The organism is Streptomyces cyanogenus, from assembly GCF_017526105.1.
GTDB lineage: Bacteria > Actinomycetota > Actinomycetes > Streptomycetales > Streptomycetaceae > Streptomyces > Streptomyces cyanogenus.
This window is the reverse complement of the sequence record NZ_CP071839.1, coordinates 916993-972565: the sequence shown is the minus strand read 5'-3', so window position 1 is coordinate 972565 and position 55573 is coordinate 916993. Positions and strand designations below refer to the sequence as shown.

Here is a 55573-nt window from a genome sequence, read left to right as displayed (position 1 = left end):
ACCCGAGCCCGAGCCCTGGCTCACCGAGGTGATGCGCGAGGCCATGAACAGACCGCCGATCGCGGCCATGGTGCCGGACACCGCGAGCACCGTCGTCTGCACCCTGGTCACGCTGAGACTGGCACGGCGGGCCGCCTCGACACCGCCGCCGAGTGCGTAGACCTGACGTCCGTAGTGCGTGCGACGCAGCACGACGTCCAGGCCGGCCACCACCACGAGGAAGATCAGGAGGGCGAGCGGCAGGCCCTGGAACCGGTTCAGCACGTACGCCGCGGCGAACGCGATCACCGCGAGTCCCGCCGTACGTGCCGCTATGCCCCGCAGCGAGCGGTGCGGCATGCCGGCGGCCTTGCGGCGCCGCCTGTCCAGGAACGACGACAGGAAGACCAGGCCCGTGCCGAGGGCCGCCAGGCCGTAGGCGGCACCGGGGTCGGTGAAGTAGGAGCTGGTCAGCTTGGCGACGAGCCCGTTCTCGTCGAGGTTGACGGTGCCGTTCGTCCCGAGGACGGAGAGCATGACGCCGTTCCAGGTGAGCAGGCCGGCGAGGGTGACGACGAACGCCGGCACCCGGGCCTTGGCGAAGGAGTACCCCTGGACGGTTCCCGCCACGGTGCCCGTGAGGACCCCCATGACGAGGGCGAGCCAGTCCGGAACGCCGAGGTTCACGTTCAGAACGGCGAAGATCGCCGCCGCGAGGCCGCTGATCGAGCCCACCGACAGGTCGAGTTCACCGAGCAGCAGGACGAAGACCAGGCCGACCGCCATCAGGCCCGTGCCCACGATGTCCACGCTCAGGTTGGACAGGTTCCGGGGCGAGAGGAAGTTGGCGTTGAGGGACTGGAAGACGATCCAGACCACGCCGAGGACGAGGACGACGGGGAGCGAGCCCAGTTCGCCGGCGCGGAGCCTGTCCCGGACGGCGGCGGCCGACCTCTCCACGGCACGGGCGACGGCCCGCGTGCCGTGCGGCCGGGGGGTGCCTGCGGTGGGTGCGGCGGGTTCGGCCCGCGTGTGGTCCGCCATGTCGTGCATCGCTTTCACCATCCCGACTCGCGGTGGGCCGCCCGGCGCGGCTCGTTCTCCGTGGCACCGGTGATGGAGGAGATGATCTGCTCCTGGGACGCGGTGTTGACGTCGAAGAAGCCGTTGTTGCGGCCGAGCCGGAGTACCGCGGCCCGGTCCGCGAGGGCTTTGACGTCCCCCAGGTTGTGGCTGATGAGCAGGACGCCGACGCCGCGGTCCCGCAACCGGTCGACGAGGTCCAGCACCTCGGTGGTCTGCTCGAACCCCAGGGCCGCGGTCGGCTCGTCCAGCAGCAGGACCCTCGGCTCACCGAGCAGGGAGCGGGCGATGGCGACGGTCTGCCGCTGCCCGCTGGACAGGGAGACGACGGGGCCGCGCAGGTCCGGGACCCGCCTGGTCAGCCGTTCCAGCAGCTGCTGGGTGCGGCGCTCCATCTCCACCTCGTCGAGGAGTCCGAACCTGCGGATCTCCCGGCCGAGGAAGAGATTGCCGACGACGTCGAGGTTCCCGCACAGCGCGAGGTCCTGGTACACGGTGGCGATGCCGAGGTCGCGGGCGTCGTGGGGGCGTCTGATGCTGACCGGCCGGCCCTCCCACTCGATGGCGCCCTTGTCCGCGGGGGCGACCCCGGAGATCACTTTGACCAGGGTGGACTTGCCGGCCCCGTTGTCGCCGAGCAGGGCGAGGACCTGGCCGGCGTGGATCTCCAGCTCGATGTCGGTCAGCACCTCGACGACGCCGAAGCGCTTGCACACGCCGTGCAGCGCCAGCAAGGGGGGAGCCGGCACGAGAACCATCTCCTTCCCGGGACCCGTCCGGATCGGGTACCGCCGCTCAGGTCAGCCCGGCCCTGGCGCAGGCGGCCGCGAGCTGGGGGATGCAGATCTGCCGGATCGTGTACGCACCGTCCTTCACCAGGACGGGCTCGATGTCGGCGACGGTCACGGACTCCGGGGTGAGCCGCACCGCCGGAACGGCCGTCCCCTCGCTGGTTCTCACCCTGCCCGTGGCGATCCGGTCGAGGCCGGCACCGCGGGCCGCGGCCACGGCCATGGCGCTGCCCGCGGACGCCTCCGGACCGAACGGCTTGTAGACCGTCATGTACTGATCACCGGCGACGATGCGCCGCACGGCCGACAGTTCGGCGTCCTGCCCGGTGACGGGCGGCAGCGGGCGGACCTTGTTCGCCTTCAGGGCGGCGATGCTGCCGGCCGCGAGACCGTCGTTGGCGGCGTAGACCCCCTGGATGCGGCCGGCGCCGAGCGCGGAGATGGCCCCGGACATGTTCATGTTCGCGGCCTCCATGCTCCACTGGTGGGTGTCGTACGCTTTGGCGATCTTCACTTTCCCCTTGAGCACGGACAGCGCGCCCTGCTTGAACGACACCGCGTTGGGATCGGCGAGGTCGCCGTTCATCATGACGATCTGACCGTCGTGCGCCTTGTCGCCCATGGCCTTCAGCAGCGCCCTGCCCTGGAGCCTGCCGACCTCCTCGCCGTCGAAGGAGACGTATCCCGAGATCGGGCCGCTGGAGAGGCGGTCGTAGGAGATGACCGGGATACCCGCCGCGTGTGCCTTCCTGACGGAGGCGCCGAGCGCCTTGGCGTCCACGGGCACGAGCAGGATGGCGTCGACGCCCCCGGTGATCAGCGACTCCATCTGCTCCTGCTGGATCGCCACGTCGCCCCTGGCGTTGGCGTGCTCGACCTTGCAGTCGGCGCACAGCTCCTTGATCTTCTTCTCGAGCAGTGGCCTGTCCTGTGTCTCCCACCGAGCGGTCGTGGCGTCCGGCAGCAGCAGGCCGATCCTGAGCGAGTCATGGCTGTCGGAGGTGTTCCCGGCCCCGGTTCCACAGGACGCGACGGCGAGGGTCGTCGAGACCGCGGCCAGGACCGCGGCCGAGTCGCGTATGAAGGCCCTCATGGGAAGACCTCCCTCGTCCTTCCGTCGCCCGGCAGGAGAGGCCTGGTCACCCGCCGCCGGCCGGCCACGGGTGTCCGCCCTTCCACGGGTACGCGCCTCCGGCCGTCACCGGCCCCGGCGCCACCGGCTCGGGGAGTAGCGGCGCGGCCGGCGCGCGGCGGGTACCCCGCGGACGCCACGTCAGTCTGACACCGGCTGCGACGAGCCGCGAACCAGGCGGCTCGGCTCACCGACGGCGCCCTGGCGCGGGCGCGGACACCGGGCACACCGGCGGCGCGAACCCGGCGAGAGACGGCATACGGGCCGCTCTGTCCCATTAGCTCACATATGCGATTCTGGTGGAGGGTCTTCGCCCTGTCGTCGGCGCCTCGGCCTGGACGGGAGGTAGGTGCGGACATGCCTCGTGACGGCAGTGCCCGGGCCGGAGTCGCGCAGTTGCGGGCATCCGAGGCCGGCGCCCTCGGCACCGGCCCACCGTCTTCCGCTCCGGAAGCCGCCGCGAGTGCTCGTGTCCTGACGTTCGCCGGAGCGGCGCTGGCAGCGGTCTACGTGCCCGGTGGTGGTCCCGGGACGGAAACACTACGGCTGGTGGAAGCCGCGGGCTGCGCCACTCCCGAGCACGGGCTGCCGGAGCGCCTGGTCCTGACCGGTGACTCACCAGCGGCCCACGCCTTCCGCACCGGCCGGCCCCTGTGGCTGAAGCCCGCGGCACTAGCCTCCTTCTCCGAGGGCGGCCCGGCGTCCCCGAGCGCGGGGGTGTCGCTCGGCGCACTGCCCCTGGCGGCGGCGGGCACACGGCTGGGCTGCCTGGTCGTCACGGGCACCGCCGCGGACGGTTTCGACGCCGAGCAACAGCGCTTCCTGGCGCGGTACGCCGACGCGGTCGCCGGCCTGCTCCAGGCCGGCGACCCGGGGCCCGCGCCGCCGCGGCTGCTGGGCCCGGCCCTGCGCAGCCTGGGCGTCGGCTCTTTCGTCCTGATGCCGGAGAGCGGCCTGATCGAGGCCGACGAGACCCTCCTCCAGCTGGTCGGCATCCTGCCGCACACCTTCGACGGGAAGGCGGCGACGCTGCTCGCGCACGCCCTCCCGGAGGACATGCCCGGCCTCATGACGGTCCTGGAGCCGTCCACCGAGGCGTCCGGCGTCCGGGAGCTGGAGTTCCGGGTGCGCTGCCCCGGCGGCGAAATGCGCTGGCTGAGCCTGCGGTACCGGGCGCTCGGGAGCACCGGCGACCGGCCGGACCGGGTGCTGGGCGTGGTGACGGCGACCTCGGTCCTGCCCCGCAGCAGCGACGACGTCTCCCGGATCCAGTGGCTGACCGCGGCACTGGACGACGCCACGACCGTCGCCGACGTCAGCCGCGTGGTGGTCACCGCGCTCCGCGAGCCGCTCGGCGCGGACCGGATCGCGCTCGCCGAGCTGCAGGACGAGCGGCTCACGGTCACTGTGCTCGATCCGCCGGATCCCGCAGCCTGGCCGGAGGCGTGGCGTGCCGACTGGCGCTCGGACTGGCCCGATCCGGCGGTCGCCGCCCTGCCGACCCTGCAGGCGGCCCTGCGGGACGGACACGTGGGGCTGTGGCCGGCCGGCACCGCCCTCGAACCCGGACTCGCGGGCGTCGGTCCCGGCGGCCTGGCCGTCCTGCCGCTGCCCGCCAAGGGCCGGGCCGTCGGCGTGTGCCTCATCGGCTGGAACCAGCCGCACGCGTTCGCCCCCGACGAGCGGACCCTGCTGACCGCCACCGCGGCGCTGGTCGGGCAGGCCGTCAAGCGCGCGCACGCGCACGACGCCGAACAGGAGCTCGCGACGATGCTCCAGCGCAGCCTGCTGCCCCGGCGCCTTCCCGAACTGTCCGGCGGGACGGCCGTCGCCCGCTATCTGCCCGCCAGGCGCGGGCTGCAGGTGGGCGGCGACTGGTACGACGTCATCGCCCTCTCCGACGACCGGGTGGCGCTGGTCATCGGCGACGTGCAGGGACACAGTGCCGGAGCAGCGACGATCATGGGGCAGATGCGTACCGCGGTCAGGGCGTACGCGGTGGAGGGCCACCCACCGGACGTGGTCGTCTCACACGCCAACCGTCTCCTGGTCGGCATGGAGACCGACCTGTTCGCCACCTGCTGCTACGCCGAACTGGACATGGAGGAGGGGAACGTCCTGTTCGTCCGGGCGGGGCACCTCTCACCGCTGATGCGCCATCCCGACGGCAGCGCCGAGGAGGTGCGGGTCGAGGGCGCGCTGCCGCTCGGGGTCTCCGCGGACGCGGAGTTCCCCATGACCTCGGTCGCGCTGGCCCCCGGCACGCTGCTCGCCCTGGTCACCGACGGCCTGGTCGAGGCTGCCGATCTGCCCCTGGACAACGGCATGCAGCGCACCCGCACCGCGCTCGCCGCCGCGGATCCCTCGGATCCGGGGCGGGTGGCCGACGAACTCCTGGGCGACGCCGGCCGCCGCGAGGACGACGTGGCGCTGTTGCTGCTCCGCTACGACGGCATGAAGACCCGGCCCATACGCGCCGGCTGGGCGGTGTGGCGGCTGCCGGACGCCGTCATGCACGCCCGCCGTTTCACCGCGCGCACACTGCGCCGGTGGAACGTCGAAGAGGTGGCGGACGCGGTCCTGCTGGTGGTGTCCGAACTGGTCACCAACGCCCTGGTGCACACCCAGGGGCCGGTCCACGTCGACCTGGTGCTGCGCGGGGACCGGGTGCGGGTCAGTGTGAACGACTCGTCGCCGCGCGCGCCCGCCAAGCCGGTGATCGTGGACTGGGAGTCGACCGGCGGCCGGGGGCTGATGCTGGTCGAAGCGCTGTCGGAGTCCTTCGGCTCGGTGCCGGTCGCCAGCGGCAAACAGGTGTGGAGCGAGATCGTCGTACCGCACCGCGAGCCGTCCGGCACGGACCCGGGTCTCCCGGCGGACCGGGGCGGCCCGCCGTGAGGGCCCGTTCCCGGTATGTCGCCGCCGCCCTCGTCGCGGCGCTCATGACCATGTCCGCGGCCGCCTGCGGAGGGCGCGAGGAGACGCACGAGGACGGTTTCACCGTCGGCCTGCTGCTCCCGGGCCGGGTCCTGCCCCGCTGGGAGCAGTTCGACAAGCCGCTGATCGAGAAGCGGCTGAAGGAACTGTGTCCCCGCTGCCGCACGGCGTACGCCAACGCCGACAACGACCCGGCGAGACAGCGGCAGCAGATGACCTCCATGATCACCAAGGGGGTCAGGGTCCTGATCCTCGACGCCGCCGACCCCAAAGTCCTGCGTTCCTCGATCGAGGAGGCCCACCAGGCGGGCGTACCCGTCGTCGCGTACGACCGGCTTGCCGAGGGCCCGATCTCGGGCTTCGTCAGCTTCGACGGTGCGCAGGTCGGCCGGCTCCAGGCCGAGTACCTCCTGCGGGCCATGGGCGACAGGGCGCACGGCGGGAACGTGGTCATGATGAACGGCGATCCGACCGACCGGAACGCGGCGTGGTTCAAGAAGGGGGCGTTGTCCGTCCTCACCGGCAAGGTGAAGATCGACAGGTCCTACGACACCCAGGGCTGGAGCACGGAGAACGCCCACGCCAACATGTCCGCGGCCCTCGCGGCCCAGAACCCGGAACGGATCGACGGCGTCCTGGCCGTCAACGACGCCGTGGCCGCGGGCGTCATCTCCGCCTTCAAGGGCGCCCATGTCCGCACACTGCCCCCCGTCACCGGCCAGGACGCCGACCTCGACGCCGTACGACGCATCGTCAAGGGCGAGCAGTACATGACCGTCTACAAACCCTTCCGGGCCGAAGCCGACGCAGCCGCCGCGATGGCCGTCACCCTGGGACGGGGCGGCGATCCGCGCAAGCTCGCCACGACGGTGATCGACAGTCCCACCACGAAGCACATCCCGTCCGTGCTGCTCACTCCGCGCGCGGTGACCGCCGGCACCATCGAGCAGACCCTCGTGAAGGACGGCGTGTACACCCTCGACCGGATCTGCACCCGGCAACTCCAGGGACTGCCGCCCTGCCCAGGGAGCCGTGCACCCGTCGGCTCGCAGGCCCGGGACCGGCCCGCTTCCCGCAACGGTGGCGATGTCCGTTCCGCACCTCGCCCTTGAAGCCTCCGTCGAAGCGGAAGCAGCACGGCCGCCGCAGGCCGCCGGCCTTCGTTCTTCTGCTGAATGGCCTACCTGAGTGCCCTTCAGCAGGCGCAGACCCTCCGTCCCGCCTACCGTCACCAGAGGAAATCCCTTGATCGTTCCGTGCTGAGAGGCGAAAGCCTCTCGAAGGGTTCGACAAGGGCTCGACAACGCAGCGACACCGCCATCGGAGAAGAAGCGGGCGGGACGTCAGGAGGTAGGCAATGGTGACGCTGGAGCGCCGGACACGGAGAAGGGCCCGTCGCACCGTCGGGGCCTGCGTACTCACTGCGGGGTGTGTCCTCGCAAGCTGTGTGCCGTCGGCCGCGGCGAGTTCGCACGAGAACGTGTCCGGCCTGTGTGCGACAACGCCCTACCCTCCATCGCAGAGCACTCCGCCCCCGGTCCTGTCGGGCCCCGACGTGTGGAGTTTCGTCTCCGAGCCGGGCCTTCACCCCATGGGGGTGAAGGTGACCACGAACAGACCGGGAACGGCTCGCGGGGACATCTTCGTCGCCCCGTTCAGCGCGGACCAGATGATCGGCCAGACCGGGGCGCTGATCAACGACAACGCAGGCGATCCCGTCTGGTTCCGCCCGCTGCCCTCCACCAACCTCCAGAACGCCGACTTCAAGGTCCAGACCTACTACGACACACGCCGGCACCGGGCACAGCCGGTGCTGACATGGTGGCAGGGGACCCTCGCTCTTCCCCCCGCCTACACGAACCTGCCGGCCGGTGCACCGGAACCAGGCGGGTGCTACTACATCTACGACCAGCAGTACCGCCTGCTCAAGACGGTCTTCGCACATCACGGCTACTACCCGGACGAGCACGAATTCACCCTGACCGACAGGGGCACCGCACTGTTCCTCGCCTCCAAACCGGTACCCATGGACCTCACGCGCTACGGGGGCCCGAAAGACGGAGCCATCCTGAACAGCGAGGTCCAGGAGGTGGACCTCGCCACGGGTAGACTCCTCTACTCGTGGAACGCGCTGGACCACGTCGACCCTGCCGATTCCGAGGAACCTGCCTCGAACGCGTCGTCCTCCGGCGGGGTGTGGGACGCCTTCCACGTCAACTCGGTCGACGAGGGCCCCGATGGCCAACTGCTGGTCTCCTTCCGGAACATGTGGGCCATCTACGACGTCTCCAGGCCGTCCGGGGACATCCGCTGGCAACTGGGAGGCAAGAAGAGCGACTTCAGCTTCGGCCCGAACGCCGACTTCTACTGGCAGCACGACGCCCGATTCCGGCCGGGAAACCGGATCAGCATGTTCGACGACGGCTGCTGCGAACTGCCCGACGGCGCACCCGAGCAGCAGTCGCACGGTCTGATCCTCAACCTTGACTTCCGCAACCACAGGGCGACCGCGGTGAAGACCTACTACCACGAGCCGCCGCTGTACTCGCCGACGCAGGGAAACACCCAGGCCCTTCCCAACGGCAACGAATTCATCGGGTGGGGCCAGAGCCCGTACTACTCGGAGTACGCGGGGGCGGGCAACACCGAGGGAAACGGTTCACGGAACCTGCTCTACGACGCGAAGCTGCCGGGCTCCAACATCTCGTACCGAGCGTTTCGCAACGAATGGATCGGCACGCCGTATTACCCGCCGAGTGTCGCGGTCCGGCGCAGTGGCCGGGGCAGCGTCGTCTACGCTTCCTGGAACGGATCGACGCAGACAAGAGCGTGGCAGGTGCTCGCCGGACCGAATGCCGACTCCTTGTCGGTGGTCGTCAAGCGCGCCGAACGGTCCGGGTTCGAGACGGCGGTGAGAACGGGCAGTCCAGGACCGTACTTCCAGGTGCGGGCACTGGACGCGGCCGGGAAGGTCCTCAGGGCCTCCCGCATCGTCAAACTGTCCAGGTGAGCCGCCACAGGGTCAGCGGACCGGTCGGTGACGATCCTGCCGTCCGCGGCCGTCCGCCCCTGGCAGACCAGCACCGCCGGCCGGCTCGCCGCACGCCCAGCCGCGTTCGGGGAGCCGCATTCAACACCGCGTCCTCAGGGCCGTGACCGCCGTCAGTGTGCCACGCGGGTGTCCCCCGCCCCGGCCGTGCCGGGTTCCCGCAGGGGCGGTGAGAACACCACTCGGTACGCGTCCGAGGGTGCTGTCGGGCGCATGGTCGCCGGGCCGCGGGTGCTACTTGGACGGCGAGCCGTTCAGGGTGGACCGGAACAGGGCGATCTGGTCCTTCACCCAGGGATCGAACACCGTCGCAGTCCCGCTCGACGGGGGAAGGAACATCGCCACCTGGTCGGCGATCCACGGATCCGTGGGCCGGTGCGCGGTCCGCCGGCCGTCGGTGCCCTGCCCGGTCTCCACGGCGGTGCTCCGGACCACGGGGTGCTCGCTCCCCTGAGGAGCAACCGCCACGGCCGAGCCGCCACCGGCCAGGGCGGCGCCTGCGGCGATGAGGGCGGTGACACCTGCGAACGCTGTACGGCGGGTGAGCATCATGCTTCATCTCCTTGCTCGGTCCGCCGTCCCTGTGGTGATCACGCCACAGTGCGTGACCGCTTGCCAGGGGCGGCGCGGAAGCATCCGGTGGCCACGCCTACCCAGCCGTCCACCTGCCATACGCACGCCCTGCTATCGGCACCGCGGCCGTCCACCGGCTGGTGCATAGGGTGATCAGCTCGGGGCAGACGACCCCTTGGAGTGCGCATCCACCGTTCCCGGCCGTGCGAGCGTCCGGCGAGTGCGCGCTCAGGAACGTCGCGGGCCCTGCGGAACGGCCCGCCTTTCGAAAGGGTTGTTGCTGTGTTGCTGCCTGCGGAGAAGGAACTACGCGCGGTACTGGCCCGCTTCGCCGACGCCCGCTTTCACCATGACCTGCAGCCGACCGGTCGCTCCAGCCGGGAGTTGGAGGACGCCTCGTACACGCTGTGCGTCATGACCGGCACCGGGTCGGTGGACGAGGCGCTCGTCGCCGCCGACGCCCTCCTGGAACGACTGCGAGCGGACCGCACCGCGGCCCCCAGGACGACGCAGACTCTGGCTGCCTGACAGCAGGCCTGCGCGCGGTCTCCGCGCCCCACCGGCACGCTACGGCGTCGCGGGTCCAGGCCCGGACGGCCGGCCTGCCCGTGGTGCCGAGGCCGAGGTGGGGCGTGTCGGAGTCGGTGGTGTCGCGCCGCCCGAGTCCCGAAGGAAATGGCCTAGGCACGGAGGAAGTCGATGAGTGCCTCGTTCACCTCGTGCGGGCGTTCCTGCTGTGTCCAGTGTCCGCACCCGGTCAGCTTCAGGGGCGCACGCCACAGGTGGGGCATGAGGTCGGGGAGTTTCGCGATGAGTTCGGGGGTGCCGGGGAAGGCGGGGACGACGTCACGGTCGCCGTAGACGTACAGGGCGCGCGGGGTGACGACGGCGCCGTGCCAGGCGGCGGTCAGTTCCCAGTTGCGGTCGAGGTTGCGGTACCAGTTGAGCGCCCCGGTGAAGCCCTTGGAGAAGCTCTCGGTGAGCGCGTCCAGATCCTCCTCGGTGAACCAGTCCGGCAGCACCTCGGGGTCCGGCATGGTCGCGAGCCAGCCCCGTTCCGGGTCGACCAGCGGCTGCTTGCCCGTGCCGGCGTCCGGAGAGTCTCCGGAACCCCAGAAGAAGATCTTCCGCAGAGTGGTGCGGGGGTCCTTCCCCAACTCGACGTCGGCGACGCCGGGACGGCTGAAGTAGTTCCAGTAGAAGCGGCCGTCGAACCTCTTGGCCATGGTGGCCAGCGGAGGCTGTGTTCCGCGGAAGGGCGGCGGCACGCTCAGGCCGGCCACCCCGAGCACCAGGTCGGGGCGGAGCAGTGCGGTGTGCCAGGCGACCGGCGCGCCCCAGTCGTGCCCGACGACGTACGCCTTCTCCTCGCCGAGGGCGTGGATCAGTCCGACGACGTCGCCGACCAGATGGAGGATGGTGTACGCGTCGACGTCCTCGGGATGGTCGCTCCGTCCGTAGCCGCGCTGGTCGGGGGCGACCACCCGGAAGCCCGCGTCGGCCAGCGGGCCGAACTGGTGCTGCCAGGAGTGCCAGGACTCGGGGAAGCCGTGCAGGAGCACCACCAGGGGGCCGCTGCCCTGCTCGGCGATGTGCAGTCGAACGCCGTTCACGTCGACCATGCGATGTTCAACCATGTGCACGAGCGTACGCGCGATGATCTTCGGACGGCGGCAGCGCTCCCGGGCCTGTCGCGGCGCCGCCTCGTTTCCCCTGACCCGCCCGCACAGGAAGAGGCGCCGTTCAGTAGACGTCCCGGACGTAGCGTTTGTCCGTGGACAGGCGCCTGACGTAGGCGGCGGCCTCGTCGGTGTCCATGCCGCCGTGGAGGGCGACGATGTCCCGGAGCGCCTCGTCGACGTCCTTGGCCATGCGTCCCGCGTCGCCGCAGACGTAGAAGTGGGCGCCGTCCCGGAGCCACTGCCACAGCCGGGGGCCGTGCTCACGCATGCGGTCCTGGACGTAGATCTTGTTGCGCTGGTCGCGGGAGAAGGCGAGGTCGAGACGGTCGAGGTGGCCGGACGCCCGGTACGCCTCCAGCTCCTCGCGGTGGTAGAAGTCGGTCGCCTGCCGCTGTTCGCCGAAGAAGAGCCAGTTGGCGCCGGTGTGGCCGCGGGCCAGGCGGTCCTCCAGGAAGCCGATGAAGGGTGCCACGCCGGTTCCGGGGCCGACCATGATCATGGGCGTGGCGGGATCGGCGGGCGGACGGAAGTGCGGTGCGCGCTGCACGAAGACCTGGACCGGGCCGTCGTCGGCGCAGTCGGCGAGGTAGGTCGAGCAGACGCCCTTGCGGTCCCGGCCGAGGTCGTTGGTGTAGCGGACGACCGAGACGGTGAGGCGGACCTCGCCGGGGTGGGCGAGCGGGCTGGAGGAGATGGAGTACAGCCGGGGCTGGAGGCGCTTGAGCACGCCGGCCCAGTCCGCGGCCAAGGCCCGGACGGGGTACGCGGCGACGACGTCGGCGGCCTGCTTGCCCCAGCTCCACTGCGCCAGGGCGTCCTTGTTGTCCGGGCGCAGCAGCCGCTTGAGGTCGTGGCTGCCGGTGCGTTCGGTCACGAACCTGAGCAGGTCGGTGGTGATGCGGGAGATGTCCAGGCGGGTGCGCAGCGCCTCTTCGAAGGGGAGGGGCGTGCCGTCGCCGAGGTCGACCGGTTCGCCGGGGTCGAGTCCGGTGAGCGCGAGCCATTCGGCGACCAGTCCGGCACTGTTGGCCGGCCACACGCCGAGTGCGTCACCGGCGTCGTAGGCGAGTTCGCCGCCGCGGGTGTCGAAGGCGAACTGCCGTACCTCCTTCCCGGAACCGGGAAGGCTCAGCAGCCTGTTGCCGATGAGCAGGGTGGCGAACGGTGACGCCTTGGTGTAGCGGGCCGGCACCTCGGCGACCCGCGGTGCGGTCGCCGAGGTGGCGGCGGCCCCGGATGTGCTCGTCCCGGCCGGGTGCGCGGGACCCTGCGGCAGGCCGTCGGCGGTGGCCAGGGCGGTCGCCACTTCGCCGAGCCACTGCCCGGCGGTCTCCTCGAAGTCGGGTTCGCAGTCGGTGCGGGGGACGAGACGGGTGGCGCCGAGTGCCGCGAGACGTTCGTCCAGCCGGCGGCCGTGGCCGCAGAAGTCGTCGTAGGCGGAGTCACCGAAGGCGAGGACCGCGTACCGGATGCCCTCCAGCCGTGGTGCGTCCGGCTCGGACAGGGCCTGCCAGAAACCGGCCCCGTTGTCGGGGGCGTCACCGTCCCCGAACGTGCTGGTGACGAGGAGGACGTCGGCGTCCGTGGCGAGGTGGGCCGGGGTCGCGTCGGCCATGGGCAGCAGCTCGGGGACCCGGCCCGACTCGGCGAGATGGGCGGCGGCCTGGGCGGCGAACTCCTCGGCGGTGCCGGTCTGGGAGGCCCACAGGACCAGCAGCCGCCGGGTCGGTACGGCCGCACCGGCGGCCGGCGCTGCCGTCTGCGCGGGCACGTCGGCGCGGGCGCGGGAGAACATGCCGGCGAGGACGCCGTCGACCCACAGGGCGCGGTCCGGCGCGAAGGGTGCGCCGGGCGGCAGCACCGGGACGCGCCCGTCGGGCGGGCTCAGGGCGAGCCCGGACAGGAAGCCGGAGAGGTAGCGGCGTTCCGGCTCCGCCAGGGGCGACGGGGCGAGGTCGGTGATGCCGAAGACCGTGGCGAGCGCCTGGACGGGGGAGTCCGCCGGTGCGGTGGCCGCGGCGACCACCAGGGGCCGGGGCTCCTGCCGGGCGCCGGGGCGGCCCTCCGGGACGGGGGCGGCCGTCCTCGCGAGGGCGACCGCGCAGACCTTGAGCTCGGGCTGGAAGGAGAGCGGGTCGACGGCGTCGTTGGTGACGGCGTTGACGCTCAGGTACTCGCCGAACAGGTCGTTCCAGTGGAACGGTGCGAAGCAGGTGCCCGGCCGGACGCGGTCGGTGACCACGGCGGGCAGTACGGCACGCCCGCGGCGCGAGGCGACCTCCAGGTGGTCGCCCTCGGCCACACCCAGCGCCCGGGCGTCCTCGGGGTGGACCTCGACGAACGGGCCGGGGTCGAGCTTGCTGAGCTTGGCGACCTTCCCGGTCTTGGTCATCGTGTGCCACTGGTGCTGGAGACGACCGGTGTTGAGGACGAAGGGGTAGTCGTCGTCGGGGAGTTCGGCGGCCGGCAGGTGCGGGCGGGCGAAGAACCGGGCGCGTCCGCTCACGGTGGGGAAGGCCAGGCGGGGACGGGTGCCGTCCTCGTGTTCCCGCAGGGTCTGGCTGACGCCGTCGTTGAGGTAGCGGATCGGGTTGCGGTCCGGGCCGTCGGCGTTCGGCGCCGGCCACTGGACGGGGGTGGCGCGCAGCCGGTCGTAGGTCACGCCGCGCAGGTCCCAGCCGGTCGCCGGGTTCCAGGCCCGCTTGAGCTCCTCGAAGACCTCCTCGGCACAGGTGTAGGTGAAGCCGTCGGCGAAGCCCATCGCGCAGGCCACCCGGGCGATCAGCTGCCAGTCGGGCAGTGCCTGGCCCGGCGGGTCGACGACTCCCGGTACGAGGGTGAGGTTCCGCTCGGAGTTGACCATCACGCCGTCGGACTCCGCCCACAGCGTGGCCGGCAGCACGACATCGGCGTACGCGTTGGTCTCGGTCTCGGCGAACACGTCCTGGGTGACGACGAGTTCGGCGGCCTCCAGACCGGCGATCACGGCCCTGCGGTTGGCGACCGAGGCGACCGGGTTGGTGCAGATGATCCAGCACGCCTTGATGTCGCCCGCGGCCATCCGCTCGAACATCTCGACCGTGCCGCGCCCCACCTCGGTCCGCAGGGTGCCCTCGGGTATGTTCCACAGGTTCTCGACGAAGGCGCGGTCGGCGTCGACCAGGACCGAGCGCTGGCCGGGCAGACCGGGGCCCATGTAGCCCATCTCGCGGCCGCCCATGGCGTTGGGCTGGCCGGTCAGCGAGAACGGGCCGGCACCGGGGCGGCACAGGGCGCCGGTGGCCAGGTGCAGGTTGACCAGGGCGTTGGTGTTCCAGGTGCCGTGCGTGGACTGGTTCAGGCCCATCGTCCAGCAGCTCATCCACGCACCGGCCTCGCCGATCCACCGCGCCGCCCGGCGCAGGTCGCTCTCGGGGATGCCGGTGATCTCCGCGACCTTCTCGGGCGGGTAGTCCGCGAGGAAGCCGGGCATCTCCTCCCAGCCCTCGGTGAACTCGGCGATGAACTCCTCGTCGGTGTGGCCGTTCGCGACCAGCAGGTGCAGCAGGCCGTTCAGCAGGGCGAGGTCGGTGCCGGGCCTGATCTGCAGGAAGAGGTCGGCCTTGGCGGCGGTGGCGGTGCGGCGCGGGTCGACGACGATCAGCCTGGCGCCCGCCGACTTCACGCGGTCCATCAGGCGCAGGAAGAGGATCGGGTGGCAGTCGGCCATGTTGGCGCCGATGACGAAGAACACGTCCGCGTGGTCGAAGTCCTGGTACGAGCCGGGCGGCCCGTCCGCGCCCAGCGACAGCTTGTAGCCGGTGCCGGCGGAGGCCATGCACAGCCGTGAGTTCGACTCGATCTGGTTGGTCCGGACGAAGCCTTTGGCCAGCTTGTTCGCCAGGTACTGCGCCTCCAGGGACATCTGTCCGGACACGTAGAAGGACAGTGCGTCCGGCCCGTGCTCGTCCAGGATCGCCCGCAGCCGTCCGGCGACTGCCGTGACGGCCTCGTCCACGTCCGTCTCGGCCGGCTGGGCCTCGCGGTCGGGGCGCACCAGGGCCTTCGCCAGCCGTCCGGGCGCGGCCATCATGTCCGCGCTCGTGGCGCCCTTGGTGCACAGGCGGCCGGCGTTCGTGGGGTGCGCCGTGTCACCGGAGGCCCGGGCCGCGATCCGCCGGCCGTCGGCAGGATCCCGGGTGATGTCGAGGACGATTCCGCAGCCGACACCGCAGTACGAGCAGACCGTACGGACACCGCCGTCCTTCGAGCCAGCCGCCACCGAACCCCCACCGCCGTACGTGTACCCGTTCCGGACCGGCCCGCGGCTGGCGGGTGGCCCCGGGACAAGCACCGTAGGAAGATCGAATTTCCGGACCGTCACACATCGGGAGCGCCCGGGGTTACGCCCCGCGCACATGTCGCGGCGACGCCGTGTGAGCCGGGAGGGGCGTCGCCGGAGCCGTTCACCTGCCGGCGCCGCCGGCCGAAGGCGCTGTCCTTCACCCCGCCCTCACCCGCCCGCTCCCGTAGGAGACCCATCGATCCCCCGGGTCCCCGAGCCGGCCCGCGTCCGCGCACCGGCGGACGGCCTCCGGACTCGGCCTCGGCAGGCGCGCGGCCCGGTCGGAGGGGCGTGACCGGGGGCGGTTGGCCGGCGTGAGCCGTCAGGAATCGCCGTGCCGTTGCGGGTCCCGGAGCAGCAGCACGGTGTTGGAGACGCCTCCCGCCGCGGTGTTCACGGGGCGTCCGGCTACGCCCGCCGCCGGCTGCCGGTACCGCAGGGTCGAGGGAGGCCGAGGATGTCGTAGCTGATCCGGGAGAGGAGCAGGCCCTCGTCCCGGCCGGCGGCGGCCCGGTGCCGGCCGATGGCGTGGACGACGAGCCCGCCCAGCGGACTGACGTGCTGCTCGTCCGGATCCCAGGCCCCGCCAGCGTGCGCCGTCGGCTGGTAGCGGTGGTCGTCCATGGGCTCGAAGGAGCTGCCCCGGGGCGCGGTCGGGCCGGGCACGTTTCGCGCCCCGTACGAAAAAGTGCACACTACACCCATAGTGTGGGCGTGAGGCGAGGGCCTGAGGCGGCACGACCTCCGGCACGCACCGCTCTCGTCGCTAGACTCGCGCGTATGCCCACGTCAGCCCCGCGCCGCAACCGATGCGAACGGCGCCGCGCACAGACCCGTCGGGCACTCGTCCGCGCGGCCCGGCGGATCCTCGCCGGGACCGGGGGCACCGGCCGCCCCGCGCAGCGCCTCGTGAACGGATCCGGACGCCCATGCACGCACTGATCCTCGGCGGTACCACGGAGGCCCGCCGTCTTGCCGAACTGCTCGACGGCACACCGGGGTTGCGGCTGACCAGTTCCCTCGCCGGACGTGTCGCCGGCCCGCGGGCCCTCCCGGGCGGGACGCGCGTCGGCGGCTTCGGCGGGGCGGAGGGGCTGACGGCGTGGCTGCGCGAGCACGGGGCCGACGCGGTCGTGGACGCCACGCACCCCTTCGCCGGGACGATCAGCTTCCACGCGGCACGGGCCGCTGCCGCCGCCCGTGTTCCCCTGCTCGCCCTGCGCCGGCCCGGCTGGGCCCCCGTCCCCGGCGACCGGTGGCACGAGGCGGAGTCGCTGGAGGAGGCCGCGCGGGCGCTGCCCGCACTCGGCCGGCGGGTGTTCCTGACCACCGGGCGCATGGGGCTGGCCGCCTTCGCGGACCTGGACACCCTGTGGTTCCTCGTCCGGTCCGTGGACGCCCCCGAGCCCCCGCACCCGGCCCGCATGCGGGTGCTGCTGGAACGGGGCCCCTTCACCCTGGACGGGGAGCGCGAACTGCTGCGGCGCCACCGCATCGACGTCGTCGTCACGAAGGACAGCGGTGGGGCGGCCACCGCGCCCAAGCTGACGGCCGCCCGGGAGGCAGGGCTGCCCGTGGTCGTGGTGCGCAGACCACCGGTTCCGCAGGGCGTGCCGGTCGTGGCCGACCCGGAGAGCGCGGCGCGCTGGGTCCGCGAGCGTCTCGCACCGGGGCCGCCGTCGAGCCGCTGACCGGAACCGCCGCTCGTACCGGCCGGGCGCGGGGGCGGACACCGCCGACGCGCCCGTACCGTCACTCCTCCTCGCTCGCGATCGCGTTGACCGCGGCGGCGGCGATGGCGCTGCCGCCGCGACGGCCGCGGACCACCAGGTGCTCCAGACCGGACGGATGCGCGGCCAGGGCGTCCTTGGACTCGGCGGCGCCCACGAACCCGACCGGGACACCGATGACGGCGGCGGGCCGGGGCCCGCCCGCCTCGATCATCTCCAGGAGGTGGAACAGGGCGGTGGGCGCGTTGCCGATGGCGACCACCGCACCCTCCAGCCGGTCCCGCCACAGCTCCACCGCGGCGGCGCTGCGCGTGGTGCCCAGCCGCGCGGCCAGCTCCGCGACGGCCGGGTCGGACAGCGTGCAGAGCACGTCGTTGCCGGCCGGCAGCCGCCTGCGGGTCACCCCGCTGGCCACCATCTGGACGTCGCAGAAGACCGGCGCCCCGGCGCGCAGGGCCGCACGGGCACGGGCCACCACCGCGGGTGTGTAGGCCAGGTCCCGGACCAGGTCGACCATCCCGCAGGCGTGGATCATGCGCACCGCGACCCGGCTGACGTCGTCGGGCAGGCCCGCGAGGTCGGCTTCCGCACGGATGGTGGCGAACGACTGGCGGTAGATGGCCGCGCCGTCCTTCTCGTAGACGTGGGTGGTCACGGTGCTCTTCTCGCTGCTCTCGGTCGTCTCGCGGCGCACGGGATGATCGCCGCCGGCACGGCGGTGAGCATACCTACCGGCACACCGGACGCAGCGGAGAGGAAGCCCGGGGACCGCCGGCGTCCGGTCACCTGCGCCACGGACCGGTCACCGCGAACGTGGTGCCGGGCGTGTAGCAGTTCACGAACATCGTCTCCCCGTCGGGGGAGAAGGTGACCCCGGCGAACTCGCCCCACTCGGGCTGCTCCGGCGTCCCGATGTTCTGGCGTCCCCGGGCCATCGCGTACACCTCGCCCTTGCGGGTGACGCCGAACACGTGCTGGGCGCCGTTGCCGTCCTCGCACACCATCAGGCCGCCGCTGGGTGCGAGGCAGATGTTGTCCGGGGACTCGCCGGGCAGCTGGACATCGGTGTCCGGGCCGAACACGACGACGAGGGTCAGCCGGCGGCGCGCCGGGTCGTAGCGCCAGATCTGGCCGTAGTGGTCGGCCGCGGAGCCGTCCGCGCTGCGGGCGAAGGACGACACGAAGTACACACAGCTGCCGCCCCAGTAGCAGCCCTCCAGCTTCTGTGCGTGGGTGATGCCGCCGGGGCCGTAGTCCTGCAACCGGGTGGGGGTGGAGACGGCCAGCGGGTCGGGTACGTCCACCCACTCGATGCCGTCGAAGCGCGCTCCGGTCTCCTGGATGGTGGACAGGTCCGGTACGCCGGGCACCCGCATCGCCTGGAGCCGGCCGCCCGCGCGGAGTGAACCGACGCCGCCCAGCGGCTGGTTGGGCAGGAAGCGGTAGAAGAGGCCGAACGGCTTCAGGAAGGCGTCCTCCGTCTCGTAGACGGTGCCGTTGCGCGGGTCGACGGCGATCGCCTCGTGCTGGAAGCGGCCCATCGCGGTGAGCGGGACAGCGCCGGTGCGGTGCGGGTCGGTGGGGTGGACCTCGAAGATGAAGCCGTGGTCCTTGGTGTAGCCGTTGGTGCCCGCCCTGTCCTCGGTCTCCTCGCAGGTCAGCCAGGTGCCCCAAGGGGTGCGGCCGCCCGCGCAGTTGACGGCCGTACCGGCGATGGCGACCCGCTCGGACAGCACGCGGTGGTCCGCGTCGAGCGTCAGGGCCGTACAGCCGCCCTTGCCCGCCGGGTCGTAGGTGAGACCGCTCACGGTCGGTACCGCAATCTGCGCGGTGACCCGGTTCTCGTGGTTGCGGACCAGGTGGGTACGGCCCCCTCGGCCGCCGAACGCGGCCATGCCGTCGTGGTTGGAGGGGACTCTGCCCTCGCCCGAACGGAGTTGGTCGCCCTCGCGGGACAGCACGGTGTAGCGGAAACCTTTCGGCAGGTCGAGCAGCCCGTTCGGATCGGGGACGAGCGAGCCGTAGCCGGTGTGGCCCAGGCTCTGCGCGGCGGCGGTGCCCGCGAAGAGCTCGGACAGGGCCCCGGTGAAGGCGATGCCCGCTCCCAAGGCGCTCGCGTGGGCCAGGACCTGACGGCGTGTTGCAGACATGCGGCAGCAACCTTCCTGCTGGCGGACAGGAACTGTGATCCCGCCGTGTCTATCACCTGGTGCGGGCCGCGGGAACCACGCGCGTAGCCGTGTCACTCCGCGCGGAGGGGGCGTCCGGCCCTCGGGAGTCGGGCCCGCACCGCGCGGGGCGTCCGTGCTCGGCGGGATCCGTCACGGGGGCGGTCCGGCCGGCCGCGACCACACTCCGCCGGAGGAACGGGCACGCGGTCCCGGCGGCGGCCCGGAACCCGGCCCCCGGACGGGGGCAGCCGGCTGGTCCGGCACGCGTCCCTCCGCGGGACGGCGGCCGGGCGACGCGCGGGCAGCCGGGTCATCACCTCGTACGGCCCCGGTGGGGCATCGTGATCACAGGAGCCCTGCGCAGTTTCCGGCGGGCCGGGCGGAGCGACCTGCTCGTGCCCGGCGCCGGGGCGTGTCACGGTGGCATCGAGGGCCTGTGCCACCGGCACGGCGGCCCGGCGAAAGGCGGTGAGCCCGATGACGCAACTGCCCCTGGTGGTGGGAGTGGACGGATCCGAGTCCAGTCTGACGGCGGTCGACTGGGCGGTGGACGAGGCGGCCCGCCGCGGCCTGCCGCTGCGGCTGGTGTACGCCTGTCTCTGGGCGCGCTACGAGGGCACCGCACCGTCGGGCAGCGAGGAACCCCTCTCGGAGCAGGCGCTGGCCGAGCGGATCGTCGCCTCGGCGGCGGCCCGGGCCCGGCAGCGGTCCCCGGAGGTCAGGACGGCCACCGAGATCGTCCCGCAGGAGGCGGTGGCCGCTCTGCTGAGCGAAGGCGACAAGGCCTTCGCCGTGGTGACCGGGGCTCGTGGCCGGAGCGTGGTCAGGGAACTGCTGCCCGGCTCGGTCGGCCAGGCCGTGGCCGCCCGCGCCCGCTGCCCGGTCGTCGTCGTCCGCGGGGACCGGGCCGGCCTGGCCGGCACCCACCGGCGCGTCCTGCTCGGCGCCGGGGAACCGGACACCGCCGGCGATGCCGTGCGCTTCGCCGTCCAGGAGGCCGAGGCACGCGACTGCGTCCTCGACGTCGTACGGGCCTGGCACCGCCCCGCACACGAGAGCGCCGGCCGTCCGCTGCTCGGCAGGGACCCCGCGCACCGGCACGAGCGGGAGGCGGCCGAACTGCTGGACACCCTGCTGGGGGACGTGACGGCGGCGCATCCGCGGGTCCGGGTGGACCGCACGGTGCTGGAGGGTCACGCCCGGAAGGTGCTCGTGGACCGCTCGGCCGCCGCCGACCTGGTCGTCGTCGGCACCCGCCCCCGGCAGGGCCGTCCCGGACACCAGCTCGGCCGGGTGGCGCACGCCCTGCTGCACCACGCCCTGTGCCCGGTGGCGCTCGTGCCGCAGCGGTGACCGGTCGTCGCGTGGGTCCGGTGACCCCGGGCGCGGCCCGCGCGGGCCGGAACCCCGATCGACGACCCGCCGCCACTATTTAGATGTTCAATAATCTGGGTGGGGGCTGGTCGTGTCCGCGCGAGAGGCGGCATTCGGGCCGTTGCTACGGGAGATGCGCCTGGCGAAGGCGTGGGCGCTCCGTACCAGGTGGGCGCGGCTGCCGTCCGGCTCCCGGCGGGCCTGCTTGGTGATCAGCGTGGCGAACAGGTCCACGACATGGCCCGCCGGCCGCTGCCCGACGGCCGGTGCGCAGGAGGGGCCCAGCACATGGCGCGGCAGCTGGAAGACCTGGGTGGCGAACCGCTCCGGATAGCTGACGGAGAAGGGCCGTGCCGTGTCGTAGAGCACCAGGTCGCCGCCGCCCAGCTCGGCCCGCCGGCCGTCCTGGACGAACGTGGCCGTGCCCGCCACCTGGAGACCGAAGACCACGAGGTCCTCGGGTGACCGCCCGATCAGGGCCGGCGTGCGGGTGACCCGCCCGGCGTCGGCCTCCCTGCGGGAGATCCGGAGACAGCCGAGACGGTCGGTGGGTCCGACGGGCCGGACCCGGGTGGCGAGGCTCGCGGCACGGCGCACCCGGCCGTGGTGCTGCTGCCGGGTGTGCACGCGACGGTGGCTGAAGACGCCGGCTTCAGACGTCTGTCCGGGGCTGTGCCGGGCCGAGGTAGTGGACGGCGGTCCGCCCGGCGTGCGGGGCGAGCAGGCCCTGGAGGTCCTCCGCCGCGACCTTCAGCAGATCGCCGTCGCGGTCGGCGTGCAGGGTCTCCAGGACGAAGACGACCCGGGCGGAGTCCGCGGTGACCCGGGTGCGGTGGGCGTCGCGGTGGTTCCAGTGCCGGGTCAGGACGTCGGTGGCGTCCGCATAGACGACCTCGCCGGGCTTGGGGTGCTCGACGGTGTCGGGTTCGCCGAGCGGGGTGAAGGACTCGGTGCCGTCCGCGTACCGGATCTCGACGTCACCGCTGACGCGGTCCAGATCGAAGGCGCCGGCGGGCAGGCCGTGCCGTACGGACACGGCGTTGTAGGAGTCGACGGCCGGGTTGATGCGGGGCAGCGAGCCCTTCTTGGCGAGGCGGCGGCCGAGGGCGTCGACGCTGGGGCGGACGCGGCGGGGGTTGGTGCCGAAGGAGCGGTAGGCGGTGTGCCAGGCCTCGATACGGGGGTCGGTCTCGTCGGCGGGCTGCCAGGTGCCGTCGGCGAGCTGCTGTTCCAGTTCCGTCAGCGCGGCGACGGTGTCCGGCCAGGGCTCGTGGCCGCGCAGACCGGTGGCGGTGACCAGGGCGACGAGGGCGCCGGGGAAGGCGTCGGCGACGGCGGGGGCGATACGGAAGGCGGGCATGGGCGGAGTTCCGTTTCCTGCGGGCGGGCGGGCTGGCTGGCGGAGCGAGGTCGGGGCTTCCGAGGGCCGGTGCGGTCCGGGTGGGGGAGCGGGATCGGGGCTTCCACCGGCCGGTACGGTCCAGGCGGCGGCGCGGGGTCAGGGCTTCCAGGGGCCGATGCGGTCCAGGCGGCGGCGCTGCCGGCGGGCCGTGGACAGGTCGAGGCCCCGGGCGCGCGCGGCGAGGTGATCGGCGACGGCGGTGCGGTGCTCGACGGGCTTGTGGTCGTCGTACTTGAACTTGGCGCGTACGTCGGTGACCTCGAGGCGCAGGCCGCGGATGCCGGGGAGCATCCGGCCGTACGGCGGCTGGTCGACGGCGACGGGCGCGTGGTCGCCGTCGGGCTGGAAGTGGGCGAGCTGGCGGCGCAGCAACGCGGCCTTGGCCTCGGGCCCGTCGACGATGTGGGCCCGGCAGGTGAACTGCACGGCCGTGTAGTAGCTGGTGGGGACGCCGTCGGAGGGCGGGGTGCCGGCCTGGGCGCGCCAGGGACCGGGGATGAAGGCGTAGTCGCCGAAGACGGTGAAGGTGACGTTCGGGTCCTGCTCGATCGCCTGCCAGACCGGGTTGGGCCGGGCGAGGTGGATCAGGAGGTGGCCGCCGTCGCCGGTGAAGTGGGTGGGGACGGTGACGGGCGCCTGGCCGGGCGGGCCGTTGACGCTCAGGATGCCGAAGTCGTGGCCTTCGTCGATCCAGGACCGCCATTCGGCCTCGTCCAGGCCGGCGTCCCAGGGATGGATGAACATGCGGATTCTCCTTGCGTGCGCGTCTCCGCGCTCAGGTCAGGGCGAGGAGGCCGACGGCGACGGCCGCCGTGCCGAGACCGACGAGCTGACCACGGTGGATGCGTTCGGCGAGCACGCCGCGGGCGAGCAGGACGGTGCCGGCCGGATAGAGGGCGGTGACCACGGCGACGACGGTGAGGTCCCCGCTGCGGGCGGCGAGCAGGAACAGCAGGTTCGCGACCGAGTCCAGCACGCCCGCCGCGGCGGACAGCACGTACGCGGGCCGTTGGGAGCCCAGCCTGCGGTGCAGCAGTCCCGCCGCGGCCAGGGTGACGGCCGAGGACACCGCCCGACCGATGATCAGCGGGGCCACCCCGCTGCCGGACGGGGCCTGGTGGAGGAAGACCAGCTGGAGGGCGATGGCGGCGCCCGCGCCGAAGGCCAGGAGCAGCGCCGTACCCGAGGGTCGCGCCGCGCCCGCCCCGTGACCCGCGCTGACCAGCACCACCGCCACCAGCGCGAGCGGCAGACCCGCCAGGCCGGCGGCGGCCAGGTGCTCGCCCTGCAGCAGCCCGACGCCGACGGGCAGCGCCGCGGACACCAGCGCGGTCACGGGTGACAGCACGTTCATGGGGCCGATCGCCAGGGTGCGGTAGAGCAGGGCGAACGCGGCGGCCGAGGCGACCCCGGAGGCCGCGCCCCAGCCGAGGGCGCCGGCGTCGAACGAGGCGCCGAGGAACGGCCACAGCAGCAGCTCGACCGCGAGCGAGGCCGGGGCCGCGACCATCACCGTCCGCAGCACATGGGCCTTGCGGGCGCCGAGGCCGCCGAGGAAGTCGGCGCATCCGTAGGCGAGGGAGCTGCCCAGAGCCAGCAGCAGAGCGATCACGGCACATCCCTTACAGCATTGGAACGACCGAACCGTACAATGAAACGACCATCTTGTGTCAACCGAACGACCGCGCGGTACATTCCGGTGGTCCCCCCGCGAGGATGTGATCGGATGGCCGAGACGGCCGCAGCTCTTCAGGCGCTCGCGCGCAACGTCAGGGCGGCCCGCACCCGCGCCGGACTCTCCCTGGACGAACTCGGCCGGCGTGCCCAGGTCAGCAAGGGCGCCCTGGTCGGACTGGAGAAGGCCCAGGGCAATCCCAACTTCGCCACCCTGGTCCGGCTTGCCGACACCCTCGGTGTCTCGGTGTCCGCGCTGATGGAGGGGCCCGCCGAAGACCGCGTCCGCGTGGTCTCCGCCGACACCGTGGCACCCCTGTGGACCGGCGTTCGGGGCAGCGAGGCCCGGCTCGTGCTGACCACCTCGGGACCGGCTCCCGTGGAGGTCTGGCGCTGGCGGCTGGAGCCGGGGGAGGAGTACCCGAGCCACCCGCACCAGTCCGGGGTCGTCGAGACCGTCAGCGTCACCGCAGGCCGGATGATCCTGGTCGTCGACGGCACCGAGCACACCGTCGAAGCCGGGCAGACCGCCACCTTCGACGCCGACGCCCCGCACACCTACCGCGGCTCGGGCACCGGGACCTGCCACCTGATCATGACGGTCCAACTGCCGCCCGGCCCCGCCTCCGCCCCCTGAGGAACCAACCTGCCCGGGCGTACGGGTCGGCCCGGCCCGACTGCCGCTCCCCGCCCGGCCGGGTGCCACACAGCCGCGCCGCCCCGGCCGTTCACGGTGGCGGGGCGGCGCGGACGGGCCGAGGGGCGCAGCCGCTCAGCCGGCGGGGTCGAGGACGACCGGCAGCTCGGCGAGGCCGCGGAAGGCCGGGAAGGGCACCTCCAGCCACCGAGGTCCGGCGGCGGGGTCGGCCAGGGCCATCCCGGGGAACCGGTCGAACAGCCGGGTGAGCGCCAGCTGCGTCTCCATCCGGGCCAGCGGGGCTCCCAGGCAGTAGTGGCTGCCGTGCCCGAATCCGAGGTGGGCGTCCTGCGCGTTGCCCGGCCGCATCACGTCCAGCTCGTCGGGGCGGTCGAACTTCTGCGGATCGCGGTTGGCCGAGCTGATGGCGATCTGCACCAGGGCGCCCTTGGGGATCAGCGTCCCGCTGTACTCCACGTCCTCGGTCGCGTAGCGGAAGGTGGCGCTCTCCACCGAACCGTCGTAGCGCACCAGTTCCTCCACCGCCGCGCGGACCAGCTCCGGGTTCTCCCGTACGGCGCGCAGCTGGGCGGGATGCGACAGCAGGTGGTGGACGGCGTTGCCGATGAGGTACGCGGTCGTCTTGTGACCGGCGAACATCAGCAGGAACGCCGTGGAGACCAGCTCGCTCTCGGTGAGCCCGTCGTCGTTGTCCCGGACCGCGATGAGCGCGCTCAGCAGATCGTCGCCCGGCTGGTCCCGCTTGGCGCCGATGAGTTCCGTGAAGTAGGCGTGCAGATCCCCCTCGGCCTGCTGCTGGGCCCGCTTGGCCTCCTCGCCGAAACCGGTCTGCGCCACCGTCGTGGACAGGTGCTGCATCCGCGACCGGTCCTCGGGCGGGACGCCGAGCAGATCGCAGATCACGATGATCGGCAGCGGGAAGGCGAACCCGGGCAGCAGGTCGAAGGGCTCCCGGGTGGGGCACGCGTCGAGCAGGCTCTGCACGATCTCCTCGACCCGCGGCCGCAGCGCCTCGACGCGCCGGGGCGTGAACGCGGAGTTGACCAGCCGGCGCAGCCGGGTGTGCTTCGGCGCGTCGGAGTTGAGCATGTTGTCGTCCAGCGCGACGGACGAGTCACCGAAGATCCTCCGGTAGGCGTCCATGGCCCCGTACATGTCCTTGCTCAGGCGCGGATCGGACAGGGCGGCCCGGGCGTCGTCGTACCGGGTGATCAGGTACGTGTCGTTGCCGTGCGGCGGTCTCATGGGGCAGACGGGTGCCGCTGTCCGCAGATGGGCGTAGACCGCGTGCGGGTCGCGCCGGAATTCCGGGGTGCACCGCTCGGCTGCGGTGACGGCCTCTTGCGTGGTGGTCACGGACGACTCCTGAGGTCGAAGAGGGCTTGGGCGTTGCCGCCGAGGATGAGCCGCTGGGCCGCCGCGTCGACCGGCAGCTTCTCGACCATGTGGACGAAGTCCTCCAGCGGCGCGGCCATCGGCGGCGAGTCGGTGCCGAACAGCATCCGTTCGGGGCCCAGCACTTCGGCGTTCAGGCTCAGGTGCGCGGGACTGAACGGGCTGGTGTCGACGTACATGCGCCGCAGGGCCGCGGCCGGGTCGGCCGAGGGCCGCAGGGTCGCCGGCCCGTCCGCCGAGGGTCCCTCGGCCGTGGGCTGCCCGGGCGCGGGCCGCTCCGCGGCGGCCGGCGGGGCGGAGGCCGCCCCGGGCCGCCCGGAGGGCGGCGCGCCCCCGGCCCAGTGCCGGGGGCGCGCCGCCGTCTGCAGGCGCTCCGGCAGCAGCGCCATCGCGCCGCCGCCGGTGGCGCCGATCAGCCGCAGACCGGGGTACTTGTCCAGCCATCCCGCGAACGCGATCATGGCCATGCCCAGGGTGACGTCGCCGAAGCGGCCGATCTGCTCGACGAAGCCGATCCCGTCGACCCGTTCCGTGCCGACCGGTTCGGCCGGGGCGTGCACCAGCACCGGCACCCCCGCCTCCGCGGCCAGCGCGAAGAAGGAGTCGGCGCGCGGCGAGCCGAGCAGCTCCCCGTGGACACTGGACGTGGTGATCAGGCCGACGAAGGCGGGGTCCGCCAGGGTCTCCCGCACCCCTTCGAGGTGGTCGTCGTCGCCGAACGGGTTGGCGTAGACGTATCCGCGCAACTGGTCCGGGAACCTGCGGATCAGCCCCGACATCCAGGCGTGGAAACCGCGCAGCCGGTCGCGTGGTTGCGCGTAGTTGTCGACGCCCGGTACCCGTGCCATCGCGCCGGCCCCGACGGGGCTGCCGATGATGGTCAGGTCGATGCCGGCCTCGGCGCGAGCGGCGAGCATGCCGTCGACGTCGGTCAGGCTCGGGGGCATGGGGAAGCGCTTGGCCGCCTCCGGTGGGGACAGATGCCCGTGGATGTCGATGATCACGTGTCGGTTTCCGGTTTCGGTGCGAGTGCGCGGGTGACCGCGGCACAGTCCTGGTCGCCCAGTCCTTGCTCGGTGGCGCGGACGTGGGTCTCCGCCGCGGCGGTCGCCAGCGGCAGGCTCAGGCCGACTGCTGCTGCCTGCTTGGAAGCGAGCATGAGGTCTTTCGCCATCAACCGCAGCCGGAAGTCCGGCTCCTCGAAGCGACCGGAGGCCAGGCGCCGCGACTTGAACGCCATGACCGGTGAGGCGAACCCGCTGCCCGCGATGGTCCGGAGAACCAGCTCCCGTTCGAGGCCGCAGGCCTCCGCCAGCGCGGTGGCCTCGGCCATGGCCTGCACCTCTATGCCCATCAGCAGGTTGAGGAGCAGTTTCATCCGCATGCCGGACCCCAGTGCGCCCAGATGGACCACTTCCTTGCCCAGCGCGTCCAGCAGCGGGCGGGCGGTCTCGAACGCACGCTGCTCGCCGCCGGCGAACAGCCGCAGCTCTCCGTCGCGGGCGTGGTCGCGGTTGCCGAGCATCCCGACGTCCAGGACCGCCGGGAACTCGCCGGCGATCTGCACGACCTCGTCCGGGGCGACGGTGCTGGCGCAGATCAGCAGGCCGGGGTACGGGCCCTCGGCCAGCACGCCACCCGGTCCGTGCAGCACCGCGCCGAGGGCCTGGCCGTCGGCCACGACGCACAGGGCTGCGCTCGTGCCCGCGACGGCGTCGGCGGGGTTGGCGGCGGCGTAGGCGCCCGCCTCGGCGAGCGGGGCGGCGCGCTCCGGGGTACGGTTCCAGACCCGGACCTGTACCCCCTGGTCGAGGAGGCGGCCGGCCAGGCCGGCGCCCATCGTGCCGAGGCCGAGGACGGCGACGGGGCCGCGCACGGGGGGCGTCATGACGCCACCCCCTTGGTCTCCTTGACCACCCGGAACCGCATCGACTGCCGCTGGTCGACGAACTGACGCAGCGGGGCCACCAACTCCTGGTGCTCCTCGCTCTGCTGCCAGGCGAAGAAGTCCTCGGCGGTCCGCCATTCGCTGGTGATCACCCACTGGCGGGAGTCGTCGACGGGTTCGCCGAGCCGCTCGATGATGTGTCCGGGGGTGCTGGACACGGACTTCCGGAGGTGCTCGTACAGATCCAGGAAGCCCTGTTCGCCGCCCTCGATCACGCGGACCGCGAAAACCACGCTCAGCTTGTCGGCCGATCGGCCGTTGTCGTTGGCGCCCATGTCTCCTCCTGTGTGAGAGCCGGACGGACACGACACCAACGGACTCATGTCCCTCGTACGGCTGCAACTCCGAATGGGGCACGGCCCAGTCGTGACAAGGGGTGCACGCTCCGTCATTAGTCATTTCGGGTGACTTGCGGCCCCGGCGTGCGCAGTTCGCGCGGGCACCCCTCGTCCCGGAGCCGGCACACACGATCAGGCGAACTTCGTTCCGGTGCCCCTCCTGCCGAATGGCGCCCGTGCCACCGGAGACTCTTGCCATTAGAATTCAGTTGCACATCATTCGCAATAATGGCGGAGGACGTTGGACATGGCGCTGTACACGCTCCCGGAGCTTCCTTATGACTACTCGGCGCTCGCGCCGGTGATCAGCCCGGAGATCATCGAGCTGCACCACGACAAGCACCACGCGGCCTATGTGAAGGGCGCGAACGACGCCGTGGAGCAACTCGCCGAGGCACGGGACAAGGAGGCCTGGGGCTCGATCAACGGCCTGGAGAAGAACCTGGCCTTCCACCTCTCCGGGCACATCCTGCACAGCATCTACTGGCAGAACATGACCGGCCCGAAGGGCGGCGGCGGCGAGCCCCTGGCCGCCGACGGCGTGGGCGAGCTGGCCGAGGCGATCAAGGAGTCCTTCGGCTCCTTCGCCGCCTTCAGGACCCAGCTGTCCAAGGCTGCGGCCACCACGCAGGGTTCGGGCTGGGGTGTCCTCGCCCACGAGCCGCTGAGCGGACGCCTGATCGTGGAGCAGGTCTACGACCACCAGGGCAACGTCGGCCAGGGCTCCACCCCGATCCTGGTCTTCGACGCCTGGGAGCACGCCTTCTACCTCCAGTACAAGAACCAGAAGGTGGACTTCATCGAGGCCATGTGGCAGGTCGTCGACTGGCAGGACGTGGCCCGTCGTCACCAGGCCGCCAAGTCCCGCACGGATCCGCTGCTGCTCGCCCCGTGACGGCGTGGTCCCGCAGGTGCCCCGACCGTGATCGTCCTCTCCACCGCTCACGACGCGCGAGCAACTCCCGCGGGCACACCCCCCGCGGGAGTCCCGGCGCACGGCGGCCGGGTGACGGGCCGTCGGCGGTGATGACATGATGACCGGCGACACAAGGCGACGGCGGTCCGAGGAAGCCGGTGCGAATCCGGCGCGGTCCCGCCACTGTGACCGGCGAGCGAGTCCCGGCAGGCCACCTCCCCCGAGCGGGGCGGGAAGGCGGGACGGGCGGCGACCCGGGAGCCAGGAGACTCACGCGGTCGCCTCCTCAGGCGACACCGGGGCGGATCTCCCCGGGAGAGGGGAGCGGTGCGCTGTGCCCGAGAGGCCGACGGAACACGGAGCGGGCGGACCGGTGCCGTGCCGGGTCGTCGTGTGCCGGGACTGCTGCTGCGGCAGCCCCAAGGTGACGGGCGATCACGCGGCGCAGACCGCGCGGCTGCGGGCGCAGGTGCCCGTGCGCATCTCCGACTGCCTCGACGTGTGCGACCAGGCCAACGTCATCGTCGTACAGCCTTCCACCGCCGGCCGGGCCGCCGGCGCCCGACCGGTCTGGCTCGGGCTGGTCAACGACCCGGAGGCGACCGAGGACATCGTCACCTGGGTACGCGCCGGTGGCCCCGGCGTGGCTCCCCGGCCGGACATCCTCGACCTGTACGCCTTCACCCCACCGCGCCGGCGCGCGGAACCCTGAACGGGGCCGGCCGTATCGCGCCACCGCCGCCCCACCGGGCGCACGGTCGTCCACTCGGCACGAGACGAGGATCACGTCGGTCGGAGGCGGTCTTGGCGGGGCGCCGGACACGCGGTACGGTCTGTCCGATATCGACGACGGCATGACGGAAGCCGGTGAGAATCCGGAACGGTCGCGCCACTGTATGCGGGCCCCGCAAGGGCGTTCGCGAGTCAGACCCGGGGCCGTCGTCCTGTGCACCACCGAGATGGGACGCGAATTCCCAGAGGAGGTTCTGCCATGGCGCAGACCGTCGCCCAGCCGACAGCCACCACTCCCGCCATCCCCGCCAAGCTGCCGCTGAAGGCGATCGCTCCCTGGGCGGTCTTCTTCGGCATCCTCATGCTGGTCCTGCTCTACTTCGTCGGCGCCGAGCAGGGCGCCACCTCCGTGTTCAACGGCACGGACGTCCACGAGTGGGTGCACGACGCCCGCCATCTGCTCGGTTTCCCCTGCCACTGACGCGAGGGGACACCGCCCGCCCATGAATTCCGCAACCGTACGGAACCTCCTCGTACGGGGCATGCTCGCCGGCCTCGCGGCCGGCGTGCTCGCCCTGATCGCGGCCTATCTCCTCGGCGAGCCGAGCGTCGACAAGGCGATCGGCTTCGAGGAGGCCCACTCCCACGAGCACGAGATGGAAGTCGTCTCCCGCTCCCTCCAGTCCACCGCGGGCCTCGCCACCGGCGTCCTCGTCTACGGGGTCGCCTTCGGCGGCATCGCCGCGCTCGCCTTCTGCTTCGCGCTCGGCCGGGTCGGCCGTTTCGGCCCGCGCGCCACGGCGCTGCTGCTGTCGGGCTGCGCCCTGCTCACCGTGTATGTCGTACCGTTCCTGAAGTACCCGGCCAACCCGCCGTCGGTCGGCGACCCCGGCACCATCGGCAAGCGGACCAGCCTGTACTTCCTGATGATGCTGCTGAGCGTCCTCCTGGCGATCGCCGCCACCCTCCTCGGCAAACGCCTGGCGCCCGCTCTGGGCACCTGGTGGGCGACCGTGACGGCGGTGACCGCGTTCGCCGTCGTCGTCGGTCTGGCCTATGCGTTCCTGCCGGCCGTCAACGAGGTGCCGCCGGACTTCCCGGCCACCCTGCTGTGGCGGTTCCGGCTGTCCGCGCTGGCCATCCAGGCCGTCCAGTGGGCCGGATTCGGGCTCGCCTTCGGCGAGTTGGCCGAGCGGCTGCTGAACCCCCGGCCGGCGAGGGCCGACAGCGCGCGTGCCGTTCCGGCCGCGCACTGACTCCTTCCGGACGACAGAGGGCCCCTCGGAACCATCCGGGGGCCCTCTGTCGTTCCCCGGACACCGAGGATCACGGGGCCCCGCCGCGGCACGCGAAGCCACGCCGGCCGGACACGGGGCGCCCGGGCGAGGAGCGGAGGAACCGAGTGCCCAGTCACCCCCAGCCGCGCCGCATCACCCTCGGCGGCCGCGAGGCGGTCGCCCTCACCCCGGAGGAGTACGAGCAACTGGTCGCCAGCAGACGGCAGATCGGGGGCCAGAGCGCCCGCGTCCGGGTGCTCGCCCAGCAGGCGCGGCGCACCGAACGGCTCCTGCACGACCTGGAGACACTGATAGACACCCGAGGAGGCACCTGTCCCGACCCCGGCTGTCTGCGCTGCGCCGTGGCCGAGCTGCTGCGCCGGCACCGCGCGGCGCAGCCCGGCAGAGCCTAGTCCGCCTCCGGCCCCGCCAACGGACGCCCCAGCCGCAGGTTCCACCGCCCGGCCCGGCCGCCGAGTTCGGTCACGGTCAGCGGTGGCACATCGAGACGCCAGAAGAGCGCGGCAGGCAGGTTCAGCGCCTCCACGACCGCGGCCCGCACCACGTCCGGTTCGACCACGGCGAGCGTCCGACCCTCCACGGCTCGGGCGTCGGCCAGCCAGCGCGCGATCCGTCCGCACAGGTCACGGACCGACTCGCCGCCATGGGGTGCGCAGGCGGGGTCGGTGAGCCAGCGGGCCACCGCCTCGGGCTCGGCGGCCCCCACCTCGTCCAGGGTGCGGCCCCGCCAGCGACCCACGGCGAGACCGGCCAGGTCCGCCGCCGGCACGCCGTCCAGGCCCAGTGCGGCGGCCGTCTCACGACAGCGCACGCTGGGCGAGACCAGCACCCGGGCCGCGGTGGGCAGCGACCCGGCCGCCGAACGGGCCTGCGCCGCACCGCCGTCGTCGAGCGAGCCGCCGTCGTCGAAACGGGCCTGCCGCAGCGACGCGCTCATCGCGGGCGAGACGAGAAGGACTCGGCTGGTCACACGGTCGCTCCTGTCACTGGTGTCCTGGGCCGTGCCGCGGGCCCGACCGGGCAGGGCGGCCACCGATACCGGGCGGGCCCACCTCGTCACCGCCCGAGCCGATCACCGCGTGCCGCGCGCTCGCGAAGATAGCATCCGCATCAGAAGCACCATCCCGTGGATCCGCAGGCCGCAGGGTACGACTCCCCGCCCCGGGCGCGCCGGTCACACACCGCCGATGCGCTCGGCGACGATCCATCGCAAGCGCGGCCCCGGCCGACACCGGTGGCCGGCGCGGTGCTGCGTTGTGCCGGCAGCACGCGACCCACAGCCGGGCCGACGGCGGCGCGCGCCCGGGACGGCCGCCCGTGACGCCGTCCACCCGGCGACACACCGACCCGGCCGCCCCCCGGACGGCGACGCGCTCTTCCCTCGCGCTCTGGCGCGGAAAGGAGGCCTCGCACCCCGGCAGCGGTGAGGGCACGGTGTGCGGCATGCTTCGGGTTGGGGGTGCGGAGGCGCTGTGGGTGAGAGAGCAGCGGGGACCGAAGGGCCGGGACCGGGCGGGATGCGGCCGTGGCGGTTCGTCGTGTGGCTGGGCGTGGTCAGCCTGCTCGCCGACTTCGTGTACGAGGGGGCCCGCTCGGTCACCGGCCCGCTGCTGGCGTCCCTCGGCGCCTCCGCCCTCGTCGTCGGTGTGGTCACCGGCGCCGGTGAGGCGGCGGCACTGGGACTGCGCCTGGTGTCCGGCCCGCTGGCCGACCGCACGCGCCGCTTCTGGGGCCTGTCGATCGGCGGATACGCCCTGACCGTGCTCTCGGTGCCCCCGCTGGGCGTGGTCGGCGTCCTGTGGGCGGCCTGCGCCCTGGTCATCGCCGAACGGGTCGGCAAGGCGGTGCGTTCCCCGGCGAAGGACACCCTGCTCTCGCACGCCACGGCCGCGACCGGACGCGGCCGGGGCTTCGCCGTCCACGAGGCGATGGACCAGGTGGGCGCGCTGGTCGGTCCCCTGACCGTGGCGGGCGTGCTCGCCCTGAGCGGTGGTGCCTACGGCCCCGCGCTCGGCGTCCTCGCCGTGCCCGGCCTGGTGGTGCTGGGCCTGCTGTTCCGGCTCCGGGCACGGGTCCCCGACCCGGAGGCGTACGAGCGGCGGGCACCCGCGCCGCCCGGGGCACCGAGGCCGGACGGCCGGCTGCCGGCCGCGTTCTGGACCTACGCGGCGTTCACCGCCACCACCACCGCCGGCTTCGCCACCTTCGGCGTCCTGTCGTACCACCTCGTCCAACGGCATCTGATGACGGCGTCCTGGGTTCCGGTGCTGTACGCCGCGGCGATGGCCGTGGACGCGGTGGCCGCGCTCGCGAGCGGCTGGCTGTACGACCGGATCGGACCGCGGGTGCTGGCCGTGCTGCCGGTGCTGGCCGCCGCCGTCCCCGCGCTGGCCTTCACGCACACCGTGGCCCTGGCCGTGGCCGGGTCGCTGGTGTGGGGCGCGGCCGTGGGCATCCAGGAGTCCACGCTCCGGGCCACCGTAGCTGACCTCGTGCCCTCCCCGCGGCGGGCCACCGCCTACGGCTTCTTCGCCGGGGTGGTGGGCGGCGCGAGCCTGGCGGGCGGCGCGCTGACCGGAGCCCTGTACGGTCACTCGGTCCCGCTCCTGATCACGGTGGTCGCCGCGCTCCAGGCCCTCGCCCTCGTCCTGCTCGCCGTGACCGGACCCGGTCGTGCCTGACGACGGGCAGACGCGCCCGCCGGGCCGGAAGACTGTCGTCCGCCGCCGTCGATGGCGGGGCCCCGGCGGGTTTACGGTGGTGACGAGGGCTCCGTCCGGTCACCGGGCGCAGCCCGGAGCACCCGGCTCCGCCGGGCCGTGCCGCTCCTGCTCGTCCGGGGGGTGTCATGAGAGTCGAAATGATCCAAAGGGCCGCCGACGTTCTCTTCGACGTGCCGGACGACATGCACGCGGAGATCATCACGCTCATCGACGCGGTCACCCATGACGCCTGGACGCGGGCGCCGGACATGGCGGCCGCGTTCGGGGAATGGTGCTGGCTGCTCTACACGGTCCACGGCGACGTGGTCGAGGTCCTGGACGTCGGCTGCGCCCGCTGACCGCGGCGTCGCGAGGCATCGGGCGCTCGCGGTGAGCCGTTCCCCGTACGCGGCACGGCTGTGCTCTTGCCGGCGCCGAGGGATCGGGGCAGGACGGTGACGTGCGGTCAGGGCCGGATCGGCCGGTCCCGGTGCAGGTGACGGCGGCGCGCTCACCGACACTGGCTGCGCGCGCGGACGGCCTCCGCGGGGGGCCACCACGGGGCGGAGCAGGGCCCGACGCCGCTCTCCCGGCGCCGGGCCCAGCCCGGGGGTGTCAGGAGGTCTGGGCCTTGTCGTAGAGAGCCTTGACCACGTCACCGAAGTACGGGCCGAACATCCGGTTCGGCAGGAACGTGTAGCCGAAGCTGTTCACGGAGGCCTGCAGACCGGTGCCGGACGCCTCGTCGAAGCCGGTGAACCAGGGGCCGCCGCTGGAGCCGCCCGTCATGTTGCACCCGAGGCCGTGGTCCTGCGAGAAGAGGAAGTCCTTCGAGCTGTTGCCGCTGCAGTAGATGAGCTTGGTGCCGTCGTACGGTGACGCCGCCGGGAAGCCGAAGGAGTACATCGGCTTGTTGTAGCCACCGTTGAACCGGAGGCCCTGCGCACCGACGACCGAGGTGAGGGTCCTGCCGTCCAGCGGGGTGACGACCGCGGCTCCGACGTCGTAGTTGATGTCCTCGCTCGCTTCCCATTGCGGGGTGGTGAGCGTCTTGGCCGCGGTCCACTGGCCGTACGGCGCTTTGCCGTTGTCGTAGCCCGGCACGAAGACCCAGTTGGTGTGCCAGCTGCCCTGGTACTTCACGCAGTGCCCGGCCGTGATGACGGTGCTGGCGTTCTGACTGGTCACGGCGTTGCCGGTGCAGGAGGCGGTGCGCCCCTGGAAGGTGAAGAACACCCGGCCGGACGTGGTGACGACGGCACCGCCGCCGGTCCATGGCCCACCGGCCTGCGGGAAGGAGGCGAGTGCGGCGCGGGTGGGGGCGACGGTGACCGAACGCCCCTGCGCCTTCGGGGATTCGAGGTGCCGGGCGGCCCGCTCGGTCAGCAGCAGATCGAGGGGAGTGGCGCTGCGCATGCGCTGGGCGGTCCAGAAGGCACGGGCGTCGTGCTGTGCGGTCGCCGAGGCGGTGTGGGCCGCGGCCGACGGTCCGGACGGTGCGGCGTCGGCGGTCCCGGCCTGGACGAGGCCGCCGGTGAACAGGGCTCCGACGGTCAACAGAATGCCCGCGGCGGTGCGATGGCGTCTCACGCAGGTCTCCTTCTGCCGTGCCCGGGCTGGTCGGGCCCGGGCAGGGTGGGGGAACGAAGAACGGTGCGGAAGGACGTGCGTGAGGCAGGGTGCCACGGGAGGCCTGAATTGTCAGGAGCACGTAAGGGCGATTCTGCGGGCGCGGTCAGCGGCCCCGGTGGCGCAGCAGGAGGTCGGCGACCACCGGGCGGTGGTCGGAGGCCGTCGTCCCGGACTCGTGCGCGCCGGTGACGGCCACGTCCGGGGAGACGGTCACCAGGTCGATGCGCCTGACCGGGTCGACCGCCGGGTAGGTCTTGCCGCCGCCCGGAGCGGCGTCGGTCAACGGACCCCACAGCGCGGCCAGTTCGGGAGCGGCCGGTTCCGCGTTGAAGTCGCCGAGGAGTACTTTCGGGCCACGGTCCTCGGCCAGGACCGCCAGCATGTCGTCGACCTGGGCCCGCCGGACCGAGGGGTCCGTACGGTAGTCCAGGTGGGTCGCGTACACGTGCACGGAGGTGCCCCGCACCTTGACCGTCACCTCGGCGAAGCCGGGCGCGGGGGCCGGCACCGGATCGGGCGTCTGGGTGGACAGCCGGGTGATCTCGTGGTTCCAGGCGCCGCGCACCGGAAAGCGGCTCAGCACCGCGACGCCGTACTGCCGCCGCTCCCCGCCCGGCGTGGCCGGAGGGAGGTCGTAGATCGGCGCGAAGAAGACCCGCATGCGCAGCCGGCCGGCCAACTCCCGGGCCTCGTCGGTGAAGTCGCTCCGGGCACCCCAGTGCACGTCGACCTCCTGGAGGCCGACCACGTCGGCGTCGAGGTCCCGGATCGCCGCCGCCGTGCGGTCGAGGTCGAAGACGTTGTCCTGGCCGGCTCCGGCGTGGATGTTGTAGGTGGCCACCCGTAACGGCACACGGGCGGTGTCCGGTCCGGTGCCGCCCGTCCGGCCCGCCGCGGTGGCGCTCGGCGTGGCCAGGCCGCAGGCGGCGACGGCGAGCACGGCGGCGAGGGCGGCGGCCGGTGCCCGGTGAACGGGGCGTGGGTGCTTTGGGTCCACTGCATCCTCCAGCGGTGATCGTGTCGGGTTGGAGGCCGATTTCACCTGCGGCGCTGCTGTTCGGGACCCGCGGCGCGGCCCGCGGGCGCCGGGTTGCCCCTGGTGGGTGAAGGCGGCCCGGTGATGGACGTGGTGCAGGGCGGAGCGGGTCGCCTCGTGCCGGACACTGCGGTGGGGGCCGAGAATCCCACCACTGCGCGGCGCGCGGGGCGTCTCGCGGAGCCGGCCCGCCGGCCGCGAGCTGGTGGGGAAGAGCCGGCCCCGGCATGCACGTGGCGGGCCCGTCGGTCGCCACGGACGCACCGGCCGCCGGGCACGCCGGGGACCGACATCCGCTCCATGGCCTGTCCGACGCCGGCGGTCTGCTGCGGGACTCCGTGTCGAGCGGGGCCGCGGCGACCACGAGGCAGAAGTCCTCCGCCCTCCGCCGACGCGGCCCAGTCGGTCGATCACCAGGTCCCAGGCCTCGGCGCGCTGCTCCCCGGTCCCGCCGTGCAACAGCCGGTGGGCCTCGTCGAGGGCTTCGGCCGGCCCCCCTTGCCGCTCCGCCGCCCCGGCGCCGTCCTCGTCCCGCCCTGCCTCGCCATCCATCGGCTCCCCCGCCGCGTGCCCGCCTCGTTCCCGCATCCTGCCCGGGAAGGGGGCCGATCGACCAGCCTGAGGACACGCCGGAGGAGGCGGTGGTGGCACCACCACGCCCGGGGAAGGGGGCACACCTCCGTGGCGCTCACGCCCGCCGCAGGGGCCGCCCCAAGCCCTGGGCGCGGTAGGGCGGTTGACCGAGCGGACGGTGTACCCGTGCCGCCCGGGGACGCGGGTTGACGACCGGACGGCGTACCCGTGCCGCCCGGCGCGCCCACGCGTTCAGGGGGTCATGGCGGGCGCTCCGGCCCGCGGTGCCGGGTGGCTGCGGACCCGGGGCCGGAGGGGACCAGCCGGCTTCCCCGGAGAGGCGCAGGCGGCAGACAGGTGACGACCGCGCCCGCACCCACTCGCGCATGTGTTCCGGTCGAGACGGCGCCGGTTTCCGGGTACACGCGGGGTAGGGATCAGGCGCTCAGGCAAAGGGCGGTGGGTATGGACGAGGTTGCCCGGAGCGGGGAGCCGCGGTCCGGCCAGGCCGGGCCCCTCATGGCGTCGGCCGCGTACCAGGGCAGTCCCACCGAGATCGCCGAGGCCCGTCACCTGGCGCGCGACTTCCTGACCCGGGTCCAGGCCGATCATGGTCTGCCGGTGTCGGACCGGGTGATGGACGTGGTCCAGCTGGTCGTCAGCGAGCTGGTGACGAACGCCTGCAAGCACGCGCCGGGACCGTTGCTGGTCTCTCTGGAGCTGTCCGGGGGCAGTGTCGAGATCACCGTCTGGGACAGCGCGCCGGCGCTGCCGGTCGCCAGGGCCGCCGACCCGGGCCGGGTGGGACAGCACGGCCTGGAGATCGTGATGGCCGTCTGCCAGGGCTTCGAGGTGCGCCGGGAACCGGTCGGCAAGCGGACGACGGTGTCGGTGGTGCTGGCGGACGACCCCGGAGGGGACGTGGCCGGCCGCGCTCCGGCCCCGTGACGGGCGCCCCGCGTCCCGCTCGTGCCGGTCGCCGCGAGCACGTCGACTCGAACGCGGTGACTATGTAGAGAAGGTAGGAACAAGCCGGCAGTAAGGCGCCGGCGCGGCGCGCGCTCCCACCGAGTGGGAGAGGAGCACGGGGCATGGGCAGCACGGACACCTCGCGACCCGGCCGGGGCCGCCCCCTGGCGGGTGCCGGCTCGTCGCCCACCGGCCTGCTCGACCTGCTGAGCGTGGCCGCGGTGGTGCTGGACACGAGCGGGCGCGTGGTGTTCTGGAGCCCCCAGGCGGTCGAGCTGTTCGGCTACACCGCCGAGGAGGCGCTGGGCCAGTTCGCGGCGCAGCTGCTGATCCACGAGGAGCACCGCGACGAGGTGATCGCGCTGTTCGCCGAGGTCATGGAGTCCGGCACCGACTGGGCCGGCGCCTTTCCGGTCCGGCACAAGAACGGCACCACCCGACTGGTCGAGTTCCGCAACATGCGCTTGCTCGACGACCTCGGCGGCACCTACGCCCTGGGACTGGCCGTGGACCAGGCGATCCTGGCACAGGTCGAGCGCAGCGTCGCCCTGTCGGCACGCCTGGTCACCCAGTCCCCGATCGGCCTCGCCATCCTGGACACCGACCTGCGCTACCTGAACGTCAACCCGGCGCTGGAGCGGATCCACGGCATATCCGCCGCCGACCACCGCGGCCGGCGGGTCCGCGACGTACTGACCTTCCTGGACGGCGAGGCCGTCGAACGCCGGCTGCGCCGCGTCCTGGAGACCGGGAAGCCGGTGGCCGACCGGTACGTCGTCTGCCGCCCCGCCTCCGACCCGCACCGCGATCACGCCTGGTCCGTGTCCTACCACCGGCTGGAGGACGCCGCCGGCCGGGTGCTCGGGGTGGCCACGTCCGTCATCGACATCACGGAGCGCCACGAGGCCACCATCGCGGCGACACAGGCCCGGAACCGCCTTGCCATGATCGCCTCCGCCTCCGCCTCCATCGGGACGACCCTCGACGTGCAGCAGACGGCGCACGAGCTGGCCGGCGTCGTCGTACCGGACCTGGCCGACGTCGCCTCCGTCCACGTTCTCGAAAGCGTTCTGCGCGGACGCACCCCGTCGCTCGCCGGCGCCGCCCGCTTCCGGGTCGCCGCCGTCACCGCGGCGCGCGCCTCCGAGGCCGCCGACGTCACCGACGCGCCCGGAGAACTGGCCCGGTACGAGAGCGACCGGCTGCTCACCCACTGTGTCCGCACCCGTCAGCCGGTCCTGGTGGCCGAGACCAGCGGTGAGGATCTGCGGCACATCGCCCGCACCGGCGAGGCCGCCTCTCTCCTGGCACGGGCGGGGGTGCACTCCTACCTCGCGGTACCGCTCGTGGCCCGCGGCGAGGTCCTGGGGGCCCTCAGCCTCGTCCGCACCGGCACGCCCGCATCCTTCGACGAGGACGACACGCTCCTCGCCTGCGAACTGGCCGCCCGGGCGGCGACCTGCATCGACAACGCCCGCTGGTACCAGAGCGTGCGCAACACCGCCCTCACCCTCCAGCGCCGGCTGCTGCCGCAGCTGCCGTCCCACCTGCCCGGTCTGACCATCGCCTGCCGCTATCTGCCGGCCGGGGCCATCAGCGAGATCGGCGGTGACTGGTTCGACGCCGTGCGCCTGCCCGGCGACAAGACCGCTCTGGTCGTCGGGGACGTGATGGGCAGCGGCATCAACGCCGCCGCCAGCATGGGACAGCTGCGCAGCGCCACCCGCGCGTTCGCCGGGCTCGACCTCGACCCGGCGGAGGTGCTCCGGCACCTCGACCGCCTGACCGAGGACGTCGAGCACACCATCGCCACCTGCGCCTACTGCTGCTACGACCCCGAGCGCGGGGAGTGCCGTATCAGCCTCGCCGGCCATCTGCCGCCGGCCCTCCTGCGGTCCGGCCGGCCCGCGGAGCTGCTCGACCTGCCGTCCGGTGTGCCGCTGGGGGTCGGCGGGACGGCGTTCGAGACGACGGTCTTCCCCTTCCGCCCCGGTGATCAACTCGCCCTCTACACCGATGGCCTGGTGGAGACCCGCAGCGACCCGATCGACACCCGCCTCGGCACCCTCCTGGAGGCCCTGACCGCGACGGCGGCCCAGGATCTGCCCGAGACGTGCGACCGGGTGCTGGAAACGCTGCGGCCGCCCGGCGGCGACGACGACGTCGCCCTCCTCGTGGCCCGCGCCGAGCCCTGACCGGCCCCCGAGCCACGTCAGCGCTGGTACAGCCCGACGACGGTGCCGCTCGCCAGCTGCTGCCGGTCGAGCACGGCGTGGGCCTCCTCCGCGCCCACCCGGTCCGGGAGCGACACCGGCGCGGGGAGGGCGTACAGCCGGAAGAAGTACCGGTGCGCGTCGTCGCCGACCGGGGGCTGCGGGCCACCCCAGCCCCGCTCCCCGAAGCCGTTGCGGTGCGGCCGGCTGCCCTGCGGTGTCTCGCCCGCGTCCAGACCCTCGGTTCGCGGGTCGATACCGGTGACGAGCCAGTGCAGGAAGGTCCCGGACGGCGCGTCCGGGTCCTCGCACAGCAGGACCAGCTCCGCCGCCTCCTCCGGTACGCCGGACCAGGTGAGCGGCGGGGAGACGTTGTCCGCGTCATGGGCGTGGCGGCGCGGGATCAGGCTGTGATCGCTGAATGAGGCGCTGCTGAGTTCAATTCCGGACATGCTCCCGGAGTACCCGGCGCCGCCCGGGGCATACGGCCGGCCCGCGGCCGGTGCCACCGGCACCGTCCGTCAGCCGGCCCACTCCAGCAGGCGCTCCCCGGTCTCGGGCGCCCGCAGCCGGCTGAGCGACTCCCTCTCCAGCTGGCGGACGCGTTCCCGGGTCAGCCCGACCTGGTCGGCCACCTGCTGCAACGTGCGCGGCTGCCCGTCGTGCAGTCCGTAGCGCAGACTGAGGATCATGGCCTCGCGGGGTGCCAGCAGACCCAGCGCGTCCCTCAGGTCCTCGGCGAGCGCCCGGTACTCCGCCACCTCGGGGGCCTGCAGCACGTCGGCGGCGGGGATGAGGTCGCCGACCACCGTCTCGCCGGTGTCGTCCACCGGCGTGTCGAGGCTGAGGGTCTGCCGTCCGACCCGGCGCAGCCAGCCCACCCGGCCCTGGTCGAAGCCGCTCTCCCGGGCGACCTCCTCGTCCGTCGGCTCATGGCCGAGGCGCAGCTGCAGCCGCCGTTCGGCCTTCGCGAGCTTCTGCAACTCCTCCACGACGTGCATGGGCAGCCGCACGGTACGGGCGTGCTGGGCCAGGCCCCGTTCGATCGCCTGGCGGATCCACCAGGTGGCGTACGTCGAGAGCTTGAAGCCCTTGGTGTGGTCGAACTTCTCCACCGCCCGGATCAGCCCGAGGTTGCCCTCCTGGATCAGGTCCAGCAGGGGCACGCCCCGGTGCGCGTGCCGCTTCGCTATCGACACCACCAGCCGCAGGTTGGCCCGGATCATGTGGTCCTTGGCGTGCCAGCCGTCGCGTACGGCCGCCTCCAGCTCCCGGCGCCGCTCCGGCGCCGGGCTCCGGTCGCCGGCGTCGGCCCGCTCCAGCTCCTCGGCGGCGTGCACACCGGCCTCGATGCGCCGGGCCAACGCCACCTCCTCCTCGGCGGTGAGCAGCGGGGTCGCGGCGATCTGGGCCAGATACTGGCCCAGCAGATCAGGGTCTTCGCCGGTCTCCGGGACCCGGCTGCGCGGGCGCGCGGCGCGGGCGGCGGCACGGCGGCGTTCACGGGGATCCGCCACGGCGGATCCTGCCCGGGCAGGCATGGTCGCGGCCCTCCGATCCCGTCGATCTCCGGTCGATCGCTCGGCTTCTGCCTCCAGAAGGACCCGGGTACCCGGGCGCGCGGGCACGACACCGGGGCAGGACGGGGTGGCGCACGCGGTCGTCGTGGGCGCCGCCGTCGGCCGTGGCCGCATTCACCTCCGTCGACACCCGCGACGCGCGGGCGCATCCCGGGGTGCTGCGGTCGGCTGACCGAGGCCGAGGCGGGCCGGTTCCGGTCGGCGGCCCAGGAGGCGAGCAGGCGCGGCCGCTCGTGGGTCGGGGAGCCGGGGAAGGCGGTCCGGACGGTCAGGTGCTGGTCGGGGTCGGTGTGGGCGGTGAGGGTGTCCCGGTCCAGGACGAGTTCGCCGACGACCGGATGGCTCCCGGGATGCCTGCCTCCCCGGATACGGTTCCCTGTCGGCTCGCTCAGCGAGGCGGCCCACCGGCCGTGCGCATGGGCGAACCGCTTCGGGCCGGGGGCAGCGGCAGACGGGTCCGCCGGCGGTAAGCCTTCCAGTCCGCGTACAGGCCGGGCAGCAGAGTCCCGGCGAGCAGGAGCAGCGGGATCACGACAGCGGCTGTCACGGCAGCTTCTCCTTTCCGGATCACGGTGTCGGACGGAGCACGCGGGAGCATGCGGCTACACAGCGCTGTTCACTCATATACAACGAGGCAAGGAATATGACAACGCGCGAATGGCTTTCTTGACAGTAAGAGGCTCAACCCGGAGGTGGTGGCGGTGCGGTTGCGGGCGTCTCCCCACGGTGATCAACTCCTGGTCCGCCTGCCCTGGCGGATGGCCGTGGCCGCGCGGCGGCGGACTGTGAGGGTGCCGGTCGGTGCCCTGTCGCAGGTGCGGGTCGAGCCGTCCTGGTGGCGGGCGTTGCGGATCGGCGCGCCGGGCCGGCACCCCTGTTTCCGCCCGGGGCGGTGGTGTGCCGGGGAGCTGGTGCACGCCAACGGCCGTGACTTCGTCGCGCTGATCGAGGGCCGGCCCGCCCTGATCGTCGACTTCCACCCGTGGCAGAGCCCCTACGCCCGCCTCGCGTTGTCCGTCCGCGACCCGCAGGGGCTCGCGGAGCTGCTGCTGAATCACGCGGCATGCAGCGGCTCGCCGCCGACCCCAGGCCGGCGTACGGCGACGACACGGACACCCTGATCACCGAACGGCCTGTGGCGGAGCAGCGCACCACAGCCGCCGGTGTTCCAGGGGCCGGCGGCGCCACGCGGACTCCGGCGCCTGCGAGCGGTCGTCACGGGTGGGAGCTCAGCCGCTCGATGGCCTCCAGGACCCCCTTGCGCCGGGCGTGCGTGCGCTCGTAACCCTGGAGAACCTGCAGCTCGGACTCGGAGAGCGTGGGGAGGCGCCGCTCGATCTCCTCCACGCTGAGCTGGCTGAAGCCGACGAGGGGCAGGCTCTCCTCACTGCTCACCGCTCCTTGGACCTGCTCGGCGGCGGCGGTCACTCCGGTTCTCTCTCCCGCGGGCTCCTCGGCTTCCCCGGGGTGCTGTCCGGGGCGCGCCGCGTGGCGCAGCAGGTCGGCGACGGCCAGCAGCGGGCGGGTGGCCCGGTGGGCGAGGCCGCCGTTCGCCGTCTGTTCCACGCGGAAACTGTCGCCGGCGGCGGCCACGGCCCGTGCCTGGCGGGCGAGGCTGTCCTCCAGCTGGGCCAGCAGCTCCCGGTCGTGGTGGCGCATCTCCAGAAACAGGTCGAGGGTGACGCGGTCCTGAGCCTGGTCGGCGAGGACCTCGCCGGCCTGGGTGGTCGCGAGGGCCCGGGCCGCGGCGGCGTACTCCGCCTCGGTGTTCTTCAGCAGCTGCCGCTCGTCGGACGGCCCCCGGCCGCGCATCACGCCCGCCACGGCCCTCTGCCCGAGGGCCAGCGGGAGCGTGACCGTCCTCACCGTGGTGCGGGCGGCGAACCGCGCCATGTCCGTCACGCCGCCGAGCAGGCCGCGGGGCCGCAGCCCGCGGAGGTGTAGTTCGATGCTGTGCAGCTGGTCCTGCAGGTCGTCGGCCTGGCGTTGCAGCATCTGCCGGTGGGGGCCGGGCGGGGCGGCCTCCGCATCCGCCCGTAGTCGGTCGCGCGCTGCGGCATGGGCATGCTGGGCATCCTCCAGCGCCGGTACCAAGGTTTGCGTCATCGCCATGGGGGCTGCTCCCTGCGGGGATCGGGCGGCGTTCAGCCGCGCAGGAGTACGGCCACCCGGCCGGCCGTGAGCCGGCGGCCGAGCAACCGCGCCCATCCTGCGAGACCCGCGCCAAGATCGCCCGCCGGGAGCGTGCCCGCGCTCGGGCAGGAACGGTGCCGGCGCCCGGCCTTCTCCGCGCCGGCGCAGGCACGGGGGTGCTTTTCAGGCGGTTCGGCTGTCCGGGTGAGGCGCAGGGGCAGGGCAGGAATTCCGCGCGGAGTCAGGATCGGCTCGGGTCCTCCGGCTCCCCGCCGTCGGTGTCGAAGACCTTGGTCCAGGTGGCACCGCAGCGGCAGCGCGAGTACTCGACCAGTTCCCCCTCTTCGGACACGCTCAGCCCCTGGCTGAGCCGCACATGCACATGATCACCCATGAGGAGCCGCCTTCCGTGACGCCCGTCGTCCGCTCATCGTGTGAGCTGCCCGCTTTCGTCGGCAATGCCGCAGGTCACACCGTGAGCGCTGACCGATGTGTGCCGCACGGGCACGGGGACGTGCCGGACACCTCCGGCCGGGAGTCCGCGGGTTCGGTGATCACTGCACGGCACCCCCGGTGCGGTCGGTGAGTGACGTGCGGGGCGCTGCCAGGGCGGCGTCGAGGGAGGGATGGACGGCGAGGGCCTCGGCGAGCCCGCTGGTGTGCAGGAGCCGCTCCACCCGCCCTTCGGGGCATACCAGGCGCAGTTCCCCCTGGTCGTCGTCCAGCAGGGCGCGGACGGACAGGAGGGCGCCGAGGCCGCCGGCATCCGCCCAGGTCAGCTCGGTCAGGTCGACGATCAGGTTGAGCAGGTGGCGGTGCTTCGCGGTGACGGCGGCCACGAAGTCGCACAGCTCCCGGCCGGTGCCGGTGTCCAGGGCCCCTTTGATCTCCATCACGGCCCAGCCGTTCTCCCAGTGCGAGGCGAGGAACAGAGCCATGGTCCTCACTCCTGCCGTTCAGCGCCTGCCGGGGGCCGCGGTACAAGACCTGGATCAAGTCTATTTCCACCGGCGGGCAAGGGCGTAGCCGTAGCCCCGGCCGTCCCGCCGGCGCGGCACGGGCCGGACCCGTGATCGCAGCGCCGCTCACCGCGCGACCCTCCGGGAGCCGGCGGCCGAGACCGCGTGCGACCCCGCCGCCGGCAGGCTCCGCGTCGAGCCCGGCGCCGACGCGGAGCCGTCCTCGTGCCGCCGCCCGGCCCGTGGGCGTCAGTTCCGGTGGTTCAGGCGGGCGCACCAGGACTGGACCCGGGCCCGGACCAGGGAGGCGACGACGAGCTCGGTGAGCCGGAGACCCCTGGGGAACCCGGCACCGGCAAGACCAGCCTCCTGTGGAACCTCACCACGCGGCTCACCGGCCGCTCCTCCCTCCCGGACCCCGCGGCGGAGACGATGCCGAATTCCGGGTCGGCGAGTCCCGCGACGGCGAGTCACGACCCCGTGCGCGACGACGCGTTGCGCTGGCTCGCGGACAGCCCCTACCTCGCCCAGGCGACCATGCGGCTCCGCGACTCGGCCGTACGGCACCGCCGGACCCCGCCGACCGACCCGGCGTGGCCTGAGGCACTGCCCGGCGCCGGCGACCCGGAGCACGCGGAGGGCACCCTCGACCGATGACGCCGGGACCGCATGCCGGGCACCGGGTACTGCACCCGCCTCACCCTTGGCCCGGGCGCTTCGTGAGCGTGGTGAAGCGGTCGACGTCGATGTTGCCGCCGGACGCGATGACGCCGATCCGCCGCGGCGGGTCGGTGACGCGTCCGGCCAGCAGGGCGGCCAGGGGCGTGGCGCCGCTGGGCTCCAGGACGATCTTCAGCCGCTCGAAGGCGAAACGCATCGCGGTGACGATCTCGTCGTCGCTGACGAGGGCGATCGAGTCCACCAGGCGCTGGACGACGGGGAAGGTGATCTCGCCGGGCGTGGGCAGGGCCTGGCCGTCGGCGATGGTGCGGGGGACCGGGACGGTGACGCGCGCGCCGGCCTGCAGGGAGCGCCTGGTGTCGTCACTCGCCTCCGGTTCGACACCGATGACGCGGATCCCGGGGTGCAGTGCCGTCGCGGCGGTGGCACTGCCGGCGATGAGGCCGCCGCCGCCCACGGGCACCAGGAGGGCGTCCAACGGGCCGGTCTCCTCCAGCAGTTCCAGGGCCGCGGTGCCCTGGCCGGCGATGACGTGGGGGTGGTCGTAGGGCGGGATCAGGGCCAGGCCGCGGTCCTCGGCCAGGGCGTGACCCAGCGCGGTGCGGTCCTGGGCGTAGCGGTCGTAGGTGACGATCTCCGCCCCGTATCCGGCGGTCGCCTCCAGCTTGGAGCGCGGGGCGTCCTCGGGCATCAGGATGACGGCGGTGGTGCCCAGTTCACGGGCGGCGAGGGCGGTGGCCTGGGCGTGGTTGCCGGAGGAGTACGCCGCGATGCCCTTCGCCAGCTGGTCCGGCGGGAGCTGGGCGGCGGCGTTGTAGGCGCCGCGGAACTTGAAGGCACCGATCCGCTGGAAGTTCTCGGCCTTGATGAACACCTCCGCCCCGACAAGGGCGTTCAGGGTGCGGGAGGTGAGGACCGGCGTGCGGTGGGCGATGCCCTCCAGGCGCGCGGCGGCCTCGCGGACGTCGGCGAACGAAACGGGCAGGGGGGCGGCGGCCATGGGAGTCCTCGCTGTGTCGTTGGCGGGGGGAGGGGAGGAGCGGGTCACCAGCCGGTGACGCGCGGCCAGTACGCCTCGACCGCCGGCGCGGGCGCTGCCGTGCCGCGGGTGCCGTCGATGACGTGGTAGCCGTGGTGCTGGGCGGCGGTGGCGCAGGCGTGGTTGGGCAGGAGGCGCAGACGGGTGCCGATGGGCAGCTCGGGCAGGGCGGCGCCGTTGCGGGCGGTGAGGGTGCCGTGTTCCTGGCTGGCGGCGGTCATGACCAGGTCCGGGATCAGGGTGCCGCTCAGGTCGGTGACCAGGCCGTAACCCTGGTCCTGCGGCTGGGCGGCGGTGCCGCGGTCCCGGGACATGGCCATCCAGCCGCCGTCGGTGACGATCCAGCCGTACTCGGGGCGGTGGCCGATGACGGTGACCACCACCGACAGGGCGAGGTCGTCCAGGTCGCACACGCCGAGGCCCGCCATCACCAGGTCGAAGAAGACGTAATTGCCGGCGCGGAGTTCGGTGACCCCGGTGAGGTCGTCGGCGGCGTGGGCGGTGGGGGTGGAGCCCACGCTGACCGTGGGCACGGGCAGACCGGCCGCGCGGAGCCGCTGAGCCGCGGCGACCGCGGCGTCGCGCTCGTTCCGCGCCGCCTCTCGCCGTTCCTCGGGAGTGTGGCAGAAGTACGACTCGCCCGCGTGGGTCAGCACGCCGTCCAGGCAGCCCGCGTCGTGCAGGACGCGGGCGATCCCGGCAAGCCCCGGGGCGTCGGGCCTGAGACCGCCGCGGTGGCCGTCGCAGTCGATCTCGATCAGCGCGGGGAGGGCGACGCCGGCCTCCCGCGCGGCCGCGGTGACGAACGCCGCCTGCTCGGTGCTGTCCAGCAGGACGCGCAGGGTGACGCCGCGCCGCGACAGGGCGACCACACGCGGGAGTTTGTGCGGTTCGATACCGACGGCATAGGTGATGTCGCGGTGACCGGCGTCGGCGAACGCCTCGGCCTCGGCGAGGGTGGAGACGGTGACGGGGCCGGGGCCGCCGTCGTGCAGGAGGGCGGCCGCGTCGAGGCTCTTGGCCGTCTTCACGTGCGGGCGCAGCGCGACCCCGAGCCGGTCCGCCCTCGCCCGCAGCCGGGCGATGTTGCGACGGGCACGGTGCACGTCGACGACGGCGAACGGGGTGTCGGGGTCGGCCAGCGTCCGGGCGGTGGGGGCGGCGGCGGTGGACATGGTCAGGTGCCCCTTCACTTCGTGTAGTTGTAGACCGTGGCCCGGGACACGCCGAGCAGGTCCGCGATGGTCTGCGCGGCGTCGCGCGAGTCGAAGTAGCCGTCCCGCTGCAACTGCCGTACGAGCGCCCTCTTGTCCTCCCGGCTCAGTGAGCGGGGGGTGGCGGCGCGCTCGGCGGCGTGGGCCTCGACCGCTTGGCGCAGCTCGCGCGCGTTGCGGTCCCGCAGCGTCTCCAGCGGCTGGTCGCGGTGCTCGGTGTCCGTGGCCACGAGGTTGGACAACGCGAGGGTCACCGGGGACAGGACGGACACGTCGAGGTTCAGGCACAGGGCCGCGACGTACTCCCCGGCGGCGTTCTTGATGCCGATGGACGTGGACTTCGCCGGGCGGCCGTCCGGGAACCGGTTGGGATAGTTCTGGATGACGCTGGGGTACTGCGGGTCGGCGATACGGGCCAGCCCCAACTCGGTGGCCGAGTCGCCCACCTGACGGCCCGACAGGTTGTTCTCGATCGCGCGGATGGCGTGGTCCGGATCCCGCAGGTCGTGCAGCACCACCTCGCACAGGCCGGGAAACATGCGGCCCAGCGCCACGGCGATCTTCTCGGCCTCCCGGATGAGGTGCTCGTCCGCGCCGTCCTCGTCCCTGCCGGCGTCGCCCACGCCCACCCCCGGTCGACTTCTAGTCCATCTCTGGATTTTGAGTCTAGGTAGTGGGGTGGGGCGCGTCAACCGACGGTCACCGGGGAAGGCGTGTATACCGGTTCGGTGCCTGCTCCGGCCCGCCACCGCCGTCAACCACCGTCTGGGCCAGGAACCTTGGGACAGAGCGGACAGAGCACGAGCACGATCGAGGACGTTCCACCGAGGGGGACACATGGCCGACCGCTCCGGCGCAGCGCACCGCTCGTGGCTGCGCGGCTTCCACCAGCCGACACCGGGTGCGCCGCGACTGCTCTGCCTGCCGCACGCCGGCGGCTCGGCGAGCTTCTACTTCCCCTTCTCCAAGGCGCTGTCGCCCGCGGTGGACGTCCGCGCGGTGCAGTACCCCGGCCGCCAGGACCGCCACTCGGAACCCCTGCTGGACTCCGTCCAGGAACTCGCGCAGGGGGTGTTTCACGCGCTGGACGAGCGGGACGGCACGCCTCTCGCCCTGTTCGGGCACAGCATGGGCGCCATGGTCGGCTTCGAACTGGCCCGGCTGCTGGAGGCCGCCGGCCGGCCCCCCGCGGTGTTCTTCGTCTCCGGCCGCCGGGGCCCGTCCGTCGAGCGGACCGAGACCGTCCACCAGGGCGACGACGCGCGGCTGATCGAGGAGGTCACCAAGCTCGACGGCACCCACGCGGCCCTGCTGCAGGACGAGGAGATGCTGCGCATGATCCTGCCCGTGCTGCGCGCCGACTACCGCGCGGTGGAGACGTATCGGCACACCCCCGGGCCGCGGCTGAGCTGCCCCGTCGTCGCGCTGACGGGCGACGCCGACCCCCGGGTGACCCCCGAGGAGGCCCGGACCTGGTCCCAGGAGACCGACGGGCCGTTCGAGCTCCACGTGTACCCGGGAGGCCACTTCTACCTGGTGGCGCAGCAGCAGGCCGTACTGTCCCGCATCGAGGCCACGCTACGGCGGCCCGGTCCGGGCACCGGAGCCGCCCGACCCCGGGATCCCCGGCGGAACCGCGACGCGGGCGGCACCGGTGCCACCGGTGCCGCCCCGGCGGTGCGCGTCAGCCGAGAACCTTGGCGGACTCGATGACCACGGGCTCCGTCGGGACGTCCTGGTGGCCGCCCCGGCTGCCCGTCTTGACCCCCTTGATGGAGTCGACGACGTCCTGGCCCTCGGTGACCTTGCCGAACACGGCGTAGCCCCAGCCGGTCGGGGTCTTCGCCGAGTAATTGAGGAAGGCGTTGTCCGAAACGTTGATGAAGAACTGCGCCGTCGCGGAGTGCGGGTCGTTCGTCCGCGCCATCGCCAGGGTGTAGTTGTTGTTCTTCAGCCCGTTGTCGGCCTCATTCTGGATCGGCGCCTGGGTGGGCTTCTGGGTCATGTCCGGGGTGAAACCGCCGCCCTGGATCATAAAGCCGTTAATTACCCGGTGGAAAATCGTGCCGTCGTAGTGACCGCTGCGCACGTACGACAGGAAGTTCTCGACGGTCTTCGGCGCCTCGGCGTCGTTGAGTTCCACCACGATCCGGCCGAAGTTGGTGTTCAGCTCGACGGTCGACATCAAAAATCTCCTTATTCCGGTGGGGCTTGCCCACGCCTACGCTACGGAATATACGACCACACGGCACACGCACCGTGTCGCAGCGCCCCAGGGTCCGAACGGCCATCCGGGTGTGTCAGGTCAGCGGGGGAGTGTCTCCGGGCGCCGGGGGCAGGGCCAGATGGGCCAGGTCTCCGGGCGGCGGTGTGGTCACCGGCCACAGCGGGGGTGCCTCCCCGTCGGCGAGCGCGGCCGGAGCGTCGGTGAGGTGCATGCGCTCGCGCAACCGGCCGTAGAAGTCCGTCGGACCGAGCCGCACCGCCTTGAGCCGGCGCGGAGCGGCGTACACGCCGATCCAGTCACCCGGGCTCAGCACCCCGCGCAGCTGGCCGTCGATGCTGACCGCGGCCTGGCCCGACCGTTCCAGCACGCGCAGCGCGATGGGCTCGTCCGGTGCGGCCACCACCGCCCGGTTGAACACCATGTGCGGGGCGACCGGCGTGAACACCAGGGCCTCCGCGCGGGGTGAGACCACCGGACCGCCCGCGGCGAAGCTGTACGCCGTCGAGCCCGTCGGCGTGGCCACCAGCAGCGCGTCGGCCGAGTAGTAGGCCAGGAGCCGGCCCGCCAGATACACCCCGACCGACACCTGCCGGTCCCGGGCCAGCTTCTCCACGACCACGTCGTTCAGCGCGGTGACGTTCAGGGCGACCCCCCAGTCGCCGCCCGCCTCGCAGTCCGTGCGCACCCGCGGCGGCGGCAGCATCGGTCCGCGGCCGTACCTGAGCAGTGCCTCCATGTGCGGGGGCACCTCCAGCCGGCACGATGCCCGCAGGGTGAGCAGCATCCGGCGTTCGACGCCGATCCGTTCCTCCCGTACGGCGTCCAGCGCGGCCCGCACCTGCGTGGCGGGCACCTCCGTGAGGAAGCCGACCCGGCCGAGGTCCACGCCGAGCACCAGGGCGTCGTTCTCGGCCGCCAGCCGGGCCCCGCGCAGGAACGTGCCGTCGCCCCCCAGGGTGACGATGAGATCCGGGTCGCCCGCGCTGTCGACCTCCTCGCGGGCACTGTGCCGGGCGCCCTCCTGCCACACGTCGATGTCCCGGCACCCCACCGCGTGCTCGGCGCACCACGCGCGCACGGTCCGCGCGGCGGCCACCGCCTCGGCGCGCCCGCCGTGCACGACCAGGCCGACACGGTTCACCGTCATACCCGCACACCCGCCTCCCGGTCGGCTCCGTACCGAGCGCCATCCTCGCCGCGGACCACGCCGGCCCGGCGCGCGCCACGCCGCCCGGTGGCCACCGCGCGGCCTTCCGTGCATGTCCGGCCCTGAATTGTCACCGGCGTGTCACAACAGCCGGACCAGGGAACCCGGGGCCCCGGCGCCCGGTCTGGTCCGGTGAGCACCGGCGCCCCGCCGGTCGCTCTGACCACACACCACGGACAACCGGGGGATCTCATGCATCACCGACACACCAGCCGCGTCGCCGGGGCGGCCCTGGCCGCCGTCGCCGCCACCCTGTCGCTGACGGCCTTCCAGCCGGCGAGCGGCACGGCAGCGGGCGCGGCCCCGGCTCCGAAGGCCCCCGCCGCCACCGTGGCGGCCGCGGCGACTGCCGGGTCGGCCGAGGCCGCCGCGCCCGTCCGCGTCTCCCTGGTCGCCCACACCACCTCCCTTGCCACGCCGGCCTGTGCGGCCAAGGCGCTGAAGGTGTCGGCGTACCAGTCCGCCGTCCGGCCGCGGGGCACGGGCACCGGGGCCGCGGTCGTCCAGTTCAAGAACGTCTCCTCGGCGGCGTGCGTGCTGCGCGGCCACCCGACGGTGGCCGGGGCGGGCAACGGTTCGCCGCAGCGGTCCGTTCCGCTGAAGGTGACCCCCAAGGGCACCGCGACCACCGTGCGCCTCGCACCGGGTGGCAAGGCGTGGCTGAAGCTGACCTTCGTACAGGTGCAGGGCGAGGCGGACGGATACTGCGTCTCCGGCGCGACCCCGTCCGTGTTCCCGACCATGGTGATCGGCCTGCCGGGTGCGGGCAAGCACCAGGTCGCCCTGGACGACGGCTGGCTCGCCGAGTGCGACAACAAGGTCACCGCGACGGCGGTGTCGAAGGTGAAGCCCGCCTGACCCTTCCGTGCCGGGGACGCGGGGTCAGTCCCGGTCCCCGGCGAGGAACGGTTCCAGGAGCTCCAGCAGCGCCTTCGGGCGGTCCAGCGGGACGATGTGGCCGCAGTCCGGGATCAGCCGGCCGGTCAGCCGGTCGGCGTACGGGCGCAGTTGGCGTTCCAGCGCGCGGCCGACCGGGTGGGCGCCGATCGTGAGCGCGGGGACGGTGAGGCGGGTGCCGGCCACCGCCTCCCGGATCTGCCGGGCGGTGACCGGCAGGGCCCGGTACGGCTCGAACGCGGCCCGCAGCGCCTCGCTCCCGCCGTAGGCGCGGACGAACTCCGCCCTACGCCTCCTCCTGCCCCGCGAGTACGGTCTCCGCGAGGCCCGGTTCGGCGTGGAAGCCGAACCACCACGGCGGCCCGCCCGCCAGGAACTCCTCGGCGCCCGGGAGATCGCCCAGCAGCGACTCCATCAGCACCAGCCGCCGTATCCGTCCGGGCTGCCGCACGGCCAGCAGGAACGCGGGCGGGGCGCCGAGGTCGATGCCGACCACGGCGGCCGGGCCGGCGTCGAGCGCCTCCAGCAGGGCCCCGGCGTCGGCGGCGAGCGTTCCGGCGTCGTAGCCGTCGGCCGGCCGGTCGCTGTCGCCGAATCCCCGCAGGTCCGGTGCGATCACCCGGTGGTGGCGGGCCAGTGGGCCGATGACCTCGGTCCACAGCCGCCAGGTGTGCGGGAAACCGTGCAGCAGCAGGACGGCCGGTCCCCGACCGGCCGTGGCGACGTTGAGCCCGACGCCGTTGACGGTGACCTGGCGCAGCCGCACGCCCGGGACGGAGTGGACGGTCATGATCGATCCTCTGGGTAACCAATGGTGACAAGGAAACGATAGGTAACTAATCTCGGCATCAACAGACGGCACTTTTCGGTGAGTTGGTGAGCTTCAGGTGACCTCCCAGGCCAAGGACGCCCCCACCGAGCGCGGTGACCTGTTCGACCCCGCGTGCCCGACGCGCCGGCTGCTCGACCGGATCGGCACGAAGTGGACGTCGATGGCGGTGAAGGTGCTGGCGGAGGCGGCCCCGGGCGAGGTGCGCTTCGCCGAGCTGCTGCGCCGGATGCCCGGCGTCTCCCGGAAGATGCTGTCCGTGACCCTGCAGAACCTGGTCCGGGACGGCCTGGTCGCACGCCGGGTCGAGCCCTCCGTACCGCCCGCCGTGCACTACCGCCTCACCGCACTCGGCCTGTCGCTCGACACCGTCCTCGCCGCCGTCCGGGACTGGGCCGAGGAGCACATGGCCGAGGTGGACCGGGCCAACGAGCTGAGCGACGGTCAGGGGGACCGGCCGGAATCCGCCGTGGTGTGACCTTCTTCCTTGCGGCCCTGCCCCCGCTGCTGTGAGTCTCCCGTCGAACGATTTTCCGAAGAACTGTTATCGGCACCGCACCAGGCGGTCTCCCAGGTAACGGACAGCATCGTTCGGCGTCGAGGACAGGGAAGTTCTGATGAGGACACAGCACACGGTGGACACGGCGGCACTGGTGACGGCCGCCCGAGCGGGGGACCCGGCGGCCCAGGACGCCCTGGTCAGCGCCTATCTCCCGCTGGTGTACAACATCGTGGGCCGCGCCCTGAACGGTTCCGTCGACGTCGACGACGTGGTCCAGGAGACCATGCTCCGGGCCCTCGGCTCGCTCGGTGACCTGCGCAACCCGGAGAGCTTCCGCTCCTGGCTCGTGGCCATCGCGATGAACCGGGTCCGGGCCCACTGGCAGGACCGCCGGCTCGCCCCGGACGCCGTGGAGGAGGCCGCTGACGTCGCCGATCCTGGCGCCGACTTCGTCGACCTGACCATCGTCCGGCTCCAGCTGTCCGGCCAGCGCCAGGAGACCGCGCGTGCCACCCGCTGGCTGGAGCCGGACGACCGGGAGGTGCTGTCGCTGTGGTGGCTGGAGTGCGCCGGCGAGCTGACCCGGACCGAGGTCGCCGCGGCCCTCGGGGTGTCCCCGCAGCACACCGCGGTACGGGTGCAGCGGATGAAGGCGCGGCTGGAGGCGGCCCGGGTGGTGGTACGGGCGTTGGACACCCGGCCCGCCTGTGCGGAGCTGCACGGGGTGCTGGCCGCCTGGGACGGCCTGCCCTCCGCCCTCTGGCGCAAGCGCATAGCCCGGCACGCCCGCGAGTGCGTACGCTGCGGCGGCCTGTGGAGCGGCCTGCTGCCCGCCGAGGGCCTGCTGGCCGGGCTGGCCCTGGTCGGGGTGTCGTCGGCGCTGCTCACCACGACCCGGTCCGCCGTGACCGGCATGACCGCGGCGGGCTCCGCCGTACCGGTGCCCGCCCACGCCGGATCCTCCCACCCGACCGTGGACGCGGGCACCGGCGAACCGGCCCAGGAAGCCTTCGGATCCGGGCAGGGCACCGCCGGAGCGGACCAGGGTGCCGTCGTCGCCGACCAGGAAGCCGCCGGAGCCGGACACGGCACCGCCGGCACCGGCCCAGCTGACCCGGTCGGGGTGAGCGCCTCCCGTCGCCGTACGACCGGCCGCGGTGAGGCGCGGCGCCGGCGGCGGGTCCGGCGCCGGGCCGTCGGCGGTGCCGTGGTGGCGGCCTGTGTGGCGGGCGGCGGCCTCTGGTACTTCGGCACCGACTCCGGACGGCCGCAGCCCAGGGAGACGACCGCCGCGCGGACCGCCGGCGCTCCCGCCGTGGACCTCGCGGAGCCCAGCGCCGCCGAGACCTCGGCGTCGCCCTCGGCGTCCGCGTCGCCGTCACCGTCGCACTCGAAGAAGCCGAGCCCCTCCAAGAGCCCCCGGCCGGCGCGGAAGAGCAGCACGCCGAAGGCCGAGCGGCCCGCGCCCGCGACCACGTCGGCCTCCCGCGCCCCGCAGGCCCAGCCGGCGCCCGCCGGGACGGTGGCGCAGGTGGTCGCGCTGGTGAACAAGGAGCGGGCGACCGCCGGTTGCGGCCCGGTCACCGAGGACCCGCAACTCGACAAGGCCGCCCAGGGCCACTCCGACGACATGGCCGCGCGCGGCTTCTTCGACCACACCAACCCGGACGGCGCGGGCCCCGGCGAACGCATCACCGCGGCCGGCTACCGCTGGTCCACGTACGGCGAGAACATAGCCAGGGGTCAGCAGACCCCGCAGGCGGTGATGGACTCCTGGATGAACAGCCCGGGCCACCGGGCCAACATCCTCAACTGTTCGTTCAAGAACATCGGCGTGGGCGTCCACGACGGCCAGGGCGGCCCGTGGTGGACCCAGGCCTTCGGCGCCAAGCTGTGAGCCTATGAGCCACTGCCCGGCGTGTGCCCGAAGGCGCGCCGGAAGACGTCGATGAACGCGCTGGCCGAGGACCAGCCGCAGCGGTGGGCCACCGTGG

The 55573-nt window shown here is 73.1% G+C and carries 53 protein-coding genes, 4 pseudogenes and 1 riboswitch (2 of these 58 running past the window's edge); of the genes and pseudogenes, 23 read left to right on the top strand and 34 right to left on the bottom strand.

Translation table 11 applies throughout. The features are described 5' to 3' along the window. The 3 genes in view from S1361_RS04395 to S1361_RS04385 are tightly spaced (at most 37 nt apart) and all read right to left on the bottom strand, a layout consistent with a single transcriptional unit that may run on beyond the window. Nucleotides 1–1032: the 5' portion of a sugar ABC transporter permease gene (locus S1361_RS04395; protein ID WP_208030527.1), read on the bottom strand. The gene continues 240 nt to the left of window position 1, outside the view; only the first 1032 of its 1272 coding nucleotides appear in the window; the start codon lies at nt 1030–1032; the stop codon falls past the left edge of the window. Nucleotides 1033–1037: 5 nt separating this feature from the next. Then, nucleotides 1038–1820 (bottom strand): ATP-binding cassette domain-containing protein, encoded by a 783-nt coding sequence (locus S1361_RS04390; RefSeq protein ID WP_208030526.1) that lies wholly within the window; start codon nt 1818–1820, stop codon nt 1038–1040. A gap of 37 nt (nt 1821–1857) precedes the next feature. After that, nucleotides 1858–2946: a substrate-binding domain-containing protein gene (locus tag S1361_RS04385; protein ID WP_208030525.1), complete on the bottom strand. Its 1089-nt coding sequence runs from the start codon at nt 2944–2946 to the stop codon at nt 1858–1860. 396 nt (nt 2947–3342) lie between these two features. Between S1361_RS04385 and S1361_RS04380 the strand changes: the two genes are divergently transcribed. The 3 genes from S1361_RS04380 (at nt 3343) to S1361_RS04370 (ending at nt 8932) form a co-directional block, all read left to right on the top strand. Continuing rightward, on the top strand, nt 3343–5883 hold the full coding sequence (locus S1361_RS04380; RefSeq protein WP_208030524.1) for a SpoIIE family protein phosphatase: 2541 nt from the start codon (nt 3343–3345) through the stop codon (nt 5881–5883). Next, the gene (locus tag S1361_RS04375) at nt 5880–7034 is read left to right on the top strand and encodes a sugar ABC transporter substrate-binding protein (RefSeq protein ID WP_243769071.1); all 1155 of its coding nucleotides are present in this window, start codon (nt 5880–5882) and stop codon (nt 7032–7034) included. Before S1361_RS04380 ends, S1361_RS04375 begins: the two co-directional genes overlap by 4 nt. A gap of 491 nt (nt 7035–7525) precedes the next feature. Next, nucleotides 7526–8932 carry an arylsulfotransferase family protein gene (locus S1361_RS04370; protein ID WP_243769070.1) on the top strand — a complete coding sequence of 469 codons (1407 nt, stop codon included), beginning with the start codon at nt 7526–7528 and terminating at the stop codon, nt 8930–8932. Between the two features lie 273 nt (nt 8933–9205). On the opposite strand, the gene S1361_RS04365 is transcribed toward S1361_RS04370, so the two are convergent. After that, entirely contained in the window at nt 9206–9523 is a 318-nt protein-coding gene (locus S1361_RS04365; protein ID WP_208030522.1) for a hypothetical protein, read from the bottom strand. Nucleotides 9524–9826: 303 nt separating this feature from the next. On the opposite strand from S1361_RS04365, the gene S1361_RS04360 reads away from it, so the two are divergent. Then, a complete protein-coding gene (locus tag S1361_RS04360) occupies nt 9827–10072 on the top strand; it encodes a DUF5133 domain-containing protein (RefSeq protein WP_208030521.1) in 246 nt (81 codons plus the stop codon). Nucleotides 10073–10224: 152 nt separating this feature from the next. Here S1361_RS04360 and S1361_RS04355 read toward each other — a convergent pair whose 3' ends face one another. From S1361_RS04355 to S1361_RS04345, 3 genes and pseudogenes are all read right to left on the bottom strand, one after another. After that, nucleotides 10225–11181, bottom strand: coding sequence for an alpha/beta fold hydrolase (locus S1361_RS04355; protein ID WP_243769069.1), 957 nt, complete (start codon nt 11179–11181; stop codon nt 10225–10227). Nucleotides 11182–11287: 106 nt separating this feature from the next. Further along, on the bottom strand, nt 11288–15487 hold the full coding sequence (locus S1361_RS04350) for a bifunctional nitrate reductase/sulfite reductase flavoprotein subunit alpha (protein ID WP_243769068.1): 4200 nt from the start codon (nt 15485–15487) through the stop codon (nt 11288–11290). A gap of 513 nt (nt 15488–16000) precedes the next feature. Beyond that, nucleotides 16001–16174 (bottom strand): annotated as a pseudogene (locus tag S1361_RS04345) (thioesterase family protein); the annotation flags it as partial. 156 nt (nt 16175–16330) lie between these two features. Here S1361_RS04345 and S1361_RS38950 point away from each other — a divergent pair. Then, nucleotides 16331–16459: pseudogene (locus tag S1361_RS38950) on the top strand (TetR/AcrR family transcriptional regulator); the annotation flags it as partial. Between the two features lie 20 nt (nt 16460–16479). Continuing rightward, entirely contained in the window at nt 16480–17241 is a 762-nt protein-coding gene (locus S1361_RS04340) for a cobalt-precorrin-6A reductase (RefSeq protein ID WP_208030519.1), read from the top strand. Between the two features lie 61 nt (nt 17242–17302). On the opposite strand, the gene S1361_RS04335 is transcribed toward S1361_RS04340, so the two are convergent. Both S1361_RS04335 and S1361_RS04330 read right to left on the bottom strand, forming a co-directional pair. After that, complete coding sequence (locus S1361_RS04335) at nt 17303–17935, bottom strand: precorrin-8X methylmutase (RefSeq protein WP_208036440.1); 633 nt, start codon at nt 17933–17935, stop codon at nt 17303–17305. 127 nt (nt 17936–18062) lie between these two features. After that, nucleotides 18063–19430 (bottom strand): alkaline phosphatase PhoX, encoded by a 1368-nt coding sequence (locus S1361_RS04330; protein ID WP_208030518.1) that lies wholly within the window; start codon nt 19428–19430, stop codon nt 18063–18065. Between the two features lie 498 nt (nt 19431–19928). Between S1361_RS04330 and S1361_RS04325 the strand changes: the two genes are divergently transcribed. Next, nucleotides 19929–20804: a universal stress protein gene (locus S1361_RS04325; RefSeq protein ID WP_208030517.1), complete on the top strand. Its 876-nt coding sequence runs from the start codon at nt 19929–19931 to the stop codon at nt 20802–20804. 87 nt (nt 20805–20891) lie between these two features. Here S1361_RS04325 and S1361_RS04320 read toward each other — a convergent pair whose 3' ends face one another. From S1361_RS04320 to S1361_RS04305, 4 genes are all read right to left on the bottom strand, one after another. After that, nucleotides 20892–21452 carry an AraC-like ligand-binding domain-containing protein gene (locus S1361_RS04320; RefSeq protein WP_208030516.1) on the bottom strand — a complete coding sequence of 187 codons (561 nt, stop codon included), beginning with the start codon at nt 21450–21452 and terminating at the stop codon, nt 20892–20894. A gap of 25 nt (nt 21453–21477) precedes the next feature. Then, nucleotides 21478–22185, bottom strand: a complete 708-nt coding sequence (locus tag S1361_RS04315) for a B3/B4 domain-containing protein (RefSeq protein ID WP_208030515.1) — start codon at nt 22183–22185, stop codon at nt 21478–21480. Between the two features lie 138 nt (nt 22186–22323). Then, nucleotides 22324–22971 (bottom strand): FMN-binding negative transcriptional regulator, encoded by a 648-nt coding sequence (locus tag S1361_RS04310; protein ID WP_208030514.1) that lies wholly within the window; start codon nt 22969–22971, stop codon nt 22324–22326. Nucleotides 22972–23002: 31 nt separating this feature from the next. Further along, nucleotides 23003–23839: a DMT family transporter gene (locus S1361_RS04305; RefSeq protein ID WP_208030513.1), complete on the bottom strand. Its 837-nt coding sequence runs from the start codon at nt 23837–23839 to the stop codon at nt 23003–23005. A 114-nt stretch (nt 23840–23953) separates the two neighbouring features. On the opposite strand from S1361_RS04305, the gene S1361_RS04300 reads away from it, so the two are divergent. After that, complete coding sequence (locus S1361_RS04300; RefSeq protein ID WP_208030512.1) at nt 23954–24538, top strand: helix-turn-helix domain-containing protein; 585 nt, start codon at nt 23954–23956, stop codon at nt 24536–24538. A 135-nt stretch (nt 24539–24673) separates the two neighbouring features. Here S1361_RS04300 and S1361_RS04295 read toward each other — a convergent pair whose 3' ends face one another. The 4 genes from S1361_RS04295 to S1361_RS04280 are packed head-to-tail and all read right to left on the bottom strand — an operon-like array spanning nt 24674 to nt 28177. Further along, nucleotides 24674–25915, bottom strand: coding sequence for a cytochrome P450 family protein (locus S1361_RS04295; protein ID WP_208030511.1), 1242 nt, complete (start codon nt 25913–25915; stop codon nt 24674–24676). Continuing rightward, the gene (locus tag S1361_RS04290; protein ID WP_208030510.1) at nt 25912–26958 is read right to left on the bottom strand and encodes an amidohydrolase family protein; all 1047 of its coding nucleotides are present in this window, start codon (nt 26956–26958) and stop codon (nt 25912–25914) included. The genes S1361_RS04295 and S1361_RS04290 overlap by 4 nt, the downstream gene beginning before the upstream one ends. Beyond that, the gene (locus tag S1361_RS04285; protein WP_208030509.1) at nt 26955–27842 is read right to left on the bottom strand and encodes an NAD(P)-dependent oxidoreductase; all 888 of its coding nucleotides are present in this window, start codon (nt 27840–27842) and stop codon (nt 26955–26957) included. Before S1361_RS04285 ends, S1361_RS04290 begins: the two co-directional genes overlap by 4 nt. Beyond that, nucleotides 27839–28177, bottom strand: a complete 339-nt coding sequence (locus tag S1361_RS04280) for an antibiotic biosynthesis monooxygenase family protein (RefSeq protein WP_208030508.1) — start codon at nt 28175–28177, stop codon at nt 27839–27841. Before S1361_RS04280 ends, S1361_RS04285 begins: the two co-directional genes overlap by 4 nt. Nucleotides 28178–28487: 310 nt before the next feature. On the opposite strand from S1361_RS04280, the gene S1361_RS04275 reads away from it, so the two are divergent. From S1361_RS04275 to S1361_RS04255, 5 genes are all read left to right on the top strand, one after another. Next, nucleotides 28488–29135 (top strand): superoxide dismutase, encoded by a 648-nt coding sequence (locus tag S1361_RS04275; protein ID WP_208030507.1) that lies wholly within the window; start codon nt 28488–28490, stop codon nt 29133–29135. Between the two features lie 170 nt (nt 29136–29305). Then, nucleotides 29306–29427: riboswitch (cobalamin riboswitch) on the top strand. Nucleotides 29428–29490: 63 nt separating this feature from the next. After that, nucleotides 29491–29868, top strand: a complete 378-nt coding sequence (locus S1361_RS04270; protein ID WP_208030506.1) for a (2Fe-2S) ferredoxin domain-containing protein — start codon at nt 29491–29493, stop codon at nt 29866–29868. 279 nt (nt 29869–30147) lie between these two features. Then, complete coding sequence (locus S1361_RS04265; protein WP_208030505.1) at nt 30148–30369, top strand: CbtB domain-containing protein; 222 nt, start codon at nt 30148–30150, stop codon at nt 30367–30369. A 22-nt stretch (nt 30370–30391) separates the two neighbouring features. Continuing rightward, nucleotides 30392–31144 carry a CbtA family protein gene (locus tag S1361_RS04260; protein ID WP_208030504.1) on the top strand — a complete coding sequence of 251 codons (753 nt, stop codon included), beginning with the start codon at nt 30392–30394 and terminating at the stop codon, nt 31142–31144. Nucleotides 31145–31290: 146 nt separating this feature from the next. Further along, a complete protein-coding gene (locus S1361_RS04255; RefSeq protein ID WP_208030503.1) occupies nt 31291–31578 on the top strand; it encodes a hypothetical protein in 288 nt (95 codons plus the stop codon). Here the strand turns inward: S1361_RS04255 and S1361_RS04250 are convergent. Further along, complete coding sequence (locus S1361_RS04250) at nt 31575–32156, bottom strand: histidine phosphatase family protein (RefSeq protein ID WP_208030502.1); 582 nt, start codon at nt 32154–32156, stop codon at nt 31575–31577. The genes S1361_RS04255 and S1361_RS04250 overlap by 4 nt on opposite strands. A gap of 502 nt (nt 32157–32658) precedes the next feature. Here S1361_RS04250 and S1361_RS04245 point away from each other — a divergent pair. Together S1361_RS04245 and S1361_RS04240 are read left to right on the top strand one after the other, a co-directional pair. Further along, nucleotides 32659–33867: an MFS transporter gene (locus tag S1361_RS04245; RefSeq protein WP_243769067.1), complete on the top strand. Its 1209-nt coding sequence runs from the start codon at nt 32659–32661 to the stop codon at nt 33865–33867. A gap of 179 nt (nt 33868–34046) precedes the next feature. After that, on the top strand, nt 34047–34247 hold the full coding sequence (locus tag S1361_RS04240; RefSeq protein WP_243769066.1) for a hypothetical protein: 201 nt from the start codon (nt 34047–34049) through the stop codon (nt 34245–34247). A gap of 256 nt (nt 34248–34503) precedes the next feature. Here S1361_RS04240 and S1361_RS04235 read toward each other — a convergent pair whose 3' ends face one another. Continuing rightward, complete coding sequence (locus tag S1361_RS04235) at nt 34504–35478, bottom strand: trypsin-like serine peptidase (protein ID WP_208030500.1); 975 nt, start codon at nt 35476–35478, stop codon at nt 34504–34506. A gap of 145 nt (nt 35479–35623) precedes the next feature. Next, nucleotides 35624–36517: an endonuclease/exonuclease/phosphatase family protein gene (locus S1361_RS04230; RefSeq protein ID WP_208030499.1), complete on the bottom strand. Its 894-nt coding sequence runs from the start codon at nt 36515–36517 to the stop codon at nt 35624–35626. Nucleotides 36518–37594: 1077 nt separating this feature from the next. On the opposite strand from S1361_RS04230, the gene S1361_RS04225 reads away from it, so the two are divergent. Together S1361_RS04225 and S1361_RS04220 are read left to right on the top strand one after the other, a co-directional pair. Beyond that, on the top strand, nt 37595–38077 hold the full coding sequence (locus S1361_RS04225) for an ATP-binding protein (RefSeq protein ID WP_425086584.1): 483 nt from the start codon (nt 37595–37597) through the stop codon (nt 38075–38077). Between the two features lie 143 nt (nt 38078–38220). Continuing rightward, nucleotides 38221–40293, top strand: a complete 2073-nt coding sequence (locus S1361_RS04220) for a SpoIIE family protein phosphatase (protein ID WP_208030498.1) — start codon at nt 38221–38223, stop codon at nt 40291–40293. Nucleotides 40294–40310: 17 nt separating this feature from the next. Here S1361_RS04220 and S1361_RS04215 read toward each other — a convergent pair whose 3' ends face one another. From S1361_RS04215 to S1361_RS04200, 4 genes and pseudogenes are all read right to left on the bottom strand, one after another. Further along, complete coding sequence (locus S1361_RS04215) at nt 40311–40763, bottom strand: YbhB/YbcL family Raf kinase inhibitor-like protein (RefSeq protein ID WP_208030497.1); 453 nt, start codon at nt 40761–40763, stop codon at nt 40311–40313. 69 nt (nt 40764–40832) lie between these two features. Next, complete coding sequence (locus S1361_RS04210) at nt 40833–41852, bottom strand: sigma-70 family RNA polymerase sigma factor (RefSeq protein ID WP_208030496.1); 1020 nt, start codon at nt 41850–41852, stop codon at nt 40833–40835. Between the two features lie 212 nt (nt 41853–42064). After that, nucleotides 42065–42283 (bottom strand): annotated as a pseudogene (locus tag S1361_RS04205) (MmyB family transcriptional regulator); the annotation flags it as partial. Further along, entirely contained in the window at nt 42280–42438 is a 159-nt protein-coding gene (locus tag S1361_RS04200; RefSeq protein WP_208030495.1) for a hypothetical protein, read from the bottom strand. The gene S1361_RS04200 and the pseudogene S1361_RS04205, both read right to left, overlap by 4 nt. 244 nt (nt 42439–42682) lie before the next feature. Between S1361_RS04200 and S1361_RS04195 the strand changes: the two genes are divergently transcribed. Further along, the gene (locus S1361_RS04195) at nt 42683–43012 is read left to right on the top strand and encodes a hypothetical protein (protein ID WP_208030494.1); all 330 of its coding nucleotides are present in this window, start codon (nt 42683–42685) and stop codon (nt 43010–43012) included. A gap of 94 nt (nt 43013–43106) precedes the next feature. On the opposite strand, the gene S1361_RS04190 is transcribed toward S1361_RS04195, so the two are convergent. From S1361_RS04190 to S1361_RS04180, 3 genes are all read right to left on the bottom strand, one after another. After that, on the bottom strand, nt 43107–44003 hold the full coding sequence (locus tag S1361_RS04190) for a hypothetical protein (RefSeq protein ID WP_208030493.1): 897 nt from the start codon (nt 44001–44003) through the stop codon (nt 43107–43109). A 262-nt stretch (nt 44004–44265) separates the two neighbouring features. After that, the gene (locus tag S1361_RS04185; RefSeq protein ID WP_208030492.1) at nt 44266–44418 is read right to left on the bottom strand and encodes a hypothetical protein; all 153 of its coding nucleotides are present in this window, start codon (nt 44416–44418) and stop codon (nt 44266–44268) included. Between the two features lie 160 nt (nt 44419–44578). Further along, nucleotides 44579–44962, bottom strand: a complete 384-nt coding sequence (locus S1361_RS04180) for an STAS domain-containing protein (RefSeq protein ID WP_208030491.1) — start codon at nt 44960–44962, stop codon at nt 44579–44581. A 279-nt stretch (nt 44963–45241) separates the two neighbouring features. On the opposite strand from S1361_RS04180, the gene S1361_RS04175 reads away from it, so the two are divergent. After that, nucleotides 45242–45640, top strand: coding sequence for a hypothetical protein (locus tag S1361_RS04175; RefSeq protein ID WP_208030490.1), 399 nt, complete (start codon nt 45242–45244; stop codon nt 45638–45640). 40 nt (nt 45641–45680) lie between these two features. Here S1361_RS04175 and S1361_RS04170 read toward each other — a convergent pair whose 3' ends face one another. The 3 genes from S1361_RS04170 to S1361_RS04160 are packed head-to-tail and all read right to left on the bottom strand — an operon-like array spanning nt 45681 to nt 48540. Further along, nucleotides 45681–46664, bottom strand: coding sequence for a threo-3-hydroxy-L-aspartate ammonia-lyase (locus S1361_RS04170; protein ID WP_208030489.1), 984 nt, complete (start codon nt 46662–46664; stop codon nt 45681–45683). 44 nt (nt 46665–46708) lie between these two features. After that, entirely contained in the window at nt 46709–47878 is a 1170-nt protein-coding gene (locus S1361_RS04165) for a DSD1 family PLP-dependent enzyme (RefSeq protein ID WP_208030488.1), read from the bottom strand. A gap of 14 nt (nt 47879–47892) precedes the next feature. Next, nucleotides 47893–48540, bottom strand: coding sequence for a helix-turn-helix transcriptional regulator (locus tag S1361_RS04160; RefSeq protein WP_208030487.1), 648 nt, complete (start codon nt 48538–48540; stop codon nt 47893–47895). Nucleotides 48541–48754: 214 nt separating this feature from the next. On the opposite strand from S1361_RS04160, the gene S1361_RS04155 reads away from it, so the two are divergent. Then, on the top strand, nt 48755–49630 hold the full coding sequence (locus tag S1361_RS04155; protein WP_208030486.1) for a thioesterase II family protein: 876 nt from the start codon (nt 48755–48757) through the stop codon (nt 49628–49630). On the opposite strand, the gene S1361_RS04150 is transcribed toward S1361_RS04155, so the two are convergent. Next, the gene (locus tag S1361_RS04150) at nt 49602–50102 is read right to left on the bottom strand and encodes a peptidylprolyl isomerase (RefSeq protein ID WP_208030485.1); all 501 of its coding nucleotides are present in this window, start codon (nt 50100–50102) and stop codon (nt 49602–49604) included. The two genes, S1361_RS04155 and S1361_RS04150, sit on opposite strands and share 29 nt — an antisense overlap. Nucleotides 50103–50217: 115 nt before the next feature. Next, a complete protein-coding gene (locus S1361_RS04145; protein WP_208030484.1) occupies nt 50218–51291 on the bottom strand; it encodes an NAD(+)/NADH kinase in 1074 nt (357 codons plus the stop codon). Nucleotides 51292–51543: 252 nt separating this feature from the next. Between S1361_RS04145 and S1361_RS04140 the strand changes: the two genes are divergently transcribed. After that, a complete protein-coding gene (locus tag S1361_RS04140) occupies nt 51544–52209 on the top strand; it encodes a DUF4232 domain-containing protein (RefSeq protein ID WP_208030483.1) in 666 nt (221 codons plus the stop codon). Between the two features lie 24 nt (nt 52210–52233). Here S1361_RS04140 and S1361_RS04135 read toward each other — a convergent pair. Further along, nucleotides 52234–53038, bottom strand: a pseudogene (locus S1361_RS04135) (alpha/beta fold hydrolase). 97 nt (nt 53039–53135) lie between these two features. On the opposite strand from S1361_RS04135, the gene S1361_RS04130 reads away from it, so the two are divergent. Together S1361_RS04130 and S1361_RS04125 are read left to right on the top strand one after the other, a co-directional pair. Continuing rightward, on the top strand, nt 53136–53555 hold the full coding sequence (locus S1361_RS04130) for a winged helix-turn-helix transcriptional regulator (RefSeq protein ID WP_208030482.1): 420 nt from the start codon (nt 53136–53138) through the stop codon (nt 53553–53555). A 139-nt stretch (nt 53556–53694) separates the two neighbouring features. After that, the gene (locus tag S1361_RS04125) at nt 53695–55476 is read left to right on the top strand and encodes a sigma-70 family RNA polymerase sigma factor (protein WP_208030481.1); all 1782 of its coding nucleotides are present in this window, start codon (nt 53695–53697) and stop codon (nt 55474–55476) included. 2 nt (nt 55477–55478) lie between these two features. Here S1361_RS04125 and S1361_RS04120 read toward each other — a convergent pair whose 3' ends face one another. After that, nucleotides 55479–55573, bottom strand: the end of a protein-coding gene (locus tag S1361_RS04120) for an AraC family transcriptional regulator (RefSeq protein WP_208030480.1). It continues 643 nt past the right edge of the window; the window shows 95 of its 738 coding nt (coding positions 644–738); its start codon lies beyond the right edge, outside the window; it ends in the stop codon at nt 55479–55481.

Excerpts from the sequence above, each read along its gene's own strand:
- S1361_RS04155 (WP_208030486.1), top strand. The coding sequence starts at position 48,755 with ATGGCCGACCGCTCCGGCGCAGCGCACCGCTCGTGGCTGCGCGGCTTC.
- S1361_RS04210 (WP_208030496.1), bottom strand. The coding sequence starts at position 41,852 with ATGCCTGCCCGGGCAGGATCCGCCGTGGCGGATCCCCGTGAACGCCGC.
- S1361_RS04325 (WP_208030517.1), top strand. The coding sequence starts at position 19,929 with ATGACGCAACTGCCCCTGGTGGTGGGAGTGGACGGATCCGAGTCCAGT.
- S1361_RS04280 (WP_208030508.1), bottom strand. The coding sequence starts at position 28,177 with ATGGGCGCCAACGACAACGGCCGATCGGCCGACAAGCTGAGCGTGGTT.
- S1361_RS04355 (WP_243769069.1), bottom strand. The coding sequence starts at position 11,181 with ATGGTTGAACATCGCATGGTCGACGTGAACGGCGTTCGACTGCACATC.
- S1361_RS04260 (WP_208030504.1), top strand. The coding sequence starts at position 30,392 with ATGAATTCCGCAACCGTACGGAACCTCCTCGTACGGGGCATGCTCGCC.
- S1361_RS04190 (WP_208030493.1), bottom strand. The coding sequence starts at position 44,003 with ATGGCGATGACGCAAACCTTGGTACCGGCGCTGGAGGATGCCCAGCAT.
- S1361_RS04380 (WP_208030524.1), top strand. The coding sequence starts at position 3,343 with ATGCCTCGTGACGGCAGTGCCCGGGCCGGAGTCGCGCAGTTGCGGGCA.
- S1361_RS04170 (WP_208030489.1), bottom strand. The coding sequence starts at position 46,664 with ATGGCCGCCGCCCCCCTGCCCGTTTCGTTCGCCGACGTCCGCGAGGCC.
- S1361_RS04145 (WP_208030484.1), bottom strand. The coding sequence starts at position 51,291 with ATGACGGTGAACCGTGTCGGCCTGGTCGTGCACGGCGGGCGCGCCGAG.
- S1361_RS04215 (WP_208030497.1), bottom strand. The coding sequence starts at position 40,763 with ATGTCCGGAATTGAACTCAGCAGCGCCTCATTCAGCGATCACAGCCTG.
- S1361_RS04185 (WP_208030492.1), bottom strand. The coding sequence starts at position 44,418 with ATGGGTGATCATGTGCATGTGCGGCTCAGCCAGGGGCTGAGCGTGTCC.
- S1361_RS04385 (WP_208030525.1), bottom strand. The coding sequence starts at position 2,946 with ATGAGGGCCTTCATACGCGACTCGGCCGCGGTCCTGGCCGCGGTCTCG.
- S1361_RS04240 (WP_243769066.1), top strand. The coding sequence starts at position 34,047 with ATGATCCAAAGGGCCGCCGACGTTCTCTTCGACGTGCCGGACGACATG.
- S1361_RS04220 (WP_208030498.1), top strand. The coding sequence starts at position 38,221 with ATGGGCAGCACGGACACCTCGCGACCCGGCCGGGGCCGCCCCCTGGCG.
- S1361_RS04390 (WP_208030526.1), bottom strand. The coding sequence starts at position 1,820 with ATGGTTCTCGTGCCGGCTCCCCCCTTGCTGGCGCTGCACGGCGTGTGC.
- S1361_RS04365 (WP_208030522.1), bottom strand. The coding sequence starts at position 9,523 with ATGATGCTCACCCGCCGTACAGCGTTCGCAGGTGTCACCGCCCTCATC.
- S1361_RS04310 (WP_208030514.1), bottom strand. The coding sequence starts at position 22,971 with ATGTTCATCCATCCCTGGGACGCCGGCCTGGACGAGGCCGAATGGCGG.
- S1361_RS04275 (WP_208030507.1), top strand. The coding sequence starts at position 28,488 with ATGGCGCTGTACACGCTCCCGGAGCTTCCTTATGACTACTCGGCGCTC.
- S1361_RS04315 (WP_208030515.1), bottom strand. The coding sequence starts at position 22,185 with ATGCCCGCCTTCCGTATCGCCCCCGCCGTCGCCGACGCCTTCCCCGGC.
- S1361_RS04180 (WP_208030491.1), bottom strand. The coding sequence starts at position 44,962 with ATGGCTCTGTTCCTCGCCTCGCACTGGGAGAACGGCTGGGCCGTGATG.
- S1361_RS04265 (WP_208030505.1), top strand. The coding sequence starts at position 30,148 with ATGGCGCAGACCGTCGCCCAGCCGACAGCCACCACTCCCGCCATCCCC.
- S1361_RS04165 (WP_208030488.1), bottom strand. The coding sequence starts at position 47,878 with ATGTCCACCGCCGCCGCCCCCACCGCCCGGACGCTGGCCGACCCCGAC.
- S1361_RS04125 (WP_208030481.1), top strand. The coding sequence starts at position 53,695 with ATGAGGACACAGCACACGGTGGACACGGCGGCACTGGTGACGGCCGCC.
- S1361_RS04340 (WP_208030519.1), top strand. The coding sequence starts at position 16,480 with ATGCACGCACTGATCCTCGGCGGTACCACGGAGGCCCGCCGTCTTGCC.
- S1361_RS04225 (WP_425086584.1), top strand. The coding sequence starts at position 37,595 with ATGGACGAGGTTGCCCGGAGCGGGGAGCCGCGGTCCGGCCAGGCCGGG.
- S1361_RS04285 (WP_208030509.1), bottom strand. The coding sequence starts at position 27,842 with ATGACGCCCCCCGTGCGCGGCCCCGTCGCCGTCCTCGGCCTCGGCACG.
- S1361_RS04330 (WP_208030518.1), bottom strand. The coding sequence starts at position 19,430 with ATGTCTGCAACACGCCGTCAGGTCCTGGCCCACGCGAGCGCCTTGGGA.
- S1361_RS04300 (WP_208030512.1), top strand. The coding sequence starts at position 23,954 with ATGGCCGAGACGGCCGCAGCTCTTCAGGCGCTCGCGCGCAACGTCAGG.
- S1361_RS04150 (WP_208030485.1), bottom strand. The coding sequence starts at position 50,102 with ATGTCGACCGTCGAGCTGAACACCAACTTCGGCCGGATCGTGGTGGAA.
- S1361_RS04140 (WP_208030483.1), top strand. The coding sequence starts at position 51,544 with ATGCATCACCGACACACCAGCCGCGTCGCCGGGGCGGCCCTGGCCGCC.